The 57,452-nt window shown below is 56.9% G+C and carries 53 protein-coding genes (2 of these 53 cut by a window edge); 20 read left to right on the top strand and 33 right to left on the bottom strand.

Annotated features, from left to right (window positions below; genetic code table 11):
• From PGR10_RS22675 to iolD, 5 genes are all read right to left on the bottom strand, one after another.
• Positions 1-1,276: the 5' portion of a sugar porter family MFS transporter gene (locus tag PGR10_RS22675; protein ID WP_015368530.1), read on the bottom strand. It extends 221 nt beyond the left edge of the window; the window shows 1,276 of its 1,497 coding nt (coding positions 1-1,276); it begins with the start codon at positions 1,274-1,276; its stop codon lies beyond the left edge, outside the window.
• A 153-nt stretch (positions 1,277-1,429) separates the two neighbouring features.
• Positions 1,430-2,329, bottom strand: a complete 900-nt coding sequence (gene iolE / locus PGR10_RS22670) for a myo-inosose-2 dehydratase (RefSeq protein ID WP_430924137.1) — start codon at positions 2,327-2,329, stop codon at positions 1,430-1,432.
• A gap of 23 nt (positions 2,330-2,352) precedes the next feature.
• Entirely contained in the window at positions 2,353-3,237 is an 885-nt protein-coding gene (locus PGR10_RS22665) for a sugar phosphate isomerase/epimerase family protein (RefSeq protein WP_015368532.1), read from the bottom strand.
• 41 nt (positions 3,238-3,278) lie between these two features.
• On the bottom strand, positions 3,279-4,292 hold the full coding sequence (locus tag PGR10_RS22660) for a Gfo/Idh/MocA family protein (protein WP_335207057.1): 1,014 nt from the start codon (positions 4,290-4,292) through the stop codon (positions 3,279-3,281).
• 47 nt (positions 4,293-4,339) lie between these two features.
• Complete coding sequence (iolD, locus tag PGR10_RS22655) at positions 4,340-6,280, bottom strand: 3D-(3,5/4)-trihydroxycyclohexane-1,2-dione acylhydrolase (decyclizing) (protein ID WP_430924136.1); 1,941 nt, start codon at positions 6,278-6,280, stop codon at positions 4,340-4,342.
• Between the two features lie 527 nt (positions 6,281-6,807).
• Here iolD and PGR10_RS22650 point away from each other — a divergent pair.
• Positions 6,808-8,721, top strand: a complete 1,914-nt coding sequence (locus tag PGR10_RS22650) for a bifunctional 5-dehydro-2-deoxygluconokinase/5-dehydro-2-deoxyphosphogluconate aldolase (RefSeq protein WP_430924135.1) — start codon at positions 6,808-6,810, stop codon at positions 8,719-8,721.
• A 148-nt stretch (positions 8,722-8,869) separates the two neighbouring features.
• Entirely contained in the window at positions 8,870-9,724 is an 855-nt protein-coding gene (locus PGR10_RS22645) for a MurR/RpiR family transcriptional regulator (RefSeq protein ID WP_015368536.1), read from the top strand.
• Positions 9,725-9,809: 85 nt separating this feature from the next.
• Here the strand turns inward: PGR10_RS22645 and iolB are convergent, their stop codons facing one another.
• Both iolB and PGR10_RS22635 read right to left on the bottom strand, forming a co-directional pair.
• A complete protein-coding gene (gene iolB, locus PGR10_RS22640) occupies positions 9,810-10,610 on the bottom strand; it encodes a 5-deoxy-glucuronate isomerase (RefSeq protein WP_113374815.1) in 801 nt (266 codons plus the stop codon).
• An 18-nt stretch (positions 10,611-10,628) separates the two neighbouring features.
• Complete coding sequence (locus tag PGR10_RS22635; protein ID WP_113374816.1) at positions 10,629-12,134, bottom strand: CoA-acylating methylmalonate-semialdehyde dehydrogenase; 1,506 nt, start codon at positions 12,132-12,134, stop codon at positions 10,629-10,631.
• Positions 12,135-12,256: 122 nt separating this feature from the next.
• Between PGR10_RS22635 and PGR10_RS22630 the strand changes: the two genes are divergently transcribed.
• The 3 genes from PGR10_RS22630 (at position 12,257) to PGR10_RS22620 (ending at position 14,901) form a co-directional block, all read left to right on the top strand.
• Positions 12,257-12,460: a hypothetical protein gene (locus PGR10_RS22630; protein WP_213794696.1), complete on the top strand. Its 204-nt coding sequence runs from the start codon at positions 12,257-12,259 to the stop codon at positions 12,458-12,460.
• A gap of 29 nt (positions 12,461-12,489) precedes the next feature.
• Positions 12,490-13,311 (top strand): TIM barrel protein, encoded by an 822-nt coding sequence (locus PGR10_RS22625; protein ID WP_113374818.1) that lies wholly within the window; start codon positions 12,490-12,492, stop codon positions 13,309-13,311.
• An 87-nt stretch (positions 13,312-13,398) separates the two neighbouring features.
• On the top strand, positions 13,399-14,901 hold the full coding sequence (locus PGR10_RS22620; RefSeq protein ID WP_113374819.1) for a helicase HerA-like C-terminal domain-containing protein: 1,503 nt from the start codon (positions 13,399-13,401) through the stop codon (positions 14,899-14,901).
• 142 nt (positions 14,902-15,043) lie between these two features.
• On the opposite strand, the gene lptG is transcribed toward PGR10_RS22620, so the two are convergent.
• Both lptG and lptF read right to left on the bottom strand, forming a co-directional pair.
• A complete protein-coding gene (lptG, locus tag PGR10_RS22615) occupies positions 15,044-16,126 on the bottom strand; it encodes an LPS export ABC transporter permease LptG (RefSeq protein ID WP_087858348.1) in 1,083 nt (360 codons plus the stop codon).
• Positions 16,126-17,223: an LPS export ABC transporter permease LptF gene (lptF, locus tag PGR10_RS22610; RefSeq protein ID WP_113374820.1), complete on the bottom strand. Its 1,098-nt coding sequence runs from the start codon at positions 17,221-17,223 to the stop codon at positions 16,126-16,128. The genes lptG and lptF overlap by 1 nt, the downstream gene beginning before the upstream one ends.
• A gap of 390 nt (positions 17,224-17,613) precedes the next feature.
• On the opposite strand from lptF, the gene pepA reads away from it, so the two are divergent.
• The 3 genes from pepA to PGR10_RS22595 all read left to right on the top strand — a co-directional run bounded on the left by pepA (position 17,614) and on the right by PGR10_RS22595 (position 22,545).
• Complete coding sequence (pepA, locus tag PGR10_RS22605; RefSeq protein ID WP_008807121.1) at positions 17,614-19,125, top strand: leucyl aminopeptidase; 1,512 nt, start codon at positions 17,614-17,616, stop codon at positions 19,123-19,125.
• A 121-nt stretch (positions 19,126-19,246) separates the two neighbouring features.
• Positions 19,247-19,690, top strand: coding sequence for a DNA polymerase III subunit chi (gene holC, locus PGR10_RS22600; protein WP_020079783.1), 444 nt, complete (start codon positions 19,247-19,249; stop codon positions 19,688-19,690).
• Complete coding sequence (locus tag PGR10_RS22595; RefSeq protein ID WP_045378499.1) at positions 19,690-22,545, top strand: valine--tRNA ligase; 2,856 nt, start codon at positions 19,690-19,692, stop codon at positions 22,543-22,545. Before holC ends, PGR10_RS22595 begins: the two co-directional genes overlap by 1 nt.
• Before the next feature lie 46 nt (positions 22,546-22,591).
• Here PGR10_RS22595 and PGR10_RS22590 read toward each other — a convergent pair whose 3' ends face one another.
• Positions 22,592-23,788, bottom strand: coding sequence for a YjgN family protein (locus PGR10_RS22590; RefSeq protein ID WP_430924134.1), 1,197 nt, complete (start codon positions 23,786-23,788; stop codon positions 22,592-22,594).
• A 183-nt stretch (positions 23,789-23,971) separates the two neighbouring features.
• On the opposite strand from PGR10_RS22590, the gene PGR10_RS22585 reads away from it, so the two are divergent.
• On the top strand, positions 23,972-24,475 hold the full coding sequence (locus tag PGR10_RS22585) for a GNAT family N-acetyltransferase (RefSeq protein ID WP_430924133.1): 504 nt from the start codon (positions 23,972-23,974) through the stop codon (positions 24,473-24,475).
• 69 nt (positions 24,476-24,544) lie between these two features.
• On the opposite strand, the gene miaE is transcribed toward PGR10_RS22585, so the two are convergent.
• A complete protein-coding gene (miaE, locus tag PGR10_RS22580) occupies positions 24,545-25,309 on the bottom strand; it encodes a tRNA isopentenyl-2-thiomethyl-A-37 hydroxylase MiaE (protein ID WP_430924132.1) in 765 nt (254 codons plus the stop codon).
• Positions 25,310-25,380: 71 nt separating this feature from the next.
• Positions 25,381-25,806 carry a ribonuclease E inhibitor RraB gene (gene rraB / locus PGR10_RS22575; protein ID WP_015368550.1) on the bottom strand — a complete coding sequence of 142 codons (426 nt, stop codon included), beginning with the start codon at positions 25,804-25,806 and terminating at the stop codon, positions 25,381-25,383.
• 163 nt (positions 25,807-25,969) lie between these two features.
• Here rraB and argF point away from each other — a divergent pair, with 163 nt between their 5' ends.
• Entirely contained in the window at positions 25,970-26,974 is a 1,005-nt protein-coding gene (gene argF, locus PGR10_RS22570; protein WP_316425322.1) for an ornithine carbamoyltransferase, read from the top strand.
• A gap of 54 nt (positions 26,975-27,028) precedes the next feature.
• Here the strand turns inward: argF and PGR10_RS22565 are convergent, their stop codons facing one another.
• Positions 27,029-27,481 (bottom strand): YhcH/YjgK/YiaL family protein, encoded by a 453-nt coding sequence (locus PGR10_RS22565; protein ID WP_430924131.1) that lies wholly within the window; start codon positions 27,479-27,481, stop codon positions 27,029-27,031.
• 164 nt (positions 27,482-27,645) lie between these two features.
• Here PGR10_RS22565 and PGR10_RS22560 point away from each other — a divergent pair, with 164 nt between their 5' ends.
• The 4 genes from PGR10_RS22560 to ridA all read left to right on the top strand — a co-directional run bounded on the left by PGR10_RS22560 (position 27,646) and on the right by ridA (position 29,687).
• Entirely contained in the window at positions 27,646-27,780 is a 135-nt protein-coding gene (locus tag PGR10_RS22560; RefSeq protein ID WP_072201274.1) for a pyrBI operon leader peptide, read from the top strand.
• Between the two features lie 36 nt (positions 27,781-27,816).
• The gene (gene pyrB / locus PGR10_RS22555) at positions 27,817-28,752 is read left to right on the top strand and encodes an aspartate carbamoyltransferase (RefSeq protein ID WP_087858340.1); all 936 of its coding nucleotides are present in this window, start codon (positions 27,817-27,819) and stop codon (positions 28,750-28,752) included.
• 13 nt (positions 28,753-28,765) lie between these two features.
• Positions 28,766-29,227, top strand: a complete 462-nt coding sequence (gene pyrI, locus PGR10_RS22550) for an aspartate carbamoyltransferase regulatory subunit (RefSeq protein WP_015368555.1) — start codon at positions 28,766-28,768, stop codon at positions 29,225-29,227.
• A 73-nt stretch (positions 29,228-29,300) separates the two neighbouring features.
• Positions 29,301-29,687 carry a 2-iminobutanoate/2-iminopropanoate deaminase gene (ridA, locus tag PGR10_RS22545; RefSeq protein WP_020079786.1) on the top strand — a complete coding sequence of 129 codons (387 nt, stop codon included), beginning with the start codon at positions 29,301-29,303 and terminating at the stop codon, positions 29,685-29,687.
• A 57-nt stretch (positions 29,688-29,744) separates the two neighbouring features.
• On the opposite strand, the gene PGR10_RS22540 is transcribed toward ridA, so the two are convergent.
• The 3 genes from PGR10_RS22540 to mgtL form a co-directional block, all read right to left on the bottom strand.
• Positions 29,745-32,138, bottom strand: a complete 2,394-nt coding sequence (locus PGR10_RS22540) for a beta-N-acetylhexosaminidase (RefSeq protein ID WP_430924130.1) — start codon at positions 32,136-32,138, stop codon at positions 29,745-29,747.
• Between the two features lie 157 nt (positions 32,139-32,295).
• Entirely contained in the window at positions 32,296-35,004 is a 2,709-nt protein-coding gene (gene mgtA, locus PGR10_RS22535) for a magnesium-translocating P-type ATPase (RefSeq protein WP_430924129.1), read from the bottom strand.
• A 146-nt stretch (positions 35,005-35,150) separates the two neighbouring features.
• Positions 35,151-35,204, bottom strand: coding sequence for a mgtA regulatory leader peptide MgtL (gene mgtL / locus PGR10_RS22530; protein ID WP_219340445.1), 54 nt, complete (start codon positions 35,202-35,204; stop codon positions 35,151-35,153).
• 181 nt (positions 35,205-35,385) lie between these two features.
• On the opposite strand from mgtL, the gene treR reads away from it, so the two are divergent.
• The 3 genes from treR to treC all read left to right on the top strand — a co-directional run bounded on the left by treR (position 35,386) and on the right by treC (position 39,589).
• The gene (treR, locus tag PGR10_RS22525; RefSeq protein WP_087858337.1) at positions 35,386-36,333 is read left to right on the top strand and encodes a trehalose operon repressor TreR; all 948 of its coding nucleotides are present in this window, start codon (positions 35,386-35,388) and stop codon (positions 36,331-36,333) included.
• Positions 36,334-36,463: 130 nt separating this feature from the next.
• Complete coding sequence (gene treB, locus PGR10_RS22520) at positions 36,464-37,882, top strand: PTS trehalose transporter subunit IIBC (protein ID WP_087858336.1); 1,419 nt, start codon at positions 36,464-36,466, stop codon at positions 37,880-37,882.
• 51 nt (positions 37,883-37,933) lie between these two features.
• Positions 37,934-39,589, top strand: coding sequence for an alpha,alpha-phosphotrehalase (treC, locus tag PGR10_RS22515; protein ID WP_087858335.1), 1,656 nt, complete (start codon positions 37,934-37,936; stop codon positions 39,587-39,589).
• Between the two features lie 56 nt (positions 39,590-39,645).
• Here the strand turns inward: treC and celB are convergent, their stop codons facing one another.
• From celB to PGR10_RS22500, 3 genes are all read right to left on the bottom strand, one after another.
• Positions 39,646-40,998, bottom strand: coding sequence for a PTS cellobiose transporter subunit IIC (gene celB / locus PGR10_RS22510; protein WP_015704207.1), 1,353 nt, complete (start codon positions 40,996-40,998; stop codon positions 39,646-39,648).
• A 25-nt stretch (positions 40,999-41,023) separates the two neighbouring features.
• Positions 41,024-42,331, bottom strand: coding sequence for a 6-phospho-beta-glucosidase (locus tag PGR10_RS22505; protein WP_430924127.1), 1,308 nt, complete (start codon positions 42,329-42,331; stop codon positions 41,024-41,026).
• 90 nt (positions 42,332-42,421) lie between these two features.
• Positions 42,422-42,730, bottom strand: coding sequence for a PTS sugar transporter subunit IIB (locus PGR10_RS22500; RefSeq protein WP_020079792.1), 309 nt, complete (start codon positions 42,728-42,730; stop codon positions 42,422-42,424).
• Positions 42,731-42,991: 261 nt separating this feature from the next.
• Here PGR10_RS22500 and PGR10_RS22495 point away from each other — a divergent pair, with 261 nt between their 5' ends.
• The 3 genes from PGR10_RS22495 to nrdG all read left to right on the top strand — a co-directional run bounded on the left by PGR10_RS22495 (position 42,992) and on the right by nrdG (position 47,002).
• Positions 42,992-43,735, top strand: coding sequence for a MurR/RpiR family transcriptional regulator (locus tag PGR10_RS22495; RefSeq protein WP_316425314.1), 744 nt, complete (start codon positions 42,992-42,994; stop codon positions 43,733-43,735).
• Positions 43,736-44,091: 356 nt separating this feature from the next.
• Positions 44,092-46,230 (top strand): anaerobic ribonucleoside-triphosphate reductase, encoded by a 2,139-nt coding sequence (nrdD, locus tag PGR10_RS22490; protein WP_087858331.1) that lies wholly within the window; start codon positions 44,092-44,094, stop codon positions 46,228-46,230.
• Between the two features lie 307 nt (positions 46,231-46,537).
• On the top strand, positions 46,538-47,002 hold the full coding sequence (gene nrdG, locus PGR10_RS22485; RefSeq protein ID WP_047055717.1) for an anaerobic ribonucleoside-triphosphate reductase-activating protein: 465 nt from the start codon (positions 46,538-46,540) through the stop codon (positions 47,000-47,002).
• Between the two features lie 3 nt (positions 47,003-47,005).
• Here the strand turns inward: nrdG and PGR10_RS22480 are convergent, their stop codons facing one another.
• The 14 genes from PGR10_RS22480 to pmbA all read right to left on the bottom strand — a co-directional run.
• Positions 47,006-47,290 carry a type II toxin-antitoxin system RelE family toxin gene (locus tag PGR10_RS22480; protein ID WP_430924126.1) on the bottom strand — a complete coding sequence of 95 codons (285 nt, stop codon included), beginning with the start codon at positions 47,288-47,290 and terminating at the stop codon, positions 47,006-47,008.
• Complete coding sequence (locus tag PGR10_RS22475) at positions 47,280-47,522, bottom strand: type II toxin-antitoxin system RelB/DinJ family antitoxin (protein WP_002886901.1); 243 nt, start codon at positions 47,520-47,522, stop codon at positions 47,280-47,282. The genes PGR10_RS22480 and PGR10_RS22475 overlap by 11 nt, the downstream gene beginning before the upstream one ends.
• 77 nt (positions 47,523-47,599) lie before the next feature.
• On the bottom strand, positions 47,600-49,510 hold the full coding sequence (locus tag PGR10_RS22470; protein ID WP_213794684.1) for a BglG family transcription antiterminator: 1,911 nt from the start codon (positions 49,508-49,510) through the stop codon (positions 47,600-47,602).
• 22 nt (positions 49,511-49,532) lie between these two features.
• On the bottom strand, positions 49,533-50,684 hold the full coding sequence (locus PGR10_RS22465; RefSeq protein ID WP_087858329.1) for a lactonase family protein: 1,152 nt from the start codon (positions 50,682-50,684) through the stop codon (positions 49,533-49,535).
• A gap of 125 nt (positions 50,685-50,809) precedes the next feature.
• Positions 50,810-51,550, bottom strand: a complete 741-nt coding sequence (gene dagF / locus PGR10_RS22460; protein ID WP_430924125.1) for a 2-dehydro-3-deoxy-phosphogluconate aldolase — start codon at positions 51,548-51,550, stop codon at positions 50,810-50,812.
• Positions 51,547-52,665 carry a DgaE family pyridoxal phosphate-dependent ammonia lyase gene (locus PGR10_RS22455; RefSeq protein ID WP_395226849.1) on the bottom strand — a complete coding sequence of 373 codons (1,119 nt, stop codon included), beginning with the start codon at positions 52,663-52,665 and terminating at the stop codon, positions 51,547-51,549. Before PGR10_RS22455 ends, dagF begins: the two co-directional genes overlap by 4 nt.
• On the bottom strand, positions 52,649-53,782 hold the full coding sequence (locus tag PGR10_RS22450) for an amidohydrolase/deacetylase family metallohydrolase (RefSeq protein WP_430924124.1): 1,134 nt from the start codon (positions 53,780-53,782) through the stop codon (positions 52,649-52,651). Before PGR10_RS22450 ends, PGR10_RS22455 begins: the two co-directional genes overlap by 17 nt.
• Positions 53,783-53,893: 111 nt before the next feature.
• Positions 53,894-54,538: a DUF4310 family protein gene (locus PGR10_RS22445; RefSeq protein WP_015368573.1), complete on the bottom strand. Its 645-nt coding sequence runs from the start codon at positions 54,536-54,538 to the stop codon at positions 53,894-53,896.
• Positions 54,539-54,551: 13 nt separating this feature from the next.
• Positions 54,552-55,328 carry a DUF4311 domain-containing protein gene (locus tag PGR10_RS22440; RefSeq protein WP_015368574.1) on the bottom strand — a complete coding sequence of 259 codons (777 nt, stop codon included), beginning with the start codon at positions 55,326-55,328 and terminating at the stop codon, positions 54,552-54,554.
• Between the two features lie 21 nt (positions 55,329-55,349).
• The gene (locus PGR10_RS22435; RefSeq protein WP_015368575.1) at positions 55,350-55,649 is read right to left on the bottom strand and encodes a DUF4312 family protein; all 300 of its coding nucleotides are present in this window, start codon (positions 55,647-55,649) and stop codon (positions 55,350-55,352) included.
• Between the two features lie 2 nt (positions 55,650-55,651).
• Positions 55,652-56,014 (bottom strand): SFCGS family glycine-rich protein, encoded by a 363-nt coding sequence (locus tag PGR10_RS22430; RefSeq protein WP_015368576.1) that lies wholly within the window; start codon positions 56,012-56,014, stop codon positions 55,652-55,654.
• Between the two features lie 10 nt (positions 56,015-56,024).
• Entirely contained in the window at positions 56,025-56,363 is a 339-nt protein-coding gene (locus tag PGR10_RS22425) for a PRD domain-containing protein (RefSeq protein WP_015368577.1), read from the bottom strand.
• Positions 56,364-56,641: 278 nt separating this feature from the next.
• Positions 56,642-57,028 (bottom strand): cytochrome b562, encoded by a 387-nt coding sequence (gene cybC / locus PGR10_RS22420; RefSeq protein WP_015368578.1) that lies wholly within the window; start codon positions 57,026-57,028, stop codon positions 56,642-56,644.
• Positions 57,029-57,092: 64 nt separating this feature from the next.
• A protein-coding gene (gene pmbA, locus PGR10_RS22415; protein ID WP_045360325.1) for a metalloprotease PmbA crosses the window boundary here: on the bottom strand, positions 57,093-57,452 show its end. Its footprint extends 993 nt past the window's final position; 360 of the gene's 1,353 nt are visible here — the last part of the coding sequence; the start codon falls outside the window, past its right edge; the stop codon is at positions 57,093-57,095.

Here is a 57,452-nt window from a genome sequence, read left to right as displayed (position 1 = left end):
AGAACAGCGAGATCAGGAAGTTGGCAATCCACATTGAGAACACCGCCCCGCCCATAAACATCCCGCGCATCCGGGTTGGGAAAATTTCCGACAACAGCAGCCAGGTCACCGGTGACAGCGCTCCCTGCTGGAAGCTCAGGAACAGCAGCATTCCCGCCAGTACCATATAGGCGCGCAGCGCATCCGGCTGACCATTGACCGTTTCCGGCAGCAGGTAGCTCACCGCGCCGATAAACACCAGGCAGGCGGTACAGCCGAACTGGCCGATCATGGTCATCGGGCGACGGCCTATCTTCCCCAGCATCCAGATGCCGACAAAGGTCATCAGCACCGAAACCACGCCGTTGGCAATGGTGGCGAACAGCGCAGCGTTATCGGTCATACCGACCGAGGTCAGCACCGTCGGCGCATAGTACATAATGGTATTGACGCCGGTAAGCTGCTGAATAACCGCCACGCCGATACCGATCATGAACAGCTTAAACAGCCACGGGGTCATGATTTCACGAATTTTTGGCTTACCAAGATTGCGCTGCTCGTCGAGAGTTTCCGTAATCTCCATTAGCTCCCACTCGACATCATCTTTACGCCGCGTACGCTCCAGCACCCGGCGCGCTTCCGCCAGCCTGCCTTTCATCGCATACCAGCGCGGGGTATCCGGCATAAACATCATGCCAAACCATAGCAGCACGGCTGGTAGCGTCGCCACCGCCAGCATCCAGCGCCAGGTACTTTCACCGCCCCACAGCTCATGGAAGGTGGCGTTAGAGATATAGGCCAGCAGCTGGCCAGAGACGATCATCAGTTCCTGCAGCGTGACCAGTTGCCCGCGTTTGTTGGCGGGCGCCATCTCAGCGATGTAAACCGGCACCGTTGCCGCCGCGCCGCCAACCGCTACGCCGAGAACCAGGCGGAAGAAAATCATCCAGTTGACGTCCGGCGCGAGGGCGGTTCCGACCGCGCCGATAGCGAAGATCACCGCCAGCCAGAGGATGATTTTCTTTCTGCCTGCGGCGCTGGCCAGATGACCAGAAAGCAGTGCGCCGAATGCGGCGCCGAACAGCAGCGAGCTGGTCACAAGCCCGGTGGTAAACGGCGTGAGATGCAGTTCCTTACCCATAAAAAGCAGGGCGCCGGAAATCACCCCGGTGTCGTAGCCAAAGAGTAAACCGCCTAAGGTCGCAATCAACGCGACGATCTTAACAAACGGCGTTGCCGGGGCGTCGCTATTCGGCCCCGACGCTTTATTGAGTGTGAGATATTGTTCCTGTGACATAGAAGACTCCAGTAACCTACCTTGTAGGGGGAAGATATGCTCTTGTCTGAATACAGAGGCCTCCTGCCTCACGGACGTGTCGTTCTCGTGTGGTTCTCTTGAGGTTTAGAAAAAGCGGGCCACGCAGCTGTGTGGCCCGAAATGCATCAACGATCAGATTCCTGCCGTTTCGCGGATGTATTTACGCGCCTTTACGGCGTATTCGAAGGGGTTCGCCAGCGCGGGGTCTTGTTCGGCTTCCACCACCATCCAGCCCTTGTAGCCGTAGTCATCCAGCAACTGGAAGACCGGACGGAAATCTATTTCGCCATCTCCCGGTACGGTAAAGGTGCCTTTCTTGACGCCGTCGAGGAATGAGAGCCCTTCGCGGCGCACCTGCTCGATCACCGCGGGGCGGACGTCTTTCAGATGCACGTGGTTAATGCGCGGCAGATATTTTTTCAGGATTGCCAGCATCGGCGCCTCGCCGCCTTCCGAATACCAGGCGTGACCGGTGTCGTAGAGCAGGAAGACGCGTTCATCCACCAGCGACATAAACTTGTCGATCTCCGCGGTAGTCTGAATGCCGGTGCCCATATGGTGATGCAGGCAAACCTGCATCCCCTTTTCTGCCGCCAGCTTGCCAAGCGCGTTATAACCTTCGGCTACCCGCTGCCACTCTTCGTCGCTAAAGCAAGGTTTTACATCGCCGAGAATCGGTTTATCGAGCCCCTGGATACTGCCACTTTGCTCAGAGCAGCCAATCACCTTCGCGCCCATCGCATGGAGAAAATTCATGTGATTAACGAATTCATCGATGGTTTTTTCTTTTTGGCCATTCGCGAAGAAGGTGCTGAACCAGGCGTTGCAAATTTGCATGCCGCGAATATCCAGCATCGGCTTCAGCACCGCCAGATCGCGCGGATATTTGCTGCCGACTTCGCTGCCGGTAAACCCGGCCAGCGCCATTTCGCTGACCGTTTGCTGGAAGGTGTTTTCGCTTCCCAGCTCAGGCATATCGTCGTTAGTCCAACCGATAGGGGCGATAGCCAGTTTGACATTGTCTTTGTTCATTTTGATGCTCCTGCCGCCGCGCCTTACCGGCGCAGCAGTTCACGTTCTATAAGTTCACGCGTTTCCACGGCCTGGTATTTCATCTTTTCCGGGTAACCAAACAGCGAGGTGCAGACGATCGGTTCACCGCCAACTTTGAAGGTCTGTTCAGCGAAGCGCATATCGCGCAGGGTGCGGAACAGGGCATCGAAATCGACATCCCCCTCACCGACGCCGACGTGCTGGTGTACGGCGGCGTCAACGCCCGGCGGATTAACGATATAGCGGCAGTGTTTGGTGTGGTTGCGGGTATCGGCAATCAGCACGTGCGACAGGTCCTGACCGGCATAGCGCAGCATCTTCTCAACTTCACCTTTGCCTTTGTCGTAGAAGAAGGTGTGCGGCACGCTGTAGACATACTTCACGTTGTCGCTGCGAAAGGACTTCACGATATCCACCGTCTCGTTGTTTTCTTCGCAGAAGTCCCACGGGTGGGCCTGGATTTCGACGCGGATACCTTCACGTTCGAATATCGGCAGTAATTCTTCCATCGAGCGGTAAAACATTTCTTCGCAAATTTCCGGCTGGTTAGGATCGCCGGAAAATTCGGTATTGATAACCTGCACGCCCATCTCCACCGCCACTTCGATTAACCGCTTCCAGTTCTTCACCGCCGCCTGACGACGCAGTTCATCCGGGCCGGACCAGCGATATACGCAGATGAACGAGGAGAGCTCAACGCCGTTGTCGCGCAGCGCCTGCTTGTACTCGGCCATGATCTCTCGGCTGGCGCGCGGATGTTTGTAGAACGGATTAATCTGCGGGTGCGGCGATTGCTCAATGTATTTGTAGCCCCACTCGGCCACCTGCTGGACCATTCTGGTGATCCCGAGATCGCGAATCACATCGACATCAAAAGCAATTTTCATCGTCGTTACCTGTTTGAAACGTTACGTCGGTGAAGGAGGATTTAGCGTTGGTAGAATGCCGGGCATTCAGGCAGCGTCACGGCTACCGGTTCGTTACACTCCTGCGCTTTCAGACAGGCGTCGGCGGCAACCGATGCCGCATAGCCGTCCCAGGCTGAGGGGCCCTGCAGCTTGCCGGCTTTCACATCATTGATAAATGCCTGCAGTTCGACGTCGTAGGCTTTGATGAAACGGTCTTTCCAGTCGGTGAGGATGGCGGTAGACAGGCTGGCGGCTTTACGCATCTCCACCGCCGACGGTTCCGGCAGGCGCGCAATGCCCGTTTCGCCAACGACTTCGCACTGGATGTCGTAGCCGTACTGGCAATTTACGAAGACTTCGACGTCGATCAGGGTGCCCTTTTTCGTTTCAAACGAGACTATCTGAGGGTCTTTCAGCCGCGCATGGGTATGGGAGGTCGAGCGCGGGAAGCGTACCTGTACGGAGCGGTAGTCGTCATTTAGCAGCCAGCGCAGCACGTCCAGCTCGTGGATCAGGGTGTTGGTGATCGCCATATCGGTGGTGTAGTTCTCGCCGACCGACTGGTTGCGGTGGGCGCAGCGCAGCATCAGCGGCGCGCCGATATCGCCGTCATCAATGACTTTCTTCAGCGCCAGATAGCCTTCATCGTACGGGCGCATAAAGCCGACCTGCACCAGGCGACGCCCGGCTTTCATTTCAGCATCAACGATGCGGCGGCAGCCTTCCGCGCTCATCGCCAACGGCTTTTCGCAAAAGACGGGCTTACCGGCCTCAATAGCCGCCAGGGTGTACTCTTCATGGGTTGGATCCCAGGAGGTCACCAGCACGGCGTCAACGTCGCTGGCTTTAATCACATCATGACCGTCGGCGTAGACTTCCGCCTGCACGCCCGGCAGCGCTACTGCCGCACGGGCGTTATCGGCGTTGATATCGGAAACGGCGACCACGGTCGCCCCCTGTAGGACCTGGGTGCAGCGACGGATATGTTCTTTACCGATGGCGCCTGCGCCGATGACACCTAATTTGAGTGACATGATGGTTCTCTCCGTAGTTCTGTAGGGTTCAGGGTTCGTGTTCTTTGTTAGTAATCCCGCGCCTGGGCGCGTTTTTCATTAATCATTTCAGCGACTTTACGGATACGTTCCGACAGCGCCGTCTGCGCCACGCCAACGTTCCACCAGCTACCGTATTTGTGGACCATGGTTTTCGGCAGTACTTTAATGTCGATAAGCGTGCTGACGGTTTCACGGCGAGCGGCATCCAGCGCGTGGCGAAGCTCATCGAGGGTGGTGACCCGCCAGGTCTTGCAGCCGTAGCCGGAAGCAATCGTGGCGAAATCCACCGGTACCAGCCCGCCCTGCAGCTGGCCGTTTTCCGCCGAGCGGTAGCGAAACTCGGTGCCGAAGCTATCCATACCGTGTTCCAGTTGTAGGTTGTTGATGCAGCCGTTCGCCATGTTGTCGAGCAGAATGACGTTGATCTTCGCCCGCTCCTGCAGGGAGGTGACCAGCTCAGAGTGCAGCATCATGAAGGAGCCATCGCCGACCAGCGAATAGACTTCGCTCTGCGGCTGCGCCAGCTTAACGCCTAGGGCGGCGTTGACCTCATAGCCCATGCACGAGTAGCCGTACTCGACGTGATAGGTATTCGGCGCGCGGTTGCGCCAGACGCGTTGTAAATCCCCCGGCAGGCTGCCCGCCGCCGCCACAATGACCGCATCCGCCGCCAGCGACTCGTTCAGCAGGCCAAGAACGCTGCTTTGCGTCAGGGTGGAATCCGTGATTTGACGGAATTCGCGATAAACCGATTCACGGTCAATATGGTCGTCAATTTCTGGTACGAAATCCTTTTCCTGCCAGACCGCCTGATAGACGCGCTGGGTCTCTTTCATCTGCCGGCTCTGGACGCTTGCAATCTGCGCGCCCCATTCTGCCTGCCAGGGCTCGTTCGACAGCGCAGCGCTGAGCGCGCTGAGCGCCTCGCGGGCGTCCGCCAGCATTGGGATGCCGTCCAGCTTCCAGGCATCAAAATTACTGACGTTAACGTTAAGGAAGCGCACGCCAGGGGATTGGAATATCCATTTCGAGGAGGTGGTGAAATCGCTAAAACGCGTGCCGATACCGATGACCAGATCGGCTTCTTTCGCCAACAGGTTGGCAGCCAGACAGCCCGTTTCGCCAACGCCGCCGACGTTCAGCGGATGCGATGAAACCACCGTGCCCTTTCCGGCCTGCGTTTCCGCAAACGGGATGTCGTAACGTTCGGCGAAGCTCACCAGCGCTTCGCCTGCCGCGGAATATTTCACGCCGCCGCCGCAGACGATGAGCGGTTTACGGCTGGCTTTAATTGCCGCTACCGCATCCGCCAACTGCGCCGCGCTTGGCGGACGGCGATCCAGACGGTGGACGCGGCGGGCAAAAAAGGACTCGGGATAATCCCAGGCTTCACCCTGCACGTCCTGCGGCAGACACAAGGTGACGGCGCCGGTTTCCGCCGGATCCGTCAGCACGCGCATGGCATTAATGCAGGCGCTCATGAGCTGTTCCGGGCGTGTAATTCGATCCCAGTACTTACTCACCGCGCGAAATGCGTCGTTAGTCGTGATACTCAGATCGTGGCTCTGTTCGATTTGCTGCAGCACCGGGTCCGGCTGGCGGGTGGCGAATACATCGCCCGGCAGTAATAACAACGGGATACGGTTGGCTGTCGCCGTCGCCGCGGCGGTGATCATGTTGGCCGCCCCGGGACCGATAGAAGAAGTGCAGGCAATGATCTGCCGGCGCAGTGATTGACGGGCAAAGCCGGTGGCCGCATGGGCCATGCCTTGTTCATTACGCCCCTGGTAAACCCGCAGTTCGCCGCTGTTCTCTTCCAGCGCCTGGCCTAAGCCCAACACGTTGCCGTGACCAAAAATAGCGAAAATCCCTTTCACGAATTTCTGCGCTTCGCCGTCCACCTCCAGATACTGGTTATCAAGGAACTTCACCAGCGCCTGCGCCATTGTCAGTCTCAGTTTGCCCATGTTGCCTAATCCTTATCGTTCAGTATTTGTCGTGTGAGTTAGCGCTTTGCTCGCCAGAGAAGATGGCGTTGGTGAGGGAAAGCCGTTAACGTCCACTGGAATATTTTTGGATTATAGGCAAACATTTTTTTCATTAAACACAAATACAGAAGAAATGTTTCATTTTGCGAGAAGGATCAAACTCTCTACCCATTTCACACGTTTCACTTACATCTCCTTCGCGAGCAGGTTTCCAAACGAAAGGGTGAATATAAGATTATCTACATGAAAATTATGGATAATATTAATATTAAAAAAAGGGAAACATGGATAAGCGGGATGCATACAACATGTATGGGTGGGCAGCCGCTCATCCGCGCAGAGTGGTAGATCCTTCACACTTTTGGTTTTTTAATTTCGATTAGATTTGAAAATGAAATATTTATTTCTCAAACTAGAGATAACTAATAACCATCAGGCTGTTCACGGCAGACTGTCACTCATGCGACCTTCTCCTGGCAGCAGATTTGCAAAAGGAAACCCTAGCGATGAATGCAGCAGTTAAGCGGCTCGACGTCATCTGTATTGGCCGGGTGGCCGTCGATCTCTACGCCCAGCAGATAGGGGCAAGATTGGAAGATGTGGCCAGTTTCGCCAAGTATCTCGGCGGTTCCTCGGGCAACGTCGCCTTTGGTACCGCGATTCAGGGATTAAAATCGGCGATGCTGGCGCGGGTAGGCGATGAGCACAACGGCCGGTTTCTGCGTGAAACCCTCAGCCGCGCAGGTGTCGATACCGAATATCTGATCACGGATAAAGAACGGCTGACCGCATTGGTGATGCTGGGCATTAAGGATCAGGATACCTTCCCGCTGATTTTCTACCGCGACAACTGCGCCGATATGGCGCTGACGCCTGACGATATCAATGAAGAGTACATCGCCTCTTCACGCGCTCTGGCGGTGACCGGCACCCACCTTTCACACGCCAATACCCGCGATGCGGTACTGAAGGCGCTGGAATACGCCCGCCGCCACGGCCTGCGTACCGCACTGGATATCGATTACCGTCCGGTGCTGTGGGGGCTCACTTCGCTGGGCGATGGGGAAACGCGTTTCATTGAGTCGGGTCCGGTGACCCGTCAGTTGCAGGAAGTTCTGCACCTGTTCGATTTAGTCGTCGGCACTGAAGAAGAGTTTCATATCGCCGGCGGCAGCACCGATACCCTCACCGCGTTGAAAAACGTTCGCCATGCCACCAACGCGACGCTGGTCTGCAAGCGCGGGCCGATGGGCTGCGTGGTGCTGGAGGGCGCCATCCCGGATAGCTGGGACGAAGTGCCGCTGCAGCAAGGCGTTCGCGTCGAAGTACTCAACGTACTCGGCGCCGGCGACGCTTTTATGTCCGGACTGCTGCGCGGCTGGCTTAATGATGAAGGCTGGGAACAGGCCTGCCGCTACGCCAACGCCTGCGGCGCGCTGGTGGTGTCACGTCACGGCTGCGCGCCGGCGATGCCGACGAAAGTGGAGCTTGATGATTATCTATCGCGGGCCGGTGCCGTTCCACGCCCGGATATCGACGCGCGGCTTAATCATTTGCACCGGGTGACCAGCCGACGCCAGTCGTGGCCGGAACTGTGTATCTTCGCCTTTGACCATCGTAAACAGCTGGCGGATCTGGCATTAGAAACCGGGCGCGACCCGGCCTGTATTCCCGAACTCAAACTGCTACTGTTGGCCGCCGCCGAGGCGGCAGCCACAGAGGCCGGACTGGATCGGCGCAGCGGCATCCTCGCCGATGGAACCTATGGTCAACGTTCACTTAACGCCATTACCGGTAAAGGCTGGTGGATCGGTCGGCCGATTGAGCTCCCCAGCTCGCGTCCGCTACATCTTGAACATGGCAATATTGGCTCACAGCTGATCGACTGGCCGCTTGAGCACGTCGTCAAATGCCTGGTCTTTTACCACCCGGATGACCCGGCAGCGCTGCGCGCCGAGCAGGACGCGCTGCTGCTGGAAGTCTGGCAGGCCTGCAATAAGTCGGGGCACGAGCTGCTATTGGAAGTGATCCTGCCGGAGAACGGACCGGACAAAGATGAACGCCACTACCACACTATGCTGGAGCATTTCTATCAGTTGGGCATCCAGCCGGACTGGTGGAAGCTGCCGCCGCTGGCCAGCGCCCAGTGGGAGCGGATTTCAGCGCTTATCGAGCGCGAAGACCCATGGTGCCGGGGCATCCTGCTCCTGGGGCTGGATGCGCCATCGGATCGATTGCGTTCAGGTTTCGCCGAAGCGGCCGGGCACCCGATGATCAAGGGTTTTGCCGTCGGCCGAACCATATTTGGCCAGCCTTCGCGCCGCTGGATGCAGGGCGAACTGGATGACGCAGCGCTAATCGATGAAGTGAAACGCAACTATCTACGGCTCATCGGCTACTGGCGCGAAGCGCGCGGCTAACCTCCTTCAGGCCCGCCTCTTCCTTGAAAGCGGCGGGCCTGCGGTTTCTTCGTGAAATGAATCGCGTATTTCATCGCAAAAAATGAAAAATTCGCTTCATTTGGTACACTGGAAGCCATATTCCTTCCATTTTCTCAGAGCGCAACTTATGGCTAATAATCCGACCCAACTGACCATCCTGCAGGATGAAATCAGACGGCGCTACGACACGCTCAGCAAACGTCTGAAGCAGGTGGCGCGCTATATACTGGATAACAGTAATAGCGTTGCTTTCGATACCGTAGCCTCCATTGCGCAACAGGCTGACGTTCCGCCCTCAACGCTGATTCGCTTCGCTAACGCCTTTGGCTTCAGCGGCTTTAACGAAATGAAGCAGATGTTCAGGCAGCATCTGATGGAAGAGACCGCCAACTACACCGAGCGCGCGCGTCTGTTCCGCCAGACCACTAACGACGAAACGACGCCGCCGGAAACGCCGACGGAAATCCTCAACATGTTCAGCATGGTCAATACCCAGGCGCTGCAGCAACTGGCAATGCAGACCTCCGGCGAAGACCTCAACCGGGCGGTAGATTTACTGGCGGATGCGGAAAATATCTATGTCATCGGCCTGCGTCGCTCATTTAGTGTCGCTTCTTACCTGACCTACGCGCTGCGCCATCTGGATCGCAAAGCCTTCCTGATCGACGGCCTCGGCGGGATGTTCACCGAGCAGCTCAGTCTGGTGGGGCCGAAGGATGTGGTTGTGGCGGTGAGCTTCTCGCCCTACGCCCGTGAAGTGGTGGAACTGGTTGAGCTTGGCGCCCAGCGCAAGGCGCGACAAATCGCCATTACCGATAGCCAGGTAAGCCCGCTTGCCGCCTTCAGTGATGTGTGCTTTGTGGTGCGTGAAGCGCAGGTTGATGGTTTCCGCTCGCAGGTGGCCTCGCTGTGCCTGGCCCAGACGCTAGCGGTATCGCTGGCATTGAATAGCAGCAAAGAGCCGCAGCAGCACCGCGCCTGATTACCCGTTGCACTACGCTGTATACAACGGCAATCAACAGACAAAAAAGCCGGGGACATCCCCGGCTTTTCTCGTTTATCGCGCACTATGAATAGCGCTCGCTGTTGATCCAGGCGTGATCGTCTTCCCAGGTAAATAGCCACTTACGATCCGGCCCCGCCATTACGTTCAGATAGTAGCTGTTGTAACCGGCGATCGCCGCTACCGGATGGTAGCCGCGCGGCACCATCACCACATCATGGTTATAGGGCGCCATACAGGCATCCAGGCTGCGGTCATCGGTGTACACTCGCTGAAAGGCAAAGCCTTGCGGCGGATCGAAGCGGTGGTAGTAGGTCTCTTCCAGCTGGGTTTCCTGCCCCGGCAGCGCGGTATCGTGCTTGTGCGATGGCCAGGAGCTGGTCGCCCCTTCTTCGGTGTAGACTTCCACCACCAGCAGGCAATCCGCCTGCGCATTATCCGGCAGAATATTATGTACCAGCCGCTGGTTGCGCCCTTTACCGCGATGCTCTACGCCGACATCCTCAGGCCGTATCACTCGCGCCGGGAAGCTGCCTTTGCCCGGCGCGCTGCAGACCGCCAGCTCAAGATCGGAATCTGCAGTGACCTCGACCTTATCGTGCGGCGGCACATAGACCGACCACGGCGGCGTACGCTCGAATGGCGACATGCGTTTACCAAGGTCGGGAAAATCGGCGTGCTGAGTTTTGATCGAGGCCAGACCAGAGACCAGAACCAGACATAGCTCACGATCACCGCTCTCCAGGGTCACGGTTTGCCCCTGTTTTAACATCCAGACATCAAAGCCAATATAATGCCACCCCGCGCTCTGCGGGGTGATGTGCTGGATATGTCCCTCTTTTTGCGCTTTAGCCAATAACGACATAGCGTTCTCCTTCGCCGATTAACCTAACGTCGGCATACTGAATTCAGATACGGTTTGCTGCCCCTGCGGCCAACGCACGGTGGCAGTTTTCATACGGGTATAGAAGCGGACGCCGTCCGGCCCGTGGACGTTCAGCGCGCCAAATACCGAGCGCTTCCAGCCGCCGAAGCTATGGAAGGCCATCGGCACCGGCACCGGTACGTTGACGCCAACCATGCCGGCCTGTACGTCATGGACGAACTCGCGGGCGGTATGGCCGTTGCTGGTAAAGACGGCGCTGCCGTTACCGAATTCGTGGCTGTTAACCAGCGACAGCGCGCTTTGGTAATCAGCGACGCGGACAATCCCCAGCACCGGACCAAAAATCTCTTCGCGCCAAATGGTCATTTCCGGAGTGACGTGGTCAAACAGCGTACCGCCAACGTAATATCCGTCCTCATGCCCGGCCACGCGCAGCCTGCGACCATCCACCACCAACGACGCCCCTTCGCTGACGCCCTTATCAATATAGCCAAGTACTTTTTTCTGATGCGCTTCGGATACCACCGGCCCCATTTCGTTTTCGTCTTTGCCGCGCAGGCAGCCAGGACCGACTTTCAGCGACTCGACTAATGGTTTCAGGCGGGCAATCAACTTATCTGCAGTCTCGTCACCGACGGCCACCACTACCGGCAGGGCCATGCAGCGCTCGCCAGCGGAACCATACGCGCCGCCCATAATGGCATTCACGGTCGCATCAAGATCGGCGTCCGGCATCACGATGGCATGGTTTTTCGCCGCGCCAAACGCCTGGACGCGTTTTCCGTGAGCGCTGGCGGTTTTATAGATATATTCCGCCACGCCGGAGGAGCCGACAAAGCTGACGGCGGCAATACGCGGGTCGGTATAAAGCTGCTCGGCATCTTCATTGCTGCAGTGAATGACGTTAAAGACGCCATCCGGCAGACCGGCTTCTTTCAGTAACTCAGCCATGCGTACCGCCGCGGTCGGGGCCAGCGCAGGTGGTTTTAGCACGAAGCTGTTGCCGCAGGCCAGCGCGATGGGGAACATCCACATCGGCACCATCGCCGGGAAATTAAACGGCGTTATCCCCGCCACCACGCCCAGCGGCTGCATGAGCGAATAGCTGTCGACGCCGGTACCCACGTCGGAAGAAAACTCACCTTTAATGAGGTGCGGAATGCCGCAGGCAAACTCAACCACTTCCATGCCCCGGGTCAGCTCGCCCAACGCATCGGACCATACTTTGCCATGCTCGCTAACGATAATGCCCGCCAGTTCATCGACGTGCTGTTCGAGCAGCATTTTGAAATTGAACAGCACGCGGGCGCGGCGCAGCGGCGTGGTGCGGGACCAGCTGTCAAAAGCGTCGCGAGCGACCTGGATTGCATCGGAAACCTCCTGCGCGGTGGAAAGCGTGACTTCGCGAACCACATCGCCAGTAGCCGGATCGTACACCGGCATCGTTTCCCGGCTGCTGCTGGTTACCGTTTTCCCACCAATAAAGTTACCTGTGATAGTCATCTTCTCGCCTCATAGTGTAGAAGGCCGTTCAAGTTACGGCCCGTCGCTGATTGTGCTGTGCTATAACCGTAGTAAAATGAAATTTATATTTCAATAATCAGATAAAATGAAATTCTACTTTGGTGATGGTTGTCGCATTTTTCAGCAAACCACTCTCCATACAATTTCAAATCACAGCAGTAGCGAAGGTGAGATTTTATGCGGTTATCTTTGATGTAAACCATGAAATGGCGCAGCAACTTTTTTGCGATCGTGCTCAAACAACCATCATTTCATCCATTGCCAATGATGAAATAAACATTTTAACTATCTGGCAAGCGAACTAAACCAGTCAATATCTTGTCAGGAGTGTCAAATGGCCATTGCCCTGCAGCGTTTCTGTATCAATCGTAAAATTGCGCCGTCGCTCAGCATTGAGGCGTTTTTCCGTCTGGTAAGCGAACTCGGGCTGCATAAGGTCGAGCTGCGTAATGATTTACCCAGCGGTAAAGTCACCGATGAGCTTACCCACCAGCAGGTGCGCGAGCTGGCCGACCGATACCAGCTTGAAATTCTGACGATCAACGCCGTCTATCCTTTCAACCGCCACAGCGCTGAAGTACGTCACCTGACGGAGTCGCTGCTGAAAGAGGCGCAGGCTATTGGCGCCAAATCGCTGGTGATGTGCCCGTTAAATGATGGCACCACGGTAGCGCCGCAAGAAACGCTTGCCGCTATGCGCGAGCTGGCGCCGCTGTTCGAACAATATGGCATTCAGGGCCTGGTCGAGCCGCTGGGCTTCCCACAAAGTTCGCTACGCTCGGCGGCGCAGGCTCAGGCGCTCATTCGCGACGCTCAGGTGCCGTTTAAGCTGTTAATTGATACTTTCCACCATCATCTTTATCCACAAGCAGAAGAGGAATTCAGCCAGCTGGACATTGCTGAGATAGGTCTGGTTCATCTCTCCGGCGTTGACGATTCCCGCCCGCGAGAACAGTTGACCGACGACGAGCGCATCATGCTGACGCCGCATGACCGGCTGCTGACCTGTCAACAAGTGCGGCATCTTGAAGCCCGCGGATATCGTGGCGATTACGCCTTCGAGCCTTTCGCTCCGCAGCTGGCGTCATGGCGCGAAGAGGATATTCGCCGCGAGATTGAACAGAGCATTGCGCTGATTCAGCGCCACTGCGCGTAAGATTAAACGTTGAGAGTTATCGATTTCCTCCCTCTTTTTGCTGTCAGGTTGCCTATAATCGACGCAGGATAAATGGAGGAATCGATCATGAGCTCACCCTTGCTAATCGCACGCACGCTGGACAAACAGCTCCATCTGCTGCCAGCAATGGCTAACCGTCACGGCCTAATTACCGGCGCCACCGGTACCGGTAAAACCGTAACTTTGCAAAAACTGGCGGAGTCATTTTCCGAGATCGGCGTGCCGGTCTTTATGGCCGATGTGAAAGGCGACCTGACCGGTATTGCGGAGGCAGGGCAGAGCTCTGAGAAGCTTCAGGCGCGTCTGGAAAAAATCGGCGTTACCGACTGGGAGCCGCACGCCAACCCGGTGGTTGTTTGGGATATCTTTGGTGAAAAGGGCCACCCGGTGCGCGCTACGGTGTCAGACCTCGGCCCCCTGCTGCTCGCCCGCTTGCTCAACCTGAATGAAGTACAAAGCGGCGTGCTGAACATTATTTTCCGTATCGCTGACGATCGCGGTCTGCTGCTACTGGACTTTAAAGATCTCCGCGCCATCACCCAGTTTATCGGTGATAACGCCAAAGCCTTCCAGAATCAGTACGGCAACATTAGCAGCGCTTCGGTAGGCGCTATCCAGCGCGGGCTGTTAACCCTGGAGCAGCAGGGCGCAGAGCACTTCTTCGGCGAACCGATGCTGGATATTCAGGACTGGATGCGTATCGATGCCAGCGGTAAAGGGGTGATTAATATCCTTAGCGCCGAAAAGCTCTATCAGATGCCGAAGCTTTACGCCGCCAGCCTGCTGTGGATGCTCTCCGAACTCTACGAGCGCCTGCCGGAAGCCGGCGACCTCGAAAAACCGAAGCTGGTGTTCTTCTTCGACGAAGCCCACCTGCTGTTTAACGATGCGCCGCAGGTACTGCTGGATAAAATCGAGCAGGTGATTCGCCTTATCCGTTCTAAAGGGGTCGGCGTCTATTTTGTTTCGCAGAATCCGTCGGATATCCCGGATGCCGTGCTCGGCCAGTTGGGCAACCGCGTGCAGCATGCCCTGCGCGCCTTTACCCCGAAGGATCAAAAAGCGGTGAAGACCGCCGCCCAAACCATGCGCGCCAATCCGGCGTTCAGTACCGAGCAGGCCATTCAGGAGCTCGGTACCGGCGAAGCACTGATCTCCTTCCTCGACGAAAAAGGCAGCCCATCGATAGTAGAAAGAGCGATGGTTATCGCCCCATACTCGCGGATGGGGCCGGTCAGCGACGATGAGCGAAATGGCCTGATTAACCACTCGGCGCTGTACGGCAAGTATGAAGAAGAGATTGACCGCGAGTCGGCCTTCGAAATGCTGCAAAAAGGGGTGCAGGTCGCCACCGAGCAGCAGTCGGCGCCGCCGGCAAAAGGCCAACAAACCGGCGATGACGACGGGCTGCTCGGGGGACTGAAAGATATTCTGTTCGGCACTACCGGCCCGCGCGGTGGTAAACGAGATGGTATTGTGCAGACCGCCGCCAAAAGCGCCGTACGTCAGGTCACCAACCAGATCGTCCGCGGCATGCTGGGAAGCCTGCTAGGCGGAAGGCGCCGTTAACGTCAGTGTCGAACCCCGGATTGCGGCGCGCTGCGTCCGATCCGGGCGACAACAATACAGGGCATTACACTGCGGATCGCCACTCAAACCGCGGGCACAAAAAACCCGGCGTTGCTTGCGCTTGGCCGGGTCATTTATCGAACTACGCTTTTCTCATCATCAGCCAAAGGCTTATCAGGAAGAAGCTTGCGCTTGGCAGCAGCGCGCCGATTATCGGCGGTATGCCGTAAACCAATGTTAGCGGGCCAAATATCTGGTCGAGTACGTAAAAGATAAAGCCGAAGCTAATCCCGGTAACGACTCTCACGCCCATTGCCACGCTCCGCAGGGGACCAAAGATGAACGACAGCGCCATCAGCATCATCACGGCCACCGACAGCGGCTGGAAGATTTTGCTCCACATGTTGAGCTGGTAACGGCCAGGATCCTGGCCGCTGGACTTCAGATAGGTCACATAGTTATGCAGGCCGCTGATTGATAGCGCGTCCGGATCCAGCGCAACCACGCCGAGTTTGTCCGGCGTCAGTTTGGTCTTCCAGGTTCCGCTGACCATTTGCGTGCCGGTAACCTGTTTCGGATCGGTCAGATTAGATTCATCCACCTGCGACAGGCGCCAGATCTTGGCGTCATTATCAAACTTAGCGGAAGCGGCGTAACGGACAGATTGCAGACGACGGTTATCGTTAAACTGGTAGATGCTCACCCCGCCCAGCTCATCGTTACCCTTTACGCGTTCAATGTAGACAAAATTATGCCCGTCTTTCGCCCACAACCCCTGCTGGGTCGACAGCAGCGAACCGCCGTACATCTGCTGCGCACGGTAGTTACGCGCCATCTGTTCGCCCTGCGGCGCCACCCATTCACCCATCGCCATGGTCAACAACACCAGCGGGATCGCCGTTTTCATCACCGCCAGCGCCACCTGCATACGGGTAAAGCCGGAAGCCTGCATCACCACCAGTTCGCTGCGCTGCGCCAGCATACCCAGCCCCAGCAAAGCCCCAAGCAGGGCCGCCATTGGGAAGAAGATTTGCACATCTTTTGGCACGCTGAGAATGGTATAGAGTCCTGCTCCCAGCGCATCATAGCTGCCCTGCCCGGCTTTTTTCAGCTGGTCGACAAACTTAATAATGCCGGAGAGCGACACCAGCATGAACAGCGTCATCATGATGGTGTTAAAAATGGTTTTACCGATATAGCGGTCAAGTACGCCAAACGCCTGCATCACACCGCTCCTTTATTAAACCGGGCACGGAAACGACGCATCGGCACCGTATCCCACAGGTTAAGCAGCACCGCCAGCGCGAAGTAGAGCAGGTTCACGCCCCACATCCAGATGGCGGGGTCCATTTTGCCTTTACCCGCGTTCGATTTTATCGACGTTTGCAGCAAGAAAAACACCAGATACAGCAGCATCGCCGGCAGCATAGACAGCACGCGGCCCTGACGCGGGTTCACCACGCTGAGCGGGACAACCATCAGCGCCATCATGAACACCGCCGCCACCAGCGTGAAGCGCCAGTGCAGTTCGGCGCGGGCGCGATCGGTGTCGGTACGCCACAGGGTGCGCATATTCATCTGTTCGGTGTCGCTGGGATCGGCCGCTACCGCCTGATGGCCAATAACCGCCTGGTAGTTTTTAAAGTCGGTAATACGGAAATCGCGCAGCATCGCCGTGCCTTCAAAACGCGTCCCCTGGGTCATGGTGACCACCTGGGAGCCGTCTTTTTTCTGCGACAGCTCGCCGGAGTCCGCCACCACCACGGAAGGACGCGCGTTGCCTTTAGGCCGCAGTTGCGCCAGGAACACGTCGCTAAAGCGGTTGCCGTTGACGTTTTCGATAAACAGCACCGCGCTGCCGTCGCTGGCCTGCTGGAACTGGCCCTGAGCCAGCGCCGCCATTCCAGGGTTGGCTTTGGCTTCCGCCAGTACTTCGTCCTGATGGCGCGACGACCACGGCCCCGCCCACATCACGTTGACCGCCGCGACGGCGCCGGTAAACAGGGCGAGGATCATCGCCGCCTTAATCAATACGGCTTTACTTAAGCCGCAGGCGTGCATCACCGTAATTTCACTTTCGGTATACAGTTTGCCGAGCGTCATCAACAGCCCGAGGAAAAGACTCAGGGGCAGAATGAGCTGCGCCATTTCCGGTACGCCCAGCCCTAACAGCGAGAGCACCAGGTTGGTCGGGATATCGCCATCTACTGCGGCGCCGAGGATCCTGACGAGTTTCTGACAGAAGAAAATCAGCAACAGGATGAATAGGATCGCCAACTGGCTTTTCAGCGTCTCACGAACCAGATATCTTATGATTATCACTATAAATACGCCCGTAAAAACCCGTCTTATTGCAGGAAAATTGCTTGTTTCATGGCTTAAACGTCATTTATTCTCTTTTGTCGTCGAAAACATCGCTAAGATTAAATGACTCATCGGTTCTGCGTATCAGGATCTTTTCTGACGAACCAAAGCCGTAATAACGTTAAGATTAACACGAAGTCACCGCAACAGCGGACATGAGTTACGAAAGCTTGCAATTATATACTCAATGGATTTCGAGTTGTAGAAAGGCGGCAGGACTGTGAAGCCCCGGAGCGGCATCAGCCAGCGTCAGGGGTAAGCAGGCGTAGCCAACGCATCTGCAACTGGAAAGGCGACGAGTATAGCCGTAGCCACCACTGTTGTCTTTAAGATTCAGGAGCATAGTGCATGGAGTTCAGTGTAAAAAGCGGTAGCCCGGAGAAGCAGCGGAGTGCCTGTATCGTGGTCGGCGTCTTCGAACCACGTCGCCTCTCCCCCATCGCCGAACAACTCGATAAAATCAGCGACGGTTACATCAGCGCCCTGCTGCGTCGCGGCGAGCTCGAAGGCAAGCCTGGCCAGACCTTGTTACTGCACCATGTGCCGAACATCCTGTCTGAGCGCATTCTGCTCATCGGCTGTGGTAAAGAGCGCGAACTGGATGAACGTCAGTATAAACAAGTTATTCAGAAAACCATTAATACTCTGAATGACACTGGCTCGATGGAAGCCGTCTGCTTCCTGACCGAACTGCACGTTAAAGGGCGCAACAACTACTGGAAAGTTCGCCAGGCCGTTGAAACCGCCAAAGAGACGCTGTACAGCTTCGATCAGTTGAAGACCAACAAAAGCGAGCCGCGTCGTCCGCTGCGTAAAATGGTCTTTAACGTGCCGACCCGCCGCGAGCTCACCAGCGGCGAACGCGCCATTCAGCATGGCCTGGCGATTGCCGCCGGCATCAAAGCGGCGAAAGATCTCGGCAACATGCCGCCGAATATCTGTAACGCGGCTTATCTGGCTTCCCAGGCGCGCCAGCTGGCTGACACCTACAGCAAGAACGTCATCACCCGCGTAATCGGCGAGCAGCAGATGCGCGAGCTGGGGATGAACTCCTATCTTGCCGTCGGCAACGGCTCGCAGAACGAGTCGCTGATGTCGGTCATCGAGTATAAAGGCAACCCGTCTGAAGACGCGCGCCCTATCGTGCTGGTCGGTAAAGGCCTGACCTTCGACTCCGGCGGTATCTCCATCAAGCCTGCCGAAGGCATGGACGAGATGAAGTACGACATGTGCGGCGCGGCGGCGGTTTACGGCGTAATGCGAATGGTTGCCGAGCTGCAGCTGCCGCTGAACGTCATCGGCGTGCTGGCGGGCTGTGAAAACATGCCTGGCGGTCGCGCGTATCGCCCAGGCGATGTTCTGACCACCATGTCCGGACAAACCGTTGAAGTGCTGAATACCGACGCCGAAGGCCGTCTGGTGCTGTGCGACGTGCTGACCTACGTTGAGCGCTTCGAGCCGGAAGCGGTTATCGACGTTGCGACGCTGACCGGCGCCTGCGTGATTGCCCTCGGCCATCACATCACCGGCCTGATGTCGAACCATAATCCGCTGGCTCATGAGCTGATCGGCGCCTCCGAACTGGCCGGCGACCGCGCATGGCGTCTGCCGCTGGCCGACGAGTTCCAGGATCAGCTGGAGTCCAACTTTGCGGATATGGCCAACATCGGCGGCCGTCCTGGCGGCGCGATTACCGCTGGCTGCTTCCTGTCACGCTTCACCCGCAAGTACAACTGGGCGCACCTCGACATCGCCGGTACCGCCTGGCGTTCCGGGAAGGCCAAAGGCGCGACCGGCCGCCCGGTGGCGCTGTTATCGCAGTTCCTGCTCAATCGTGCGGGTTTTAACGGCGAAGAGTGATTGCCGTCTGATGCCCGGTGGCGCTACGCTTACCGGGCCGACGGAAAGATGCCGTTTGTAGGCCGGGTAAGCGTAGCGCCGCCCGGCTTTGCATTTAAATCCACAACAAGAAGCCCCATATATGAAAAACGCAACGTTCTATCTTCTGGACAACGAAGACACCGTCGACGAGCTCAGCGCCGTCGAACAGCTGGTGTGCGAAATTGCCGCAGAACGTTGGCGCAACGGCAAGCGCGTACTGATCGCCTGTGAAGATGAACAGCAGGCTATTCGCCTCGACGAAGCGCTGTGGACGCGTCCTCCGGAGAGCTTTGTGCCGCATAATCTGGCGGGCGAAGGCCCGAGAGGCGGCGCGCCGGTGGAAATTGCCTGGCCGCAAAAGCGCAACAGCAGTCCGCGGGATATTCTTATCAGCCTGCGGCTAAACTTTGCAGATTTTGCCACCGCTTTCACAGAAGTGATAGACTTTGTCCCTTACGAAGATTCTTTGAAACAACTGGCGCGCGAACGCTATAAAGCGTACCGCATGGCTGGTTTCAACCTGAACACGGCAACCTGGAAATAATGGAAAAGACATACAACCCACAAGATATCGAACAGCCGCTTTACGAGCACTGGGAAAAGCAGGGCTATTTCAAACCGAATGGTGATGAAAGCCAGGAGAGCTTCTGCATCATGATCCCGCCGCCGAACGTCACCGGCAGTTTGCATATGGGTCATGCCTTCCAGCAAACCATCATGGATACCATGATTCGTTACCAGCGCATGCAGGGTAAAAACACCCTGTGGCAGGCCGGTACCGACCACGCGGGTATCGCTACCCAAATGGTGGTTGAGCGTAAGATTGCCGCTGAAGAAGGTAAAACCCGCCACGACTACGGCCGCGATGCTTTCATCGACAAAATCTGGCAGTGGAAAGCGGAATCCGGCGGCACCATTACCCGTCAGATGCGCCGCCTCGGCAACTCCGTCGACTGGGAGCGCGAGCGCTTCACGATGGATGAAGGCCTGTCCAACGCGGTGAAAGAAGTCTTCGTTCGCCTGTACAAAGAAGACCTGATTTATCGCGGCAAGCGCCTGGTCAACTGGGACCCGAAACTGCGTACCGCCATTTCCGACCTCGAAGTAGAAAACCGCGAATCGAAAGGGTCGATGTGGCACATTCGCTATCCGCTGGCCGATGGCGCGAAAACCGCTGACGGTAAAGATTACCTGGTGGTCGCCACCACTCGTCCGGAAACCCTGCTGGGCGATACCGGCGTGGCCGTTAACCCGGAAGATCCGCGTTACAAAGACCTGATTGGTAAATTCGTAGTGCTGCCGCTGGTTAACCGCCGCATTCCAATTGTTGGCGACGAACACGCCGACATGGAAAAAGGCACCGGCTGCGTGAAAATCACCCCGGCGCACGACTTTAACGACTACGAAGTTGGCCGCCGTCATCAGTTGCCGATGATTAATATTTTGACCTTTGATGGCGACATCCGCGAAAGCGCGGAAGTTTACGATACCAAAGGCAACGAATCCGACGTTTATTCCAACGAGATCCCGGCTGAATTCCAGAAGATGGAACGTTTTGCCGCGCGTAAAGCGATGGTTGCCGCCGTCGACGCGCTGGGCCTGCTGGAAGAGATCAAACCGCACGACCTGACCGTGCCTTACGGCGATCGCGGCGGCGTGGTTATCGAACCGATGCTGACCGACCAGTGGTACGTACGTGCGGACGTGCTGGCCAAACCGGCAGTCGAAGCCGTTGAGAATGGCGACATCCAGTTCGTGCCGAAGCAGTACGAAAACATGTACTTCTCCTGGATGCGCGATATTCAGGACTGGTGTATTTCCCGTCAGCTGTGGTGGGGTCACCGCATCCCGGCATGGTATGACAACGACGGCAACGTCTATGTTGGCCGTAGCGAAGACGAAGTGCGTCAGGAAAACAACCTGAGCGCCGACGTTGCCCTGCGTCAGGACGAAGACGTTCTGGATACCTGGTTCTCTTCCGCGCTGTGGACCTTCTCCACCCTCGGCTGGCCGGAAAACACCGACGCGCTGCGTCAGTTCCACCCGACCAGCGTGATGGTGTCCGGCTTCGACATCATCTTCTTCTGGATTGCCCGTATGATCATGATGACCATGCACTTCATCAAAGATGAAAACGGCAAGCCGCAGGTTCCGTTTAAGACCGTCTACATGACCGGCCTTATCCGCGACGACGAAGGCCAGAAGATGTCCAAATCCAAGGGTAACGTCATTGACCCGCTGGATATGGTTGACGGCATCACCCTGCCGGAGCTGCTGGAGAAACGTACCGGCAACATGATGCAGCCTCAGCTGGCGGAAAAAATCCGTAAGCGCACCGAGAAACAGTTCCCGAACGGCATCGAGCCACACGGCACTGACGCCCTGCGCTTTACCCTGGCGGCGCTGGCCTCTACCGGCCGCGACATCAACTGGGATATGAAGCGCCTGGAAGGTTACCGTAACTTCTGCAACAAACTGTGGAACGCCAGCCGCTTCGTACTGATGAATACCGAAGATCAGGATTGCGGTTTCAACGGCGGCGAGATGGTGCTGTCCCTGGCCGACCGCTGGATCCTGGCTGAATTCAACCAGACCGTGAAAGCGTACCGCGAAGCGCTGGATAACTTCCGCTTCGATATCGCCGCGGGCATCCTGTATGAGTTTACCTGGAATCAGTTCTGCGACTGGTACCTTGAACTGACCAAGCCGGTCATGAACGGTGGCAGCGAAGCGGAGCTGCGCGGTACTCGTCATACTCTGGTGACCGTGCTGGAAGGTCTGCTGCGCCTGGCGCACCCGATTATTCCTTTCATCACCGAGACCATCTGGCAGCGCGTGAAAGTAATCTGCGGTATCACCGCCGATACCATCATGCTGCAGCCGTTCCCGCAGTACGAGGCTTCTCAGGTTGATGAAGCGGCGCTGGCCGACACCGAATGGCTGAAGCAGGCGATCGTCGCCGTACGTAACATCCGTGCGGAGATGAACATTGCGCCAGGTAAACCGCTGGAACTGCTGCTGCGCGGCTGCAGCAAAGATGCCGAGCGTCGTGTTAACGACAACCGCAGCTTCCTGCTGAACCTCGCGCGTCTGGAAAGCATCACCGTGCTGCCTGCCGATGATAAAGGTCCGGTTTCCGTGACCAAGATTATCGACGGCGCCGAGCTGCTGATCCCGATGGCGGGTCTTATCGACAAAGAAGCCGAGCTGGCGCGTCTGGCGAAAGAAGTGGCGAAAGTCGAAGCGGAAATCGGCCGTATCGAAAGCAAGCTGTCCAACGAAGGCTTTGTGGCCCGCGCGCCGGAGGCGGTTATCGCCAAAGAGCGTGAGAAGCTGGAAGGCTACGCGGAAGCGAAAGCGAAACTGATTGAACAGCAGGCAGTGATCGCCGCGCTGTAAAAACTCGCGATAGAAAAAAGCCGGAGCTTGCTCCGGCTTTTTTACATTATAAGAACGGCAGGTTAGGTAAAAAACCGCTGCACAATTTACCAGCTACTGACGGCTGACAGGCCTCATCTTGCTGCAGGGCGAGCGTTTCAAAGTCACCAATCACCTCAGTGTTGGCGGCAATATAGCGCATCAAATTAATCTTTAACCAGGGATACGCCAGACCCAATGTCAGCGGAGAAAGAAACGTCAGAGCCAATAAACGCGGAGCAAGGCCAAAAAACGTCAGGGTAGAACGAAAACGAATGCTGTCGCCAAGCACCAAATTATTCCACGCGTGATTACGTAAGGCCACCCGGATAAATGCCATGGCTAATACGATACCAATGGTGAGAGATAAATATCCACTCAATACCGCACTAAGATGCCGCAATGCCATAAACAGCGCTGTATTTTCATTACACATGCCGAACATACATCCTGTGAAAAATTGCATAAATGCGGAAATGAAAAAACCCAAAAACAGCACCATAAACGGCAACAAAATTACCGTTGCCCATAAAAACGCCACGATGCAACGCTTCGTGCTGATATAAATATTAAATTTAGTTTTACCTAAGTTTCCGCCTTTGCCGATCAGCTCAAGCCAGTGACTGTAAACCACCCCACTGGCGGCGGCCATGACACACAGTGCCAGTAAAAGCAGGGCAACGAAACCCACTAACATGCCATTTATGCTAAAACCTAACCAGAGACGGCTTCCGGGAATGAAGAGGATAACCGCCATTAGCACGACTATCAGCAAAGGTAACCCGAGCATAATCCACCATGCGCGCAGTAGATTACATTTAAACCCAAAACGAATATTAGCGAATGAGGTCATATTCGCGTGATAGCTTAACCCCTTCATTACCATGACCGGCAGCAGGATAAGAAATGCCAGCGTCTCGAGCCCTTCACTACCGGGAGAGAAAATGGCAAGCGCCAGACTAAGTAAAACCAGCACGATAAACATCAGCAGCCAGCTAAGTAAAATCGTGAAACCGCGCCCGTGGTAAGCAAAACGGTTACCGTTAACTTCCATATTTTCACAAAAATAACGGCGACTACGTACCCATGCCCAGGGAATGAATATCCCTAAAGTAATTACAGACAGTATAATATTAACCAAACAAATAAAAAAATAACTCTTTGCCCGTCCGTGAAAAACAAAAAAATGACTACTGCTTTGTTTTTCCCCTGAAAAAATTTCCATACCTCGCCGCCCTTGCATTTTAAAGTATATATATAAATAATAAGCCAGAATAATTGCCATTAAACATACAAAATATATTACCTGGAAATTACCCAGCAATATATTTATGCACATCTTGCGTCGATTAAAGAATAATGGTATTAAAACAATGTATGGTTATTTAAGCTAAAATTGAGTGATTCTATGAATCTTGCTGCGCCACAGACCTTTACTTTACGCCGCATTACGGCGGCAGATAATGCCGCCATCGCCCGAGTTATCCGCCAGGTCTCAGCGGAATACGGCCTGACCGCCGATAAAGGCTATACGGTCGCTGATCCCAACCTGGATGAACTGTACGAACTTTATAGCCAACCGGGCTCCGCCTATTGGGTTGTGGAGCAAAATGGCGAAGTGGTCGGCGGAGGCGGCGTGGCGGCGCTCTCATGTAGCGAGTCCGATATCTGTGAGCTGCAGAAAATGTACTTTATGACCTCGGCGCGCGGCAAAGGTCTGGCGAAAAAGCTGGCGCTGATGGCGATGGATTACGCCCGCGAACAGGGTTTTAAACGCTGCTATCTGGAGACCACCGCTTTTTTGAAAGAAGCGATTGCCCTTTATGAGCATCTCGGCTTTGAGCATATCGACGAGCCGCTGGGCTGCACCGGCCACGTCGATTGTGAAGTGCGGATGTTGAAAACGCTGTAACGCCTCGCTACCGTGGGCCTCCCCGGTAGCGCTGCGCTTACCGGGGCTACAGAGTCCGGAAACCGCGGGCTACGGCGCCGTCGGTACGCCGCTGTGGAAGCGGAACTCGGACTCCGGGCGGAGGATCAATGCCGCTTCCGCCTCGCCAAGCTGGCGTACGCGCTCGCTGATATCTTCCCCCGCTATCTGCTGCGCCAGGTCCAGGTAATCCTGATAATGACGGGCCTCGGAGCGCAGCAACGACAGATAAAACTTCTGGAGATCATCATCCAGCCACGGCGCCAGCGCGGCAAACCGCTCACAGGAGCGCGCTTCGATATAAGCGCCGCAAATCAGCTTATCGATCAGCATCACCGGCTCGTGCGATCGCACCTCCCGGCGCATACCGCGGGCATAGTTGCTGGCGGTGATTTTGACGTAAGGGATATCTCGCGCCAGCATGATCTCGCGCACCTGCCAGAAGTGGTGCAGCTCCTCTTTGATAAGCAGAATCATGCTGTCGAGCAACTGTCTGCCCCACGGGTCGTTGGTTCGCGGCATAGCGCTTTTGTTGATCCGCTTATGCAGAGCGACAAAATCCGGCTCCGGCCCACGGCGATAGGTAAAGTCTTCGTACGGTTTCAGGCATTCCAGTAGCTCGTCGGCGCCGTCTTTATCGGCGACGTAGCGGCGCACCAGCAGCATGGCGTTTTGCGCCGCTTTCAGCTCGCATACCATGTGGTCGGTCAGCAGCAGCGGCAGGTTTTCCGGTTTACGGGCTTCGTCAATCCACGCCTGCGGCGTTGGGCAGTGCAGGAATGATAAAATCGGGGAGAGTATTTGCGGGTAATCCATTGAAGCTCCAGGCTATACCCTAATCAGGACGGGTATATACGGCGGCAGACGCCGCCGTATCCGTTGACGACTTAGTGGCGTACGCCGTTGTCGTCTTCGTCAATTAAATCTTCGTCATCTTCGCCGTCATCGTCTTCGCCGTTCGGGTCTTCGTAATAGGTACCCCAACCGTCGTACTCGACGTTGAATTTTTCCGCCAGGTTCATCAGCTGTTCAACCTGGGCGTCGATCAGATCGGCGTTGAGCGCGCTTTCGCTCAGAATATCGCAGCAGATCACCACTTCGCCTTCTTCGACTTCCAGCTCTTCCGGCTCGGTGACTTCATAACCCATCTTGAAAGCCTCTACCGCCACTTTTTCCAACGTTTCGAAATCGTCGGCAGAGAGATGATGCTCAATGGTATACAGCGCGTCCGGATCGCTGCCATCTTCCAGCAGCTCTTCGATAATCAGACGCGTTTCCTCACGCTGCTCTTCCAGTAGTTCCGGGTTTGCCATGGCTCGTTCCTCATAATGTGCGGCAGATACTCCTATTGTCACATACCGCCGTGATTGCCTCCACCTTCTGTGTAAAAGATTTCTTACTCGGGGTTGCAAATGAATATTCATACATATAAAGTGAATTTTAATTCAATAGTGGCGTTTGCCAGGTGAGGGAATTATGTCCGCGTTATATCAGAAGCATTTCTTGAGATTACTGGATTTCACTGCTGCAGAAATTACCGGCCTTGTCGCTCTGGCCGCGCAATTAAAAGCCGATAAGAAAAACGGCATCGAGGCCCAGAAACTAAAGGGCAAAAACATCGCGCTCATCTTCGAAAAAGACTCAACCCGTACACGATGCTCTTTCGAAGTTGCCGCTTACGACCAGGGCGCCCGCGTGACCTATCTCGGATCCAGCGGTAGCCAGATCGGCCACAAAGAATCCATGAAAGATACCGCCCGCGTGCTGGGTCGCATGTATGACGGTATTCAATATCGCGGCTACGGCCAGGAGCTGGTAGAAACCCTGGCGGAGTATGCCGGCGTGCCGGTGTGGAACGGCCTGACCGATGAATTCCACCCGACGCAACTCCTGGCCGACCTGCTGACCATGCAAGAGCACCTGCCGGGTAAGGCATTTAATGAAATGACGCTGGTCTACGCCGGCGACGCGCGTAACAACATGGGTAACTCCATGCTGGAAGCCGCCGCGCTGACCGGGCTGGATCTGCGCCTGGTGGCGCCGAAAGCCTGCTGGCCGGAAGAGGGTTTAGTGGCGGAATGCACTGCGCTGGCGAAAAAGCACGGCGGCAATATTACCCTGACGGAAGATATCGCCGCGGGCGTAAAAGGCGCTGATTTCATTTATACCGACGTGTGGGTGTCGATGGGCGAGGCGAAAGAGAAATGGGCGGAGCGTATCGCCCTGCTGCGCGGTTACCAGGTGAATAAAACCATGCTGCAATTGACCGGCAACCCGCAGGTGAAATTCCTGCATTGTCTGCCCGCGTTCCACGATGACCAGACCATTCTCGGCAAACAGATGGCGGCGGAGTATGGACTGCACGGCGGCATGGAGGTGACCGATGAAGTCTTTGAATCCCCAGCGAGCATCGTCTTCGATCAGGCGGAAAACCGCATGCACACCATCAAGGCAGTGATGGTGGCGACGCTTGGAAAATAGCCATTAACCACGGTAGATCCCCGGATAGCGCCAGGCGTATCCGGGCTACCCGTTTTAAGCCATCAATACCTTCACCACCGCTTTGCGCACCTTCGCCGGCGCCCCGACGGCACAGAGCGGTTTATGCACTTCGCCTGGATAAAACACCACAAAATCCCCCTCGTTAAGGATAACGGTTTTCTCCTGCGCGCCTTCGCCGAGGAAGGCGATGTCTTTGTCCGCCAGCCAGTCAGTCTGCGGCTCGCCTGCCGGTAAGGTGCTGAAAGTCATCCCTTCCTGACCGCGAAGTACAATCTGGATATCCAGATAGCGGGCGTGAAACTCGGCGCGACGTTCGGCCTGCGGTTCGGTGCTGTCTTCAGAAATCAGATAGAACAGATTATTGCCGTCGATGTCGTGCTTGCCGAGCGGCGTCGACGCGCTAACGTGGGCTTTAACATGCTCAATCGCCTGACGCAGCGCGTCCGGCAGCCAGGATTGCAGATGATGAATATTGCCGATAATCATAAGAGCCCTCAAATATAAAACAGCTTTTCATTTTGGTTTTATACGCCGCTTACCACTGCCAGACCACATTTTTATCGCGGTTTTTTGCGCTGGCGCAGCCTTCGCAGGCAAACGTTTCCCTGATTGTGGATTAATCGCTTGATTGCTCATCAAAGCTGCGTATAATGCCAGCCGTTTTGCCGGGAGGAAATATGGTCAATTGCGTACGACATTGCTGTGTCTTACCGCGTCTGAAAGCAGGCGCTGGCCTGGCGTTTTTCTTTCCGTTGCTCAATGAATTCTCGAAGCCCCTTATTTAAGGGGCTTTTTTTTTGCTCAGGCGTCAGGAGATAAGCATGGCTAACCCGCTATATCAAAAACATATCATTTCCATAAACGATCTCAGCCGCGAAGACCTCGAACTGGTGCTGGCGACGGCCGCAAAGCTGAAAGCCAATCCGCAACCCGAGCTGCTGAAGCATAAGGTTATCGCCAGCTGTTTCTTTGAAGCCTCCACCCGTACTCGCCTCTCTTTTGAAACCTCCATGCACCGCCTCGGCGCCAGCGTGGTCGGCTTCTCCGACAGCAGCAACACCTCGCTCGGTAAGAAAGGCGAAACCCTGGCCGACACCATTTCGGTGATCAGCACCTACGTCGACGCTATCGTGATGCGCCATCCGCAAGAAGGCGCCGCGCGTCTGGCAACCGAGTTCTCCGGCGGCATACCGATTCTCAACGCCGGCGACGGCGCCAATCAGCATCCAACGCAAACCCTGCTCGACCTGTTCACCATTCAGGAAACTCAGGGCCGCCTTGAGAACCTCAATGTCGCGATGGTCGGCGATCTGAAATATGGCCGTACCGTACACTCGCTGACCCAGGCGCTGGCGAAATTCAACGGCAACCGCTTTTACTTCATCGCCCCGGACGCGCTGGCGATGCCGCAGTACATTCTCGATATGCTGGATGAAAAAGGCATCGCCTGGAGCCTGCATAGCGCCATCGACGAAGTAATGGCTGAGGTCGATATTCTATATATGACTCGCGTGCAGAAAGAGCGCCTGGATCCATCGGAATACGCCAACGTGAAGGCGCAGTTCGTGCTGCGGGCCGCGGATCTCGAAGGCGCGCGCGCCAATATGAAAGTGCTGCACCCGCTGCCGCGCGTTGATGAAATCACCACCGATGTCGATAAAACGCCGCACGCCTGGTACTTCCAGCAGGCAGGCAACGGCATCTTCGCCCGCCAGGCGTTACTGGCACTGGTATTGAATAGCGAGCTGGCACAATAAGGGGGAATGAGAGATGACACACGACAATAAACTGCAAGTAGAAGCCATTAAACGCGGCACCGTGATCGACCATATCCCGGCCCAGGTTGGCTTCAAACTGTTGACCTTGTTCAAGCTGACCGAAACCGACCAGCGCATCACCATCGGCCTGAACCTGCCGTCCGGCGAGATGGGCCGTAAAGATTTGATTAAAATTGAGAACACCTTCCTGACCGATGAGCAGGTCAATCAGCTGGCGCTGTATGCGCCGGACGCAACGGTTAACCGTATTGATGATTACGAAGTAGTGGGCAAATCCCGCCCGAGCCTGCCTGAGCGCATCAACAGCGTGCTGGTCTGTCCGAACAGCAACTGCATCAGTCACGCTGAGCCGGTTTCGTCGAGTTTCGCAGTGAAAAAACGCGCCGATGACATTGCACTCAAATGCAAATACTGTGAAAAAGAGTTTTCCCATTATGTGGTGCTGGCCAACTAATTGCGGTTGGTATTAATACCGGCCCTCCCTATAATGGCTACGACCTAATTACTGCAGTTCATCTGGAGATATTATGAGCAAAACTATTGCGACGGAAAAGGCACCAGCAGCTATTGGCCCTTATGTACAAGGCGTTGATCTGGGTAGCATGATCATCACTTCCGGCCAGATCCCAGTAGACCCGAAAACCGGCAGCGTGCCGGAAGATGTCGCCGCGCAGGCGCGTCAGTCCCTGGACAACGTAAAAGCTATCGTTGAAGCCGCTGGCCTGAAAGTGGGCGATATCGTGAAAACCACCGTTTTCGTGAAAGATCTGAACGATTTCGCCACCGTGAATGCCGCGTATGAAGCGTTCTTCACCGAGCATAACGCCACTTTCCCGGCGCGTTCCTGCGTAGAAGTCGCGCGTCTGCCGAAAGACGTGAAGATTGAGATTGAAGCTATCGCGATCCGTCGCTAAGCGCTTCTCTGCCCTCACCCCAGGCGCTTGCGTCATCCACGGGGTGAGGGAAATGCCCTATTTTATCTTCGTTGCCCGCAGCAGTTTCTCCAGCGGATAGACCGCCGCAATCACCAGCTCATCCTGGGTTTTCGCCGCCGTATCCAGCTGCGCCTGGATTGAGGCGTACTCTTTATCGTCCAGCGTTCCCTGCCGCGCCACCAGATCGGTCAAGCGCAGCCCGAGGCTCGCCAGCTTATCAACCTGCTGCACCACCGGTTTAATCGCCGCCAGCTGATAGTTATTGTCAGTCAGCGCCAGCGCATCGCCGCTGTTGTTCTGCCAGCGGGTAAAGACGTGGCGCAGCGCATCGGCGCTCTCTGTATCTTCAGCATCGCTAATCAGCCGCTCCGCCCACTGGTTCAGGCTGCGTACGGTATCGCTCTCCGCCGGCAGCGCATCGGCCAGTCGGTTCAGCGGTTCAAATTGATGGTAATTGTTCGCCTGGAACTTGAGATGCTGACGGGTGTAGTAATGCGCCGGCTCCAACGCCTCGGCGAGGATCTGCAACGCCAGCGTATGGCTGCTGTTCGCCAGCCGGGTGAACTGCTCCAGCTGCTGAGCGTGCTGCTGCAGGCCGACGGAGACCGTTGACCAGCTGTCCATCGCCTGCAGGCGCTGATACATATTGTCGCTGTCTTTGACGTCTTCGGCCGACCACAACCGCTCCGCCACCGCAAAAGCGCGCGGCCACAGCTTGATATCGATGACCGGCGCGGCGACATTTTCCGCCCACAGCGCCGCCTCGCCGCCGAGCAGATTCTTCTGTTGCTGCGCGTCGGGCAGCGTCGGCTGAATGCCCTGCGGCACGGCATCCAGCCGCTTGCCGTCAATGGGATAACGGGTGTTGCCAAGCAGGAAGTAGCCTGCGAGCTTGTCGTCGTTAATGGTTAGCACCGGGCGGGTCTCGCCCATCCAGGTATCAACGCGGAACGTGACCTGATTGTCGCCGAGCCATTCAATCTCCTGCACGGCACGCCGTGATTTCCCTTTAAAATCAATGAATCCACGCCAGCCGCTATCGCCTTTTACCAGCGTAAAGCTGCCCTCAACCGCGCTGCCCTTCAGGCGCGGCATCGAAAACTGCCAGCTCTGAGCGCTGTCGTTATCGGTAATCGTATCCACGCCGTTGAGCCCCTGCGGGATAATTTCATTACGATAGTGATAAGCGGTGTACTGCGGCTGGTCGAGATAGAAACCGGTGGAGAGAATGCCGCGATAGCCGTGTTTAGCGACGTCGCCTAATGCGTCCTGCCCCTGCCACGACTGGATCAAAATGCTCTTCGGTAAATCAGGGTGGTAGATTTCATCCCAGCCGACCATCTGCCGGTGATGTTTTTCGAGTAACGTCTCCAGGCGCCGGTTAAAGTACGCCTGTAGCGCGTGGCTGTCCGCCAGCCCCTTCTCTTTGAGGAATTTCTGAATGGCCGGATTGGCGCGCCACTGGCTGTCATCAACTTCATCACCGCCGATATGCAGATACGGATCGGGGAAGATAGCCGCCAGTTCGCTGACCATCGCCTCGGCAAACGCGTAGGTGGCCTCTTTTGTTGGGTCGAGTACCGGTTTCAGCACGCCCCAGTGGCGCTCCATCGCGTAAGGCCCCGGCGCGCTCATCAGCTCCGGATAAGCCACGGCGATCGCCGAGGCGTGGCCCGGCATATCGATTTCCGGCACCACGCGAATACCGCGATCGGCGGCATAGCGCACAATGTCTTTCATCTGCGCCTGGGTATAAAACAGGCCGTCGCTGGCCTGCTGCTGCAGCTTCGGATAGCGGCTGGAGGCGAAACGCCAGCCCTGATCGTCGGTCAGATGCCAGTGCAGTACATTAAGCTTCGCCGCCGCCATACCATCAATCTGCCGTTTGATCGCCGACAGCGGCATAAAATGGCGGGCGGAATCCAGCAGCAGTCCACGCCACGGGAAGCGCGGCGCATCGTTAATGGCGACATAAGGAATGGTGGTGCCGTCAGGGCCGTTTTGTACCAGCTGTAGCAGCGTTTCCATGCCGCGCAGCGCGCCAAAACGCGTATTGGCTTTCAGGGTCGCGCCGTCTGCGTTAACGGTTAGCTGATAGCTTTCGTCGCTATCCGGCTGCGGCAGGAAAGGCACTTTTTTACTGACGATCACGTTAATGGTTGGACTTTTCGCCGGCGCCGTCTGCGGCTGAAGCGTCCAGCCGGTTTGCCGCGCAAGACGTTCGCGCCAGCGGTTTGCCGCCTCGCCCAGATCGTCGCCGCTGACGTTGATCGTCAGCTGGTTATTCAACGCCAGCGCCCCCTGCGCCTGCGGGCGCTCCACATGGGCGGGCCACGGCATCAGCGGCAGATCGCCCGCCGGGGCGGCAAGCGCCATGCTGCTCAGTAATATTCCGCCGGTCAGCAGACTGTAACGCACGGTGTTAATCATCAATGTTCCTTTTTATGACGGGCCAAAAAAGCAAAACATTGGGTTAACATGCGCACAAAATTGCGTCAATACATGGCGATGACGGGCTTCACAACTTGATGAGATTTAAGAGAAATACCGGTAAGCCCCTCTGTCGAACGGCAAAGGGGCGAAACCACTACTGCCAGCCGTAACGGCGGCTGTAGAAACCTTTAACGGTCTGGGTCAATACCATGTAACCCGCCAGAATCGCCACCAGCCACGGGAAATAGCTGAGCGGCAGCGCCTGCAGCTGCAGGTAGCCCGCCAGCGGCGAGAACGGCAGCGCGATCCCCACCGCCATCACCAGCAGCGTCATCGCGAACAGCGGCCACGCGGCGCGGCTCTGGACGAACGGAATGCGGCGGGTACGAATCATATGCACAATCAGCGTCTGCGACAGCAGCCCTTCAATGAACCAGCCGGACTGGAACAGGGTCTGCATCTCGACGCTGTTGGCGTGGAACACCCACCACATCAGGCCAAAGGTGAGGATATCGAAAATCGAGCTGATCGGCCCGAAAAAGACCATAAAACGCCCGAGATCGGCCGGGTTCCAGCGCTGCGGTTTACGAATCTGCTCATCATCGACGTTATCAAACGGAATCGCCACCTGAGAGACATCGTACAGCAGGTTCTGAATCAACAGGTGCAGCGGCAGCATCGGCAGGAACGGCAGGAAGGCGCTGGCCACCAGCACGCTGAAGACATTGCCGAAGTTGGAGCTGGCGGTCATTTTGATGTACTTGAGCATGTTGGCGAAAGTGCGGCGGCCTTCGATAACCCCCTCTTCCAGTACCATCAGGCTTTTTTCCAGCAGAATGATATCCGCCGCCTCGCGGGCGATATCCACCGCGCCGTCAACGGAAATGCCAATATCCGCCGCGCGTAGCGCCGGGGCGTCGTTAATACCGTCGCCCATAAAGCCCACCACGTGACCTTCGCGTTTCAGCAGCGTCACGATGCGCTCTTTATGCAGCGGCGCCAGGCGCGCGAACAGCGTGGTGCGTTTCGCCAGCGCCGCCAGTTCGTCGTCGCTCATGACTTCAATCTGGCTGCCAATCACCACTTCGCCGGCATCCAGCCCCACTTCATGACACACTTTCGCCGCCACCAGTTCGCTGTCGCCGGTGAGGATTTTCACCGTAATGCCGCTGGCCTTCAGCGCTTTCAGCGCCGGGGCGGTAGTCTCTTTCGGCGGATCGAGGAAGGCGATGTAGCCTTCGAGGATCAGGTCGGACTCATCCGCACGCTGATAGTCGCCTTCCCGCGCAGGCAGGTATTTAGTCGCCACCGCCACCACCCGCAGCCCCTGACGGTTCAGGGTATCGGTCACCCGGCGAATACGGCGCAGCATGGTGTCGTCCAACGGTACGATTTCACCGTTGTAGCGCACCTGAGTCGAGACGTTGAGGATCTCCTGCAGCGCCCCTTTACAGATCAGCTGATGCGCGTCGTCCTGCTCTTTCACCACCACCGACATGCGGCGACGTTCAAAATCAAACGGGATCTCATCCACCTTCTGCCAGCGCTCCGCGAGACCGCGAGCGGCATCCAGCTCTACGCCTTCCAGCACCGCGGTATCGAGCAGGTTTTTAAGCCCCGTCTGGTAATGGCTATTGAGCCAGGCGGTGTGCAGGACTCTCTCGCTGGATTTACCGGAAACATCGGTATGGTTCTCCAGCACGATTTTATCCTGGGTCAGGGTGCCGGTTTTATCGGTGCAGAGGATATCCATCGCGCCAAAGTTTTGAATGGCGTCGAGGTGTTTGACGATAACCTTTTGTTTTGACAGCTTCACCGCCCCGCGCGCCAGCGTCGAGGTGACGATCATCGGCAACATCTCCGGCGTCAGGCCGACCGCCACCGACAGCGCGAACAGCGCCGCTTCCCACCAGTCGCCTTTGGTGTAGCCGTTGATCAGCAGCACCACCGGCGCCATCACCAGCATAAAGCGGATCAGCAGCATGCTGACCCGGCTGATGCCTTTCTGAAAGGCGTTCGGCTCGCTTTCCTGCTCGCTGACGCGCCCGGCAAGCTGGCCGAACCAGGTGTTTCCACCGGTGGCGTAGACGATAGCCTGCGCCGAGCCGCTCACCACGTTGGTCCCCATAAAGCACAGGGTGTCGCATTCCAGTGGATTGGTTTGTAGCGGATCGCGGGTGCGCGCGACTTTCTCAACCGGCAGCGATTCGCCGGTCAGCGAGGCCTGAGCGACAAACAGGTCGCGCGCCACAATGATGCGCAGGTCCGCCGGGATCATATCTCCCGCCGATAGCCTGACGATATCGCCCGGCACCAGTTGGTCGATGGGCAGTTCGAGCCAGCGGCTCTCGCCCTGCTCGTTGATAACCCGCAGCACCGTGGCGGTATTGCTGACCATCGCCTTCAGCGCATCCGCCGCTTTGGTCGAGCGCGCTTCCTGGATGAAGTTAAGCAGCGTCGAGATGCCGACCATCAGCGCGATAACGCCCGCGGCGAATAGATCTTCAGTTGAATAGGAGACGATGCCGAGCACCGTCAACAGCAGGTTGAACGGGTTGCGATAGCAGGTCCACAGATGAACCCACCACGGCGACGGCTTCTGCGCCGGGATTTGGTTATCGCCGTGCAGGGCGATTTTCGCCGCCACTTCGGCGTCGTTCAGCCCTTCAGGGTGGCTATCGAACGCGCGCCAGATCTCCTGCTCATCCATGGCCGCGACGTCCAGACAGCGCTTGCCGAGTGAATCCGGGATCGGCGCGCTGGCCAGGTTACGTGCATCGGGCAGCGGATCGCGCTGGATCAAACGATGTGGTAAATGACGGCTAAGCTGCGCGAACAGCTGCCGGGTAAAATTTTTCAGCATAAACAGTCCCTCCGCGCTCGCGCGAGCGAACGCAGCGTTGCCAACAGGCGTGGCAAAGCCTTACCTGTCAGGCATTATTTTTATAGGGCAGGGACATCGAGGACGTCACTGCTTTACGCTTTCCGGTAAAGCAGTGCTAAACAGGCTTACCGGAAAGAAAGGTTGCTCCATCGAGGATGAGGAGTGGGATCGGGGTCCATAAAATTCTCCGGTAAGTAACTCAAGACGGCGCGGAGTATACCGCGACCAGGAAACTATTTGTGGCTATTATGGCTATCATACCGTCCGGCAACTAAACCGGACATCAACCAGTCTTTGCTCATTGAGGATTCGTTGAGTAGCATTAGACTCACTCAAATCGGACGACGGCGAGAACCTCGTATGCAAAACCGGCTAACAATCAAAGATATCGCGCGTTTAAGCGGCGTCGGAAAATCGACGGTGTCGCGCGTGCTGAATAACGAAAGCGGCGTCAGCGAGCGCACCCGCGAACGGGTGGAAGCGGTGATGCAGCAGCACGGTTTCTCCCCTTCCCGCTCCGCCCGCGCCATGCGCGGTCAGAGCGATAAGGTGGTGGCGATTATCGTCACCCGTCTGGATTCGCTGTCGGAAAATTTAGCGGTGCAGACCATGCTGCCCGCCTTTTATCAGCAGGGCTACGATCCTATCATGATGGAGAGCCAGTTTTCTCCGGCGCTGGTGGAAGAACATCTGGGCATGCTCGCCCGGCGCAATATCGACGGCGTGGTGCTGTTCGGCTTTACCGGTATTAGTGAGGAGATGCTCGCGCCGTGGCGCGAAACGCTGGTGCTGCTGGCGCGCGACGCTCCCGGTTTCGCTTCGGTGTGTTATGACGATCATGGCGCGATCAAGTTACTGATGCAGCGTCTCTATGAACGCGGACACCGGCATATAAGCTTCCTCGGCGTACCGCACAGCGACGTCACCACCGGGGAACGCCGTCATCAGGCGTATCTCGATTTCTGCGCGCAAAAGAAGCTCACGCCAACCGCTGCGCTGCCGGGACTGGCGATGAAGCAGGGGTATGAAAGCGTCGCCAGCGTGCTGACTCCCGAGACCCGCGCGCTGGTCTGCGCCACCGATACTCTCGCTCTCGGCGCCAGTAAATATCTGCAGGAACAACGTATTGAAACTTTACAGCTCGCCAGCGTCGGCAGCACGCCGCTGATGAAGTTTCTGCATCCGGAGATCCTCACCGTCGATCCCGGCTACGCCGAAGCCGGGCGCCAGGCGGCGCAGCAGCTGATCGACCAGATCGCCGGCCACGCCGAACCCCGCCAAATAGTCATTCCCGCTGCCCTGAATTAATCTCGTTCGGGCGATTTATGTGATCTTCGCCGAGTTTCGGGAACGTTCCCATTTTGCATTCCCAACGGAACGGTTAGGATGCATGCAAGTTAAAAACGGCATCTCTCCCCTCTGTTTTTGAGGCTTCATCATGAGCAAAGTAAACCAGCAGGACATCGATAAACTGATCGAACTGGTGGGCGGGCGCGGCAACATTGCCACCGTCAGCCACTGTATTACCCGTTTGCGCTTTGTGCTAAACGATCCGGCTATCGCCAAACCGAAAGACATTGAGCAGTTGCGCATGGTGAAGGGATGCTTCACTAACGCCGGGCAGTTCCAGGTGGTCATCGGCACCGAAGTCGGCGATTACTATAAGGCGCTGCTGGCCACCACCGGCCAGGCGTCCGCCGACAAAGAGCAGGCCAAACAGGCCGCGCGGCAAAACATGAAGTGGCACGAACGGTTGATCTCGCACTTTGCCGAGATCTTTTTCCCGCTCCTGCCGGCGCTTATCAGCGGCGGTCTGATCCTCGGTTTCCGTAACGTCATCGGCGATCTACCCATGAGCAACGGCCAGACGCTGGCGCAAATGCACCCGTCGTTGAAAACGATTTATGACTTCTTGTGGCTGATTGGCGAGGCTATCTTCTTCTATCTGCCGGTGGGGATCTGCTGGTCGGCGGTGAAGAAAATGGGCGGCACGCCGATCCTCGGGATCGTGCTTGGCGTCACGCTGGTCTCTCCGCAGTTGATGAACGCCTACCTGCTCGGCCAGCAGGTGCCGGAAGTGTGGAACTTCGGCCTGTTTACCATTGCGAAAGTCGGCTATCAGGCGCAGGTGATCCCGGCTCTGCTGGCGGGGCTGGTGCTGGGCTTTATCGAAACGCGCCTCAAGCGCATCGTGCCTGACTACCTCTATCTGGTGGTGGTGCCGGTGTGCTCGCTGATTCTGGCGGTGTTCCTTGCCCATGCGGTTATCGGCCCGTTTGGCCGTCTAATCGGCGACGGCGTGGCCTTCGCGGTGCGCCATTTGTTAACCGGCAGCTTCGCGCCGATCGGCGCCGCGCTGTTCGGCTTCCTGTATGCGCCGCTGGTAATAACCGGCGTACATCAGACCACTCTTGCTATCGATATGCAGATGGTACAGAGCATCGGCGGTACGCCGGTATGGCCACTGATTGCGCTATCTAATATTGCTCAGGCATCGGCGGTGGTCGGCATTATTATTGCCAGCCGTAAACAAAATGAACGCGAAATTTCGGTACCCGCGGCGATCTCCGCCTATCTCGGGGTCACCGAACCGGCGATGTACGGTATCAATCTGAAGTACCGCTTCCCGATGCTGTGCGCGATGGTCGGATCCGGCCTTGCTGGCCTGCTGTGCGGCCTGAACGGCGTGCTGGCTAATGGCATCGGTGTCGGCGGCCTGCCTGGCATCCTGTCGATTCAGCCAAGCTACTGGCAGGTCTATGCCATGGCGATGGCCATCGCGGTGATAGTGCCGATTATCCTCACCACCGTAGTTTATCAACGCAAGTACCGTCAGGGCACCTTGCAGATTATCTAACGTCTTCTTTCGGGGCGCCGCTTGCGCCTCCTTTATTCGCAGGAACGTAATATGAATATTCTTCCCCGCTGGTGGCAAAACGGCGTTATTTATCAAATCTATCCGAAGAGTTTTCAGGACACCACCGGCAGCGGTACCGGCGATTTACGCGGCGTCACCGCCCGTCTCGACTACCTACAAAAGCTCGGGGTCGACGCTATCTGGCTGACGCCATTCTATGTTTCGCCACAGGTGGACAACGGGTATGACGTGGCGAACTATACCGCTATCGATCCCTCTTACGGCACGCTGGAGGATTTCGACCAACTGGTCGCCGGAGCGAAGGCGCGCGGTATCCGTATCGTTCTGGATATGGTACTGAACCATACTTCGACAGAGCATGAATGGTTCCGCCAGTCGTTAAATAAGGCGAGCCCGTACCGCCAGTTCTATATCTGGCGCGACGGCGAGCCGGGAACGCCGCCGAATAACTGGCGCTCAAAATTCGGCGGTAACGCCTGGCAATGGCATGCGGAAAGCGAACAGTACTATCTACACCTCTACGCCACCGAACAGGCGGATCTCAACTGGGAAAATCCGGCGGTACGCGCCGAGCTGAAAAAAGTCTGCGAATTCTGGGCCGATCGCGGCGTTGATGGCCTCCGTCTGGACGTCATTAACGTAATATCAAAAGACCAGAACTTCCCGTCTGATACCATTGGCGATGGACGGCGCTTTTACACCGATGGACCGCGGGCGCATGAGTTCTTGCAGGAAATGAGCCGCGATGTTTTCACTCCGCGTAACCTGATGACCGTCGGCGAAATGTCTTCCACTTCGCTTGAACACTGCCAGCAGTACGCCGCGCTGGACGGACGCGAACTGTCGATGACGTTTAATTTTCATCACTTAAAAGTCGATTATCCCGGCGGCGAAAAATGGACCCTCGCCCGTCCGGACTACGTCGCGCTGAAAGCGCTATTCCGCCACTGGCAGCAAGGGATGCATAACCGAGCATGGAATGCACTGTTCTGGTGTAACCACGATCAGCCGCGCATCGTGTCGCGCTTCGGCGACGAGGGCGAGTACCGGGTGCCGGCGGCGAAGATGCTGGCGATGGTACTGCACGGCATGCAGGGCACGCCCTATATCTATCAGGGCGAAGAGATTGGCATGACCAACCCGCATTTCAGCAATATCAGCGATTATCGCGATGTGGAAAGCCATAACATGTTTATCGAACGCGCGGCGCAGGGGCAAAGCCCCGATGAACTGCTGGCGATTCTGGCCAGCAAATCGCGCGACAATAGCCGCACGCCGATGCCGTGGCACGACGGCGATAACGGCGGTTTCAGCGATGGAAAACCCTGGATCGCGTTGGGTGATAACTATCGCGAGATTAACGTCGAGGCGGCGCTGGCGGATCCGGAATCGGTGTTTTACACCTATCAGCAGCTGATCGCGCTGCGAAAAACCACGCCGGTGCTGACCTGGGGGGATTATCAGGATCTGCTGCCGGACCATCCGTCGCTGTGGTGTTATCGCCGCCAGTGGCAGGGGCAGACCCTGGTGGTGGCCGCCAACCTGAGCCGTGAGTTCCAGCCGTGGCAGCCGCCGGAGATGTCCGGCGACTGGCGGGCGTTGATTGGTAACTATGCGGAAACGTCCAACCGCCCGGCGGCAATGACGCTGCGGCCGTTCGAAGCGGTATGGTGGTTGCAGGCGTAAAGCTTTTCCCCGGTGGCGCTACGCTCACCGGGGCTACCGGTTCGTGGGGCTGGAGTTTACGCGCGGTCAGCGTCAGGAAGGATAACGCTCTCCTGCGGCTGCGCTGAGGCGTGCTCCTCTTTGGCCTTCAGCCGATCCCAGGCGCGGAAGAACGGATAGTAGACCACCAGCGAAATAGTTAAATTCACGACCTGCAGTATGGTGCCGGAAATATGGCCGCCGGTCGCCAGATAGCCGCTGATGAAGATCGGCGTAGTGAACGGCAGCGCGATTCCGGCCGGCGGCGCAACCAGCCCGGTCGCCATTGCGGTATAGGACACGATCACCAGCAGCACCGGCGTTAAAATAAACGGCAGGAAGAAGTACGGGTTCATCACCAGCGGGATGCCGAACACCATCGGCTCGCTGATGTTAAACAACGCTCCCGGCGCGGCAATTTTCCCCAGCTGTTTCATCTGCTGACTACGGCTGCGCAGCAACATAAATATCACCAGCCCCAGCAGCGCGCCGGTGCCGCCGGGCGCAATCCACAGATCGTAAAATTGCTGGGTAATGATATGCGGGATCGGCTGGCCGTTCTGAAACGCCGTCAGGTTCTCTGACATATTCGACAGCCACACCGGCTGGATAAATACCAGCACAATCGCGTCGCCGTGCAGGCCCAGCGTCCACAAAATACCGATCACTATCACCGAAATAATCATCCCCGGCAGCGTACCGCCGACGTGGTGCATCGGAATACCGATCAGGGTGGCAATCATGCTGTTGATGTCGCCGAACGGCGAGGCCTCAACCGCCAGGCGCAGCGCCAGCACCACCGCCAGAACACAGAAGCCGGGGATCAGAGCGAGGAAAGATTTCGCCACTGCCGGCGGCACGCCGTCCGGCATGCGGATAACGAGGTTACGGCTGGCGACCAAACGATAAATCTCCGTCGACAGCAGCGAAATGACAATAGCGACAAACAACCCCTGGCTGCCGACCATGCTCACCGGGATCACCCCTTTAATCACCTCCGCCGCGCCGTGTACCGGGGTAAAGAGGGTGTTCTGCGGGATAGTCATCACAAAGGCCACCAGCGACATCGCCCCGGCGCTCAGCGGGTCGATGGTGCGGTACTTCTCCGCCAGCCGATAGGCAATGCCGAAGCTGGAAATCAGCGCCATAATGTCGTAGGTCGCTTTCACCGGGTACAGCATTTTATCGCGCCAGACCTCGCCAAACAGGCCGCTCATCATGTCGGCATAGCCGGGGATCGGCAGGTAGGCGAAAATCAGGAAAAACGAGCCAATCAGCATAAACGGCATATTCAGAATGATGCCATCGCGTACCGACAGGACGTGCTTTTGCCCGGCGATTTTCAGCGCCGCCGGCATGACGTAACGTTCAATCCAGCTTGTATTCGACATGGTGTGCTCCCGAGGGAAATAGCGGTCAGTTAAATTGCGTCAGCCATTGACGGTTTATCGTTAACACTTCATCCAGCAGCGCCTGGGCATCGGTGACATTACCGACCAGCGGGTTAGCCACTAGCGCCAGCAGCGCGCTCTCGCGGCAGCCGTGTACCGCGGCTTCGATCGTCAGCCGTTCAAAGGCCTTTACCTGCTGCGTCAGGCCGTTCATCGCCGGCGGCAACGGGCCGAACGCCAGCGGCCGCGCCCCTTGCGCATCGATAATACTGTTGGTTTCCACCACCGCATCATCATCCAGGCCGTGAATCGCGCCGTTGTTGCGGGTGTTTACCACCATCTCCGCGCCCAGGTTGTTGTGAATCGCGTTAATAAGCTCAACGGCCACTTCCGAGTAGTAAGCGCCGCCGCGAAAGCTCAGCTGCTCTGGTTTTTCTTCCAGCTGCGGGTCGGCGTACAGCGCAAACAGCTCCTGCTCGACTTTCATCACCTGCTCGGCGCGGGTGCCTTTGGTTTTCGCTGCGGCGATCTCTTCCGCCAGCATCGCCGGCGTCAGCCAGAAATAGCGATGATAAGGGCACGGAATCGCCTTTAGCGCGCGGAGGAATTCCGCCGGCCACGGCAGTTCTTTAATGTTGTTCATCGACAGCGCCTTACCGTCGCAGAGCATATCGATCACTTTACCGGTGACATCCTCGCGCCCCTGTAGCACCTTATGCACCCAAACCATATGGTTGAGCCCGGCAAAGCGCAGTTTTACTTCGGACTCCTGCGCGCCCAACATGCCGACGATCATGTGCTGCATGTTGATCGGCACGTTGCACAGGCCGATGATCTTCGCCTTGCTGTAGCGGCTGACCGCCTCGGTGACGATCCCCGCCGGGTTGGTAAAGTTAAGAATGAACGCTTCCGGCGCCAGCTGTTCCACTTTGCGCGCAACTTCGAGGATCACCGGGATCGTCCGCAGCGCCTTGGCGAACCCGCCGACGCCGGTGGTCTCCTGGCCCAACAGATGATATTTGAGCCCCAGCCGTTCATCGGCGGCGCGCGCCGCCAGTTGACCGACGCGTAGCTGCGTCAGCACAAAGCTGGCGCCGCGGATCGCCTCATCGAGCGTAAAGTGGACGCTGACCACCACCTGATCCAGCCCTTTATGTTTCAACATCCGCCGGGCCAACGCGGCAATGATCTCAACTTTTTCCCTGCCGGATTCGACATCCACCAGCGCCAGCTCGGTGACCGGAAGCTGCTCATAACGAACGATAATCCCTTCAATAAGCTCCGGCGTGTAGCTGCTGCCGCCGCCGATAACGGCGATTTTCAGTGCTTGCATAGTGACCTCTATTCGCATTTTTCGGCATGCAGATCGCCGCGCGCGATCGCCAGGACCGCGCGTGAGGGTGATAAAAACGGGATTAGAAAATTAGCGTTCGAGCAGGGCCAGCGCTTTATCCAGCACCGCGGCGCCGCGCATCATGCCGTAGTCGGCCATATCGATCACCGCCACCGCTTTACCCTGCGGGGCCGCCAGCGCGGTCAGGCGGCCGGCTTCGTATTTGACCTGCGGCCCGAGGAGGATGACATCGGCGTTCGGCAGTTCGCGTTCAAATTCCGCCACCGCCACCGCGTAGATTTCCAGCGCCAGCGCGCGCTGCTGGGCTTCCGCTTTCATTTTGTTCACCAGCATGCTGGTCGACATGCCTGCGGCACAACAGAGTACGATTCGTGGCATTGCGCTTCCCCTTTGCGTGTTTATCGCTTCAGCCCTCACGGCCTATGCGACTATATTGTTAATATTGTGTGATAGTGAAGGCTATATGAAAATAATTTTCACCGATGTGATCGAGGCTCAATTTTTGCGCACTATTTCTTCGTGCCATTGCGAAATATCGACGCCAGACATAGGAAATCGCCTGCGCAGATGCTATAAAAACGGCTATTCATTAAGTGAAAAATATTTTCAATTCCGGGTACTGCCAAAGGGAACATCAGGATGGATATCGTAGGTCAGCTACAGGAAGGATTGATCCGCTTTAGCGCTCAGGAGTCGCGCGTCGCCGCCTTTATTCTGGAAAATCTTAGCTTTACCGCCAGCGCCTCCATTGATGAGCTGGCCGCCAGCGCGGGGGTCAGCCCGGCCACCATCACCCGCTTCGCCCGTTCAGTGGGCTGTGATGATATTCGCGATTTACGTAAACAGCTGGCGCAGGCCAGCGAACGACGCACCAGCTGGCTCACGCCGGATAGCGCCGCCCTGCCCGTCGCCTGGCGCGACAAACTTAGCAGCCTCGGCGATACGCTAACCCGCCAGCTCGGCCACACCGCCGAAGCGGCGGTGGAGAAGTGCAAATCGCGCCTGCTGAGCGCCCGCGCGGTGCATTGCTTCGCCCTCGGCGCCCAGGATGTGGCGCTGGCGGCGCTGCTGCAGCACCAGCTGCTGCCATCCGGCATCGCGATTAATCTCTGCCAGGATGCGGCGCTGATGCGAATGACCGCCAGTACCCTTAATGACGATCACCTGCTGCTGGTGCTGGCCACCGCCGAAGCCAATACCGTATTGCAGAGCGCGACGCTGCAGGCGCGTACGCAAGGGGTGACGATTATCGCTCTGACCCCGGAACAGCATGCGCTGGCCGATATGGCAAGCGCCGTGCTTCCGCTGCCAGCCAACCCGCTGCATGCCCGCTACGCCCTGCTGCTGCTGGTCGATCTGCTTAACGATACATTGATTGCCTGAATATTCTGCCCGTTCCTTTAGCGTTCGGGCCCAATTTTTGCTTATATTTTAAGCGCCTAAATTTACATTTACGCCAGCGCCCATCATCCGTACTCTCACCTTTTTACCTTGTTCTGGGTCAATAAAATCGCAAACATCTTTGATGCAAATCACTACATATAGAACTTAAAATGCGCCCCGGCCCTACATATTGTATTAATCGTCTATTATGTCACCATATCTTGTCGTTGTTGGGCGGTGATGAGATGTGGATAAAAAGGGCCGGATCCGAAGGCAAACGCCGCTACTCGTAGCGTGGCGCGCTTTTGGGAGACCTTCCGCCTCTGTGGATAACCTGTTCTATATATGGAGTGATCATGACACCGCATGTGATGAAACGTGATGGCTGTAAAGTGCCGTTCAAGTCAGAGCGCATTAAAGAAGCAATTCTGCGTGCAGCTAAAGCAGCGGGAGTCGATGACGCAGACTATTGCGCCACCGTCGCAGAAGTCGTTAGCCAGCAAATGCAGGGCCGCGCGCAGGTCGATATCAACGATATCCAGACCGCCGTGGAAAACCAGTTGATGTCCGGCCCGTGGAAACAGCTGGCGCGCGCCTATATCGAATATCGCCACGATCGCGATATCGAGCGTGAAAAGCGCGGCCGTCTGAACCAGGAAATTCGTGGTCTGGTCGAGCAAACCAACTCATCGCTGCTCAACGAGAACGCCAACAAAGACAGTAAAGTGATCCCGACCCAGCGCGATCTGCTGGCCGGTATCGTAGCCAAACACTATGCCCGTCAGCATCTGCTGCCGCGCGATGTCGTACAGGCGCACGAGCGCGGCGAGATCCACTACCACGATCTCGACTATTCGCCGTTCTTCCCGATGTTCAACTGCATGCTGATCGACCTGAAAGGCATGCTGACGCACGGCTTTAAAATGGGCAATGCCGAAATTGAGCCGCCGAAGTCTATCTCTACCGCCACCGCGGTCACGGCGCAGATTATCGCCCAGGTCGCCAGCCATATTTACGGCGGCACCACCATTAACCGTATCGATGAAGTGCTGGCGCCGTTCGTCACCGAGAGCTTCAAAAAGCATCGTAAAATTGCCGAAGAGTGGCAGATCCCGGATGCCGAAGGCTATGCGCGTACGCGTACCGAGAAAGAGTGCTACGACGCGTTCCAGTCGCTGGAGTATGAGGTCAACACGCTGCATACCGCCAATGGCCAGACGCCATTCGTCACCTTTGGTTTTGGCCTCGGCACCAGCTGGGAGTCGCGCCTGATCCAGCAGTCGATTCTGCGCAACCGCATCGCCGGCCTCGGCAAAAACCGCAAAACGGCGGTATTCCCGAAACTGGTCTTCGCTATTCGCGACGGCCTGAACCATAAATTCGGCGATGCGAACTATGACATCAAACAGCTGGCATTAGAGTGCGCCAGCAAGCGCATGTATCCGGATATTCTCAACTACGATCAGGTAGTGAAAGTCACCGGGTCGTTTAAAACGCCGATGGGCTGCCGTAGTTTCCTCGGCGTGTGGGAAAACGAGAACGGCGAACAGGTACACGATGGGCGCAACAACCTCGGCGTTATCAGCCTGAACCTGCCGCGTATCGCGCTGGAAGCGAAAGGCGACGAAGCCGCCTTCTGGGCGCTGCTGGACGAGCGCCTGCTGCTGGCGCGCAAAGCGCTGATGACCCGTATCGCCCGTCTGGAAGGGGTGAAAGCCCGCGTCGCGCCGATTCTGTATATGGAAGGCGCCTGCGGCGTGCGTTTGAAAGCCGACGACGACGTCGCGGAAATTTTCAAGAACGGCCGCGCGTCCATTTCCCTGGGCTACATCGGGATTCACGAGACCATCAACGCGCTGTACAACAATCAGCATATGTACGATAGCGAAGCGCTGCGTGAAAAAGGCATCGCCATCGTTCAGCGTTTGCGCGACGCCGTTGAACAGTGGAAGGAAGAGACCGGCTACGGCTTCAGCCTGTACAGCACGCCGAGCGAAAACCTGTGCGATCGCTTCTGCCGCCTCGATACCGCCGAATTCGGCGTGGTTCCGGGCGTGACCGAGAAAGGCTACTACACCAATAGCTTCCATCTCGACGTCGAGAAGAAGGTTAACCCGTACGACAAGATCGATTTTGAAGCGCCGTATCCTCCGCTGGCCAACGGCGGCTTCATTTGCTACGGCGAATATCCGAATATCCAGCATAACCTCAAGGCGCTGGAAGACGTGTGGGATTACAGCTATCAGCACGTACCGTATTACGGCACCAATACGCCGATCGATGAATGCTACGAGTGCGGTTTTACCGGCGAGTTCGAGTGCACCAGCAAGGGCTTTACCTGCCCGAAATGCGGCAACCACGACGCCGCCCGCGTATCGGTGACCCGCCGGGTATGCGGTTATCTCGGCAGCCCGGACGCGCGTCCGTTCAATGCCGGCAAGCAGGAAGAAGTGAAGCGCCGCGTGAAGCACCTGGGCAATGGACAGATCGGTTAAAGACCAATGCGCTTTTCCCGGATAGCGGTGCGCAGCGCCTTATCCGGGCTACCACTACTACTGTCGTAGCCCGGCCGAGCGCAGCGACGCCGGGAAATGGCCCCACTCCTCCGTTTTCGCAAAGCAATTAACGTCAGAGCAAGGCGGCAAACGAAGGAATCCCAGACGGCCTGTTGGGTTTCCTCAAATCAGTTGGCGTTGTAGCAAGGCGGCAAACGAGTAAGTCCCGGGGAGCTTACTGGAGTAAGTGACCCGGGCGAGTGAGCGCAGCCAACGACGCTGCAGCGGCAAATGAGAAGAGGAAACAATGAATTATCACCAGTATTACCCCGTCGACATCGTCAACGGCCCCGGCACCCGCTGCACCCTGTTTGTCTCCGGCTGCGTCCACGAATGCCCCGGCTGCTACAACAAAAGCACCTGGCGGGTAAATTCCGGTATGCCTTTCACAACCGGGATGGCCGACCGCATCATCGCCGACCTCAACGATACCCGCATTAAACGCCAGGGGCTTTCACTCTCCGGCGGCGATCCGCTGCATCCGCAAAACGTCGCGGAGATCCTCAATCTGGTTCAGCGCGTGCGCGCCGAATGCCCGGGCAAAGATATCTGGGTCTGGACCGGCTATAAGCTCGACGAGCTCAATGACGCACAGATGCAAGTCGTGAACCTGATTAACGTGCTGGTCGACGGTAAGTTTGTGCAGGATTTAAAAGACCCGGCGCTTATCTGGCGCGGCAGCAGCAACCAGGTCGTGCATCATTTGCGATAGCGTTTAGAGCCGTTTATTCGCCTGATGATAAACGGCCGCTTTCTCTCTTTTGCCAATGGTAATAACGTAAACCACCACCACACTATCTCGTACTTGATACACCAGCCGATAACCTGACGCCTTAAGCTTGATTTTGTAGCAATCCGGCAAATCGCTCAGCCTGGCCGACTCCATTCGCGGATTCTGCACAATCTGCTGGAGCTTATTTTTGAACTGTTTTTTGACCGTCTCGCCAAGCTTCTGCCATTCGCGCCAGGCTCGTGGATCAAACTCCAGTTCATAGGTCATCCAGACTCACCTTAACCCCCGGCCGTGGGTTTTCCAGCCGCTCGCGAACGGTGCGTAACAACGCCGCTTCGCCATCGCTGATGGTCATACTTTTCACCGGCATGCGGCCATTTTCCGCAATGTATTGAAACAGCAGGCGTACCGCCTCCGTTGGCGTCATATCGAGTTTCTCCAGCACGGCATAAGCCTCTTTTTTGAGTTTATCGTCCAGTCGAACATTGAGCGTGGCCATTATGCCTCCAGAAAGGGGAATGTTGTAATGCAGTATAGCATTACATTTGAATTACATTCGAATCTGGAAAACGCCTCTCAAAACCGGCTGACGCACTCCATCGCCACCGTTTTAAACTCATCGAAGCTGCGGGTCGCGGCGAGGCGGCTCATGGCTCGCTCGCGCAGGAACGTCACAAAAATATCGTAAATCGCCATCGCCTCTTCATACTCGCTCTTACTAATAGCGAGCAGGAAGATGATATGGGCGGTTTCGTCGCCCCAGGCGATTCCCTGCGGAGCAATAACGGTATAGACCACCGTCTTTTTCGCTAACAGGCCGAGGGCGTGCGGCAGCGCAATACCGTCACCCAGCATGGTGCTGACAATCGCTTCACGCTCGACCACCGAATCATGAAACTCCGCATCGACAAAACCTTCTTGTTCCAGCTGCTGGCACAGCTCGGCGAACAATGTTTGCTGATCCATCGGCTTATCGATCACCCGGAAGTGGGCGGCATCGAAGTACTTATTCAACATCCACGGACGGGTACGGTCCACCAGCACCAGCTTGCCAATCTGATCCAACTGGTAATCGGTGGGGAACGGCGCGATGGTCACCACCGGTTTATCTTTTTCGCTAATCCGCACCGTTGAGATAACAAAGTCCTCATCGATCGCTTCTCGCTGTTCATACTCGCGCTGGGAAATGGTGGCGGCGATCTCCAACTGCGGATATTTGCGCTGCAGGATCGCTTCGATCATCCGCACCATCGCATTGCTGGTATCGCATACCAGCAGTACGTGCGGTTGGCGCTGGTAGCCAATGTTGTAGTGGCGTTCCAGCCCGACGCCGATATGCAGCACCAGAAAGCCGATTTCGTTTTCGCTGATGGTATAAGGGGTGTATTTGCCCCAGCTCGATACCGCGGCAAGTGTCATATCCCATGCCATCGGATAGTGCTGTTTGATGTTATCGAGCAGCGGATTGGGGATCATTATCTGATAGCGCACGCGGGTGATCATGGTCTTAATGTGGGTCAGCAGATCGGCGTGCAGCTGGGCGTCGTCCAGCAGGTTGTAGTTATACTGGCTGTTGATGTAACGCAGAATGTAATTGACCAGCGCTTCGTCATCGTCGGCGCTGATCGTTTCCGGGTCGACATCCTGTACCTGGCGAGCGGCGATATGCACGCACAGCCACTCTTCTTCGGCGGGCGAGAAGGGTTTTCCGGCCAACCGCTGTAGCTCTCCCGCCAAATCACGCGCGGCGTCGCGGACGTTTTGCGCCACATCTTCGGCGCTAAAATCGGCCAGCGGGTAGCCTTCACTCACGCGGCGCACCACAACCGCGCCGTACAGGCAGATAAAGCGCTCGCCGACATCGGTGAGGCGAATATGATGCCGCGTGAGCGTCTCCTGCAGCACCGGTTCCAGTTGCGCAGGAACATCCGCTTCCAGCGCCTCGGCGCTAATCAACGGATTAATGCCGCCCTGCAGCGTCAGCTCCCACAGTAAATCGGTCAGGCAGGCGCGAATCGATACCTCGCTGCCGAACAGCTTCATGCCGTGGCGCGGGCGGGTTTCAAGAGTCAACTGATAACGCTGGAAGCGCTCGCGCACCTCGACCATATCATTCTGCAGCGTGGCGCGGCTGACGAACCACTCATCGGCCAGATCTTCCAGCTTGATGGAGAACGCCGAGGTCAGGAAACGCACCAGCAAAAAGTGGATGCGCTCCTGGGCGGTACGCGGCACGTGCTGCGTCTTCGGCGCCGTCTCCTCCAGCGCCTGAAAACGCGATCGGTCGTCAATCTTCAACTGATAACCGCTACCGCGGTTGAGGGTAAACTGCGCGCCATACTGCGCCAACAGCGCATTCAGCGCGGTAATATCGGCGCGCACGGTACGGGTAGAAACCGACAGCCGCTGCGCCAGTTCATCCTGCGGCAGCGTTTCATTTCGCAGCAGGGTGAAGAGTTGCGCTAAGCGTTGGTTGGGAAATCGCATGTCAGTTCCTTGTTGTTACGGCTCAGGGTTGGGCGGATATCACCATCTGCGATGGGCTACCGACCGGCGTGTAGTCTGAGGCAAAGGTTAATTTGCCATCCTTCGGCGCCACGCTAAAACGGGTAATATTATCGCTACGCTGGTTCATGACGTACAGCCACTGCCCCTGATTATCCAGCGTCAGCGTACGGGGGTAATCCCCACGCGTCCAGATATCCTCCTGGTGGCTCAGGCTGCCGTCAGCCAACACGCTAAAGTGAGCAATGCTGTTATGCAGGCGGTTGGCGACGTATAGCTGTTTGCCATCGTTGCTCAGCACAAGGCCCGCGGCAAAGCTGGTGCCCTTATACTCTTTCGGCAGCGCGGAGACGGTTTTGCCTTCGCGCAGCAGGCCGCTTTGCTTATCAAGATGATAGAAGGTCAGCGTCGACGCTTCTTCGTTAATCAGCCACAGACCGTCGCCCTTTGGCGTAAAGACGAAGTGGCGCGGACCGGCGCCCGGCGACGAGGCGGCGATAAACGGCGGATCGTTTGGCGTCAGTTTGCCGCTGGCGCTATCCAGCCGATACTGATAGATCCGATCCAGCCCGAGATCGGTGGAGTAAACAAACTTTCCGCTGGGATCGGCGGCGATCATATGGGCATGCGGGCCATTGTGATCGCTAATAGCAAAGCTGCCCTCGACGGCCGCCGCCGGACGTTCGGCGCCGGCCGGACCTTCATCCTGATGCACATCCACCGCTTCGCCCAGGCTACCATCTTCTTTCACCGGTAGCACGGCGGTGCTGCCGCTAACGTAGTTGGCCACCAACAGATATTTACCATCCGGCGTCAGGGAGAGATACACCGGCCCGGCGCCGCCGGAGGCAACCTGGTTGAGTTCCGTCAGCTCGCCGTTCTTGTCAATTCGCCACGCCTGCACCACGCCTTTTTCGACTTCACTGGCGGCATACAGCGTTTTGCCATCGCGCGACACGGTTAGCTGCGCGACGTTCGGCAACGAGCTTACCAGCGCCTTATCGCGCAGAGCGCCGGTTTTGGCATCGACGGTAAAGCGATACAGACCTTCGCCATTAGGATTATAGGTGCCAATCCAGGCGTAGTGGGTTTGCGCGGCGGCGCCGGCGGCAAGCAAAGACAGTGAAGCAACAAGCAGGTGACGAGCGGTTGGCATGGTAACTCCTTGATGGTTCGGTGGGATAAGTTTCCCCTCACCCCGGCCCTCTCCCAAAGGGAGAGGGAGAAAACCAGATGGTTCCCTCTCCTTCCGGGAGAAAGTTAGGGTGAGGGGCAAAGGCACTACTTCACTAACTGTTTGGTCATCTCCAGCAACTGGCGCACATCGGCCGGGCGGGTGTTGCCGCTGGCTTTATCGATAATCGAGCTGTAAATATGCGGGATGATTTTACTCACGCCGGCATCCAGCGCGATTTTCAGGATCTCGCTGTAGTTTTCCAGATCGATACCGCCGGTCGGCTCCAGCCAGAAATCGTGCGCGGCGCAGGCTTTGGCGACGGCTTCGAACTCAGCGCGGTGCTTCAGGCCGCCCATCGGGAAGTATTTGATAGAGCTGCCGCCCATATCTTTCAACAGCGCGATGGCGGTTTCCAGCGGAACAATCCCATCCGCCGCGCCGCTGCTCAGCGGGCCGGTTGAGATCTTCAGCATTCCCGGCGTGCCGGTCGGCGAGACCAGGCCATTCACCACGGTCTCATTCTGCCCGAGCAGCGCGCGGCTGGTAGCCACGCCGGTGAAGACCTGGTTGACGTGCTGCGGCTGCACCTGGCGAGAAATCTCGCTCACCATCGCCGACTGGTTTGGGTCGCCTGCGCCCAGCCCGACGGAGAGCGCGTTATCAATCAGCTTCGCGTATTCACGCATATCGGCCACCGCGCTGGCGACGTCTGGATAGTTTTTGGAGAGCACGCCGACCAGTACGTGACCTTCCGCCGCGTCGTAAATTTCACGGGCGTTGTCTTTGCTGCCCGCCAGTACGTTCAGACACACGCGGTCACGGTAAAAGTTTGGGGTCAGTTTCATGCTTTTTTCTCCTTATTCAGAACTTCTGCGATGCGGCGAGCGACCACCTCCAGCTGCTGCGCGTTCACGCTGCGGACATCGGCTTCAATAATGCCTTCATTCGCTTTATAGCCGCGGAAGTAAATGGCGTATTCGCCCTGCTTCAGCGCGTTAACCAGATCGCCGGTATTCACGCCAGTGGTCGCTTCATCAAATTTAATTTCGGCACGAGCGATATCGCGGCCCGCGCTATCCCACACCACCCGCGCGGTCACGCCGTTGAGAGTGTTGAGCTGTTCGATAAACGGCGTCATCTTGGCTACCATCTGCTGGCCGCTCTCTTTGGTCGCCGTCAGGTAGTGTTCAATCGCGCAGGTCAGGCCGAGGATGCCCTCTTTGCCCACTTTCATCGCCCGGCCAATTCCCATCGACTGGCGTTTAACCCATTCAACGTACTGGGTTTTGCCAATCACCAGCCCGCTGGTCGGCCCTTCAATCGCTTTCGCGCCGCTGTAAATCACCAGGTCGGCGCCCATGCGGTAGTAGCACTGCAGATCTTCTTCCGCCGCCGCATCGACGATCAGCGGTAAGTTATGCTGGCGCGCCACTTCCGCGGCCTGCGCGACGTTAAGCATGCTTTTTTGCACGCAGTGGTGGGATTTGATATACAGAATCGCCGCGGTGCGCGGAGTGATCGCCGCCGCCAGCTGTTGGGCAGAACATTCGTTGGCGTAGCCCGCTTCCACCAGCTTACCGCCGCCCAGCGCCACCATGGTGCCAACCGGCGCGCCGAAGTTGACGTTATGGCCCTTCGGCAACACGATTTCGTTATTCTCAACTGGCGTAACGTGCAGGTTCTCCAGCAGCCAGTCGCTGTCTTTCACCAGCACCGCTGCGACCGACTGGGCAATCCCCGCCGACGCGCAGGAGACAACGGTCGCCCCTTCCACATCCAGCAGTTTGGCGATGTACTCGCCGGTTTTATTCACCAGGTCTTTCATTTCAAAGTACTGGTTCATACCGGCCATCGCGGCTTCAACCACTTCCGGGCGCGGCGTGGAGACGCCCAGCGCCGTCATCCGGCCTGAAGTATTAATAACTTGTTTTAAATGGTATTTCTCAAAAATCGAAGGCATGTTCCGCGCTCCCTTGTTCGGTCAGATAGCCCTTGCCCGCGCGAATCGCGGCCAGCGGCACCAGAATGTTGTCAGCCTGCAGGCTCTCTTTTTCGGCATCCACCAGCAACGTGGGCTGATGCTGCAGGCTAAATAGCGTTAAATCGGCATCAAAGCCCGCTTCCAGACGCCCTTTACGCGCCAGGCGCAGCCCCTCGGCGGCGCTGACGGTCACGCAGTCAATCACCTGCGGCAGGGTCATGCCGATGGCGAGGAACTTCGACATCACTAGCGCCAGCGAGCGCACCGGGCCATCGATACGGTTACGGCAGTAAATATCGGAGCTAATGGTGTGCGGCAGAATGCCCATCGCAATTGCCCGCCGCGCCACTTCAAAGTTGAAACTTGCGGTACCGTGGCCGACATCGAGGCGCACGCCGCGCTGCAGAGCGCGAGTAATGGAGCTGCGCAGCTCGCCGGCAGGATTAAGAATACGGTTCGGCTTGCCGTTATAGCAGTGGGTAATGATGTCGCCGCTGCTCAGCAGATCGGCGATTTCATCGAGGTTCGGCGGGTTATTGCCGATGTGCACCATCAGCGGCAGATCGCCGTTTTCCTGCTGAATGGCCTTGGCGCGCGCCAGCGGCGTAATGCCGTTTTCGCCGACGACGCTGCTGCTCATCCGCGCCTTCAGGCCGACGATAAAGTCAGGATGACGCTGCACCGCCTGCTGCACCGCGGCGGCGTCGATATTGGCCATATTCGCCAGCTCATTCTGCGCAATCAGCCCGACGCGGGAGATGTTGAGCAACGCATAAACTTCCGTCGCCGCTTTGCGGGTCAGTTGATAGAAGTCATCAACGTCGTCGGCGCCGGTGCTGCCGGCATCGATCACGGTGGTGACGCCGGTGGCGATGCCGACGCTATCCGGCTCATCGTGATAAATCGGTGAATTCGGGTAGCAGTGAACGTGAGAGTCAATCCAGCCAGCGCTGACGTAAACGTTGCCGTTCAGCTCAATGGTTTTACGGGAGGGCGCGCTAATCTCGCCCAGCGCCGCGATTTTCCCGTCCTGGATGGCGATATCAGTCAGGGTATCGTCGACGAGGCGCGCACGGCGCAGGAGTAAATCAAACATAGCTATCTCCTGATGAAAGAGTGAATCTGTTGCCGGATGGCGGCGTACCGCCTTATCGGGCCTACAAATCGCGCTGACTTGTAGGCCAATAAGCGCAGCGCCATCGGGCAATTAGCTAATCGCAATCGGGAAGATGGAACCGAGGATCATCGCGCCGAGGATGGCGCCGCCGGTGATCGGTTTCTGCCAGATGTAGAACAGCAGTGCGCCAACCAAAGAACCAATCCCAATAGGAATAGACGCCGTCATCGCGCTGAGGATGATCAAGGGGCCGAGGAAGCGGCCGGAGGCGTTACCGGCCCCCATCATTACGTCAGCGCCGTAGGTGGAGTCGCTCTGGTTGATGGTGAACTTACGCGCCAGAATGATGATGTAGCCGACCGCCAGGCCGAGGATCAGGCCGGTTGCCAGCGACGCGGCGAAGTTCGCCACCGGGAAGACAAAGCCCGCGCCGAGCAGCAGCGCCGGTACGCCGAGGCCGATACCGGTCTGAATGGCGCCGCCGATATCCAGAATCCCCACCAGCGAACCTTCGATGATGCGGGCGAACAGGAAGCTCGCGCCGAATGCCGCCACCGCGCCGTACGCGCCGGTATCAATCCCTGCCTTCAACATCGCCACGAAGGCCACTTCGTTAAAGGCGCCGATGCCGTACAGATAGTACATGTGCGTCCCGGCGAAGACGCCGGAGGAGAGCAGGCCAACAAAGATCGGGAACGACCAGTCGGCATACCAAAAACCTTTATTCTGTTCCATTATCAGGCTCCCGTTACTTGCCGCTGAGTGAGTTGTGGATCATGTCCAGCCAGTTCGGCACGGTCAGATGGAAGGATTCGAGCATCTTCATGTCGAAGCCGCGGAAGAAGCCGCTGAGGACAAACAGCGCGACAATGGCGATCATCATCACTTTGGTTACCCGGTTCCAGCCGCTCTCTTCTACGCCTTTACCGATCAGGATCCCCAGTACCAGACCCGGTACGGCGTTACCCATAATCAGCTGCGCCGCGCCGCCGAAAATCGTCGCCCAGAAGCCTGATTTCTTACCGGCATCAATAGCCGCCAGCCAGAAAATCACCGGCATCACGGTGTTCACCAGCAGGTTTGCCGCCGGAACCAATACCTTAACGGCGGTGACCTGCAGCGCTTCCGGTACGGAAGAGGCGGTCAGGTTAAGGAAGGCGACGACGATCATGCCGATGATGCCGCAGGCAATCGCCATTTTTTTCGGATCGTGTAGCGTTTCGCCAACGTTACGATTTTTCACCATCAACGCCGCCGCGCCCCAGTTCGGGATAATGCGGTGGTCAACGTCCTGGGTGAAGGAGCCTGCTGCAACGGAAGAGGCCCAGGCGTTAAAGAAGAAGCCGAGACCAAAAGAGAAGTGAGAAGCTGGATCGCCTTCGCAGGAATTCAGCTCGCCCAAGGTACGAAACGCCCCCATCCCTTGCGTGGTGGGCGCGTGAAACATGCGTGCCGCTCCGGCGCCCACGCCGACGCCGACCAGGCCGCCGATGATGAGCGATTTTATTAAAATTATCAGGAACATAATCTGACCCTTTGGTAACAATCAGGTTTGCGTGACGAAATCCACTTTATCGAGATCGATGGCGGTCACGTTGACGGTGACGTCCAGCTCCACGCTGTAGGTCCGTCGTTCACGGCGCAAAAAGATGAACAGAAACGCCTCTTTTCGTACCGCTTCGCGCGCATGAACAACCGTCACGTCCTGTGGCTCAATACGCAGTAGGATGCGCGATGATGACTTCATCACCGCAGCCTGCACATGGTTCAGGGCATCGGCGAAGGCCCGTGATTTGCTTTCGCCTTTGCCTGCAACCCTCACCGTGGTGGTGAATTGCTCTTTCATACTTATGCGCCGTATTTCTTTTTCCAGGCTTCAACCAGACGCTCGCCCAGCTCTTCTTTATCCATGAAGCCGAAGCCCAGCACGTTGCAGCCTTCGTTGATGGCGGTGACGCCCTCTTCAATAGAACGCATGCCGTATTTTGCTTTGTAGCCGTACTTGGTCTGCGCGGTGATAGCGCCTGCGCCGCCGCTGCCGCAGAAGGAGATGCCGAAAGAGGCGTTTTCCGCTTTCATCATGTCGCCAAGTTTCATGTCTGCAGCAACGCCAGGGACGACCACTGCACGTGCGCCGGCTTTTTCTGCGCCTGCCGCGACTTTTTGTCCTTTACCCAGACGGTCGCCAATAACTACGGTGATTTGTTCCATGTTTTGCTCCTTACAGGTTTTCTTTTGCGACTTCGAAGTGGACGGACAACAACCATGCCTCTTCATCAGGCAGGTTGCCGAACTGCGCGACCACTTCGCGGGCCAGCATCATTGAATCTTCAGAAATTTCTTCGAACAGACTGGCATCCACTTCCGGTAGCGGTTCGCCGCTGATTGACCGGTGGGCCATGGCCCGCACGTGGGAAGTCAGCATTTGCTCCTGAACGTCGTTAGGGACGATGTCGTGACGGCTTAACAGGGCGAAGACCTGCTGTAACATCTTGTCAGCCAGGCGTTCGGTCTGCGCCGCCTGCTCCCCTACGTCGTTTATTACCGCTCCGTTATTCACTTGTGTTACCCCGCTGATGTCTCTGGAATCCAAAGTAGCGCCGGGGGTCAGGAGTTTGTAGCGAGTTGTTTTCCACTTCGAAGTGGAAAGGGAGAAGGCTTAGGTGATCGACTCCACATATTCACCGGATAAATGTAAAAACAGGCGATATGACGTGATACGCATCACAACAATGCTCGAGGTTGAGCGGAAAAAGACCGGAAAAAGAAAAGGGAAAAATGTGATACAGGTAGGCTTTTAGGCGGGAGACATCGGCTGACGCCTCCCGAAAACGGCGATTAGCGATACTTCTTATGGTAGGTATTGCGGGTAGTTTTGAAGTCCTCCGCGGCGGCCTGCGCCTCTTTCAGCTTACCGGCGTCAGCTAACTTCAGCGCGCCGTCGATCTGGCCGACCAACGTCTCCAGACCGTGGCGGAAATCTTTCATCTCCGGGCTATCGGCCGCTTTGCCTTCCAGTTTTGGCGGCGTCTCTTTCTGGGCGTCAACCGCAGCGGTACGCATCTTATTCAGCGCCGCTTTCAGCTCGCCAATGTCTGAGGTTTTCTGTACCACCTGCAGGTTTTCCGCAAGGGTGTCCATGTCTTCGCCAAGGTCGGCGAACGCCGATGCCGAACCGAGCGCAAAAGCAGAGACGGCCAGCATCGCTAACAGTTTTTTACGCATTGCTCACTTCCTTTTTATTATGAAGATATCAAGCGGGCGCGGCAGGACGCGCCCGGCACACAGGTCATTGACCGGCGATTTTCATTTCCGGCAGCAGTACGGAACCACACTGAATATTGCTGCGCGTTTCGATATCGTCGCCGACGGTGACAATATTACGCCACATTTCTTTCAGATTTCCGGCGATGGTGATCTCACTGACCGGATACTGAATTTCGCCGTTTTCTACCCAGAAACCGGATGCGCCGCGCGAGTAGTCGCCGGTCACGCCACTGACACCCTGCCCCATCAATTCGGTGACCACAAGCCCGGTGCCCATCTCTTTAAGCATCTTTGCAAAACTCAGGCCGCGGCCGTTGATGCGCCAGTTATGGATGCCGCCGGCGTGGCCGGTGCTTTTCATACCCAGCTTACGCGCGGAGTA

The sequence above is a fragment of the Klebsiella sp. 141198 genome, assembly GCF_050600785.1.
Lineage (GTDB): Bacteria > Pseudomonadota > Gammaproteobacteria > Enterobacterales > Enterobacteriaceae > Klebsiella > Klebsiella aerogenes.
The sequence above is the reverse complement of the archived record's forward strand: the minus strand, read 5'-3'. Positions and strand labels throughout refer to the sequence as shown.

Bases quoted from the DNA above. Each gene is read 5' to 3' on its own strand.
- iolE (WP_430924137.1), bottom strand. From the start codon at position 2,329: ATGAACAAAGACAATGTCAAACTGGCTATCGCCCCTATCGGTTGGACT.
- PGR10_RS22665 (WP_015368532.1), bottom strand. From the start codon at position 3,237: ATGAAAATTGCTTTTGATGTCGATGTGATTCGCGATCTCGGGATCACC.
- PGR10_RS22660 (WP_335207057.1), bottom strand. From the start codon at position 4,292: ATGTCACTCAAATTAGGTGTCATCGGCGCAGGCGCCATCGGTAAAGAA.
- iolD (WP_430924136.1), bottom strand. From the start codon at position 6,280: ATGGGCAAACTGAGACTGACAATGGCGCAGGCGCTGGTGAAGTTCCTT.
- PGR10_RS22650 (WP_430924135.1), top strand. From the start codon at position 6,808: ATGAATGCAGCAGTTAAGCGGCTCGACGTCATCTGTATTGGCCGGGTG.
- PGR10_RS22645 (WP_015368536.1), top strand. From the start codon at position 8,870: ATGGCTAATAATCCGACCCAACTGACCATCCTGCAGGATGAAATCAGA.
- iolB (WP_113374815.1), bottom strand. From the start codon at position 10,610: ATGTCGTTATTGGCTAAAGCGCAAAAAGAGGGACATATCCAGCACATC.
- PGR10_RS22635 (WP_113374816.1), bottom strand. From the start codon at position 12,134: ATGACTATCACAGGTAACTTTATTGGTGGGAAAACGGTAACCAGCAGC.
- PGR10_RS22625 (WP_113374818.1), top strand. From the start codon at position 12,490: ATGGCCATTGCCCTGCAGCGTTTCTGTATCAATCGTAAAATTGCGCCG.
- PGR10_RS22620 (WP_113374819.1), top strand. From the start codon at position 13,399: ATGAGCTCACCCTTGCTAATCGCACGCACGCTGGACAAACAGCTCCAT.
- lptG (WP_087858348.1), bottom strand. From the start codon at position 16,126: ATGCAGGCGTTTGGCGTACTTGACCGCTATATCGGTAAAACCATTTTT.
- pepA (WP_008807121.1), top strand. From the start codon at position 17,614: ATGGAGTTCAGTGTAAAAAGCGGTAGCCCGGAGAAGCAGCGGAGTGCC.
- holC (WP_020079783.1), top strand. From the start codon at position 19,247: ATGAAAAACGCAACGTTCTATCTTCTGGACAACGAAGACACCGTCGAC.
- PGR10_RS22595 (WP_045378499.1), top strand. From the start codon at position 19,690: ATGGAAAAGACATACAACCCACAAGATATCGAACAGCCGCTTTACGAG.
- PGR10_RS22590 (WP_430924134.1), bottom strand. From the start codon at position 23,788: ATGGAAATTTTTTCAGGGGAAAAACAAAGCAGTAGTCATTTTTTTGTT.
- PGR10_RS22585 (WP_430924133.1), top strand. From the start codon at position 23,972: ATGAATCTTGCTGCGCCACAGACCTTTACTTTACGCCGCATTACGGCG.
- miaE (WP_430924132.1), bottom strand. From the start codon at position 25,309: ATGGATTACCCGCAAATACTCTCCCCGATTTTATCATTCCTGCACTGC.
- rraB (WP_015368550.1), bottom strand. From the start codon at position 25,806: ATGGCAAACCCGGAACTACTGGAAGAGCAGCGTGAGGAAACGCGTCTG.
- argF (WP_316425322.1), top strand. From the start codon at position 25,970: ATGTCCGCGTTATATCAGAAGCATTTCTTGAGATTACTGGATTTCACT.
- PGR10_RS22565 (WP_430924131.1), bottom strand. From the start codon at position 27,481: ATGATTATCGGCAATATTCATCATCTGCAATCCTGGCTGCCGGACGCG.
- PGR10_RS22560 (WP_072201274.1), top strand. From the start codon at position 27,646: ATGCCAGCCGTTTTGCCGGGAGGAAATATGGTCAATTGCGTACGACAT.
- pyrB (WP_087858340.1), top strand. From the start codon at position 27,817: ATGGCTAACCCGCTATATCAAAAACATATCATTTCCATAAACGATCTC.
- pyrI (WP_015368555.1), top strand. From the start codon at position 28,766: ATGACACACGACAATAAACTGCAAGTAGAAGCCATTAAACGCGGCACC.
- ridA (WP_020079786.1), top strand. From the start codon at position 29,301: ATGAGCAAAACTATTGCGACGGAAAAGGCACCAGCAGCTATTGGCCCT.
- PGR10_RS22540 (WP_430924130.1), bottom strand. From the start codon at position 32,138: ATGATTAACACCGTGCGTTACAGTCTGCTGACCGGCGGAATATTACTG.
- mgtA (WP_430924129.1), bottom strand. From the start codon at position 35,004: ATGCTGAAAAATTTTACCCGGCAGCTGTTCGCGCAGCTTAGCCGTCAT.
- treR (WP_087858337.1), top strand. From the start codon at position 35,386: ATGCAAAACCGGCTAACAATCAAAGATATCGCGCGTTTAAGCGGCGTC.
- treB (WP_087858336.1), top strand. From the start codon at position 36,464: ATGAGCAAAGTAAACCAGCAGGACATCGATAAACTGATCGAACTGGTG.
- treC (WP_087858335.1), top strand. From the start codon at position 37,934: ATGAATATTCTTCCCCGCTGGTGGCAAAACGGCGTTATTTATCAAATC.
- celB (WP_015704207.1), bottom strand. From the start codon at position 40,998: ATGTCGAATACAAGCTGGATTGAACGTTACGTCATGCCGGCGGCGCTG.
- PGR10_RS22505 (WP_430924127.1), bottom strand. From the start codon at position 42,331: ATGCAAGCACTGAAAATCGCCGTTATCGGCGGCGGCAGCAGCTACACG.
- PGR10_RS22500 (WP_020079792.1), bottom strand. From the start codon at position 42,730: ATGCCACGAATCGTACTCTGTTGTGCCGCAGGCATGTCGACCAGCATG.
- PGR10_RS22495 (WP_316425314.1), top strand. From the start codon at position 42,992: ATGGATATCGTAGGTCAGCTACAGGAAGGATTGATCCGCTTTAGCGCT.
- nrdD (WP_087858331.1), top strand. From the start codon at position 44,092: ATGACACCGCATGTGATGAAACGTGATGGCTGTAAAGTGCCGTTCAAG.
- nrdG (WP_047055717.1), top strand. From the start codon at position 46,538: ATGAATTATCACCAGTATTACCCCGTCGACATCGTCAACGGCCCCGGC.
- PGR10_RS22480 (WP_430924126.1), bottom strand. From the start codon at position 47,290: ATGACCTATGAACTGGAGTTTGATCCACGAGCCTGGCGCGAATGGCAG.
- PGR10_RS22475 (WP_002886901.1), bottom strand. From the start codon at position 47,522: ATGGCCACGCTCAATGTTCGACTGGACGATAAACTCAAAAAAGAGGCT.
- PGR10_RS22470 (WP_213794684.1), bottom strand. From the start codon at position 49,510: ATGCGATTTCCCAACCAACGCTTAGCGCAACTCTTCACCCTGCTGCGA.
- PGR10_RS22465 (WP_087858329.1), bottom strand. From the start codon at position 50,684: ATGCCAACCGCTCGTCACCTGCTTGTTGCTTCACTGTCTTTGCTTGCC.
- dagF (WP_430924125.1), bottom strand. From the start codon at position 51,550: ATGAAACTGACCCCAAACTTTTACCGTGACCGCGTGTGTCTGAACGTA.
- PGR10_RS22455 (WP_395226849.1), bottom strand. From the start codon at position 52,665: ATGCCTTCGATTTTTGAGAAATACCATTTAAAACAAGTTATTAATACT.
- PGR10_RS22450 (WP_430924124.1), bottom strand. From the start codon at position 53,782: ATGTTTGATTTACTCCTGCGCCGTGCGCGCCTCGTCGACGATACCCTG.
- PGR10_RS22445 (WP_015368573.1), bottom strand. From the start codon at position 54,538: ATGGAACAGAATAAAGGTTTTTGGTATGCCGACTGGTCGTTCCCGATC.
- PGR10_RS22440 (WP_015368574.1), bottom strand. From the start codon at position 55,328: ATGTTCCTGATAATTTTAATAAAATCGCTCATCATCGGCGGCCTGGTC.
- PGR10_RS22435 (WP_015368575.1), bottom strand. From the start codon at position 55,649: ATGAAAGAGCAATTCACCACCACGGTGAGGGTTGCAGGCAAAGGCGAA.
- PGR10_RS22430 (WP_015368576.1), bottom strand. From the start codon at position 56,014: ATGGAACAAATCACCGTAGTTATTGGCGACCGTCTGGGTAAAGGACAA.
- cybC (WP_015368578.1), bottom strand. From the start codon at position 57,028: ATGCGTAAAAAACTGTTAGCGATGCTGGCCGTCTCTGCTTTTGCGCTC.